At 68.1% G+C, this 57,671-nt stretch carries 48 protein-coding genes (2 of these 48 cut by a window edge); 36 read left to right on the forward strand and 12 right to left on the reverse strand.

The window, feature by feature from the left end; translation table 11 throughout:
- On the reverse strand, window positions 1-87 hold the beginning of the coding sequence (locus AC3A6R_RS02390) for a cysteine hydrolase family protein (RefSeq protein WP_487858714.1). It extends 516 nt beyond the left edge of the window; 87 of the gene's 603 nt are visible here — the first part of the coding sequence; the start codon lies at window positions 85-87; its stop codon lies off the left edge, out of view.
- Window positions 88-344: 257 nt separating this feature from the next.
- Here AC3A6R_RS02390 and AC3A6R_RS02395 point away from each other — a divergent pair, with 257 nt between their 5' ends.
- From AC3A6R_RS02395 to AC3A6R_RS02430, 8 genes are all read left to right on the forward strand, one after another.
- Window positions 345-1,145 carry an SDR family NAD(P)-dependent oxidoreductase gene (locus AC3A6R_RS02395; RefSeq protein ID WP_487863673.1) on the forward strand — a complete coding sequence of 267 codons (801 nt, stop codon included), beginning with the start codon at window positions 345-347 and terminating at the stop codon, window positions 1,143-1,145.
- 49 nt (window positions 1,146-1,194) lie between these two features.
- Window positions 1,195-2,334, forward strand: a complete 1,140-nt coding sequence (locus AC3A6R_RS02400) for a DUF3182 family protein (protein WP_487863674.1) — start codon at window positions 1,195-1,197, stop codon at window positions 2,332-2,334.
- Complete coding sequence (locus tag AC3A6R_RS02405) at window positions 2,315-3,094, forward strand: alpha/beta hydrolase family protein (RefSeq protein ID WP_487858717.1); 780 nt, start codon at window positions 2,315-2,317, stop codon at window positions 3,092-3,094. Before AC3A6R_RS02400 ends, AC3A6R_RS02405 begins: the two co-directional genes overlap by 20 nt.
- 8 nt (window positions 3,095-3,102) lie before the next feature.
- Window positions 3,103-3,606 carry a hypothetical protein gene (locus AC3A6R_RS02410; protein ID WP_487858718.1) on the forward strand — a complete coding sequence of 168 codons (504 nt, stop codon included), beginning with the start codon at window positions 3,103-3,105 and terminating at the stop codon, window positions 3,604-3,606.
- 121 nt (window positions 3,607-3,727) lie between these two features.
- The gene (locus tag AC3A6R_RS02415; protein ID WP_487858719.1) at window positions 3,728-4,222 is read left to right on the forward strand and encodes a hemerythrin domain-containing protein; all 495 of its coding nucleotides are present in this window, start codon (window positions 3,728-3,730) and stop codon (window positions 4,220-4,222) included.
- 49 nt (window positions 4,223-4,271) lie between these two features.
- Window positions 4,272-4,865 (forward strand): hemerythrin domain-containing protein, encoded by a 594-nt coding sequence (locus AC3A6R_RS02420; protein WP_487858720.1) that lies wholly within the window; start codon window positions 4,272-4,274, stop codon window positions 4,863-4,865.
- A 120-nt stretch (window positions 4,866-4,985) separates the two neighbouring features.
- A complete protein-coding gene (locus AC3A6R_RS02425; protein ID WP_487863675.1) occupies window positions 4,986-7,406 on the forward strand; it encodes a catalase in 2,421 nt (806 codons plus the stop codon).
- Window positions 7,407-7,544: 138 nt separating this feature from the next.
- Complete coding sequence (locus tag AC3A6R_RS02430) at window positions 7,545-9,173, forward strand: phospholipase D family protein (protein WP_487858722.1); 1,629 nt, start codon at window positions 7,545-7,547, stop codon at window positions 9,171-9,173.
- 19 nt (window positions 9,174-9,192) lie between these two features.
- Here the strand turns inward: AC3A6R_RS02430 and AC3A6R_RS02435 are convergent, their stop codons facing one another.
- Both AC3A6R_RS02435 and AC3A6R_RS02440 read right to left on the reverse strand, forming a co-directional pair.
- Window positions 9,193-9,696, reverse strand: coding sequence for a murein hydrolase activator EnvC family protein (locus tag AC3A6R_RS02435; protein WP_487863676.1), 504 nt, complete (start codon window positions 9,694-9,696; stop codon window positions 9,193-9,195).
- A 71-nt stretch (window positions 9,697-9,767) separates the two neighbouring features.
- Window positions 9,768-10,679 (reverse strand): LysR family transcriptional regulator, encoded by a 912-nt coding sequence (locus AC3A6R_RS02440; protein ID WP_487858724.1) that lies wholly within the window; start codon window positions 10,677-10,679, stop codon window positions 9,768-9,770.
- A gap of 93 nt (window positions 10,680-10,772) precedes the next feature.
- On the opposite strand from AC3A6R_RS02440, the gene AC3A6R_RS02445 reads away from it, so the two are divergent.
- Window positions 10,773-11,756, forward strand: a complete 984-nt coding sequence (locus tag AC3A6R_RS02445; protein ID WP_487858725.1) for a Bug family tripartite tricarboxylate transporter substrate binding protein — start codon at window positions 10,773-10,775, stop codon at window positions 11,754-11,756.
- 9 nt (window positions 11,757-11,765) lie between these two features.
- On the forward strand, window positions 11,766-13,442 hold the full coding sequence (locus tag AC3A6R_RS02450; protein ID WP_487863677.1) for an FAD-dependent oxidoreductase: 1,677 nt from the start codon (window positions 11,766-11,768) through the stop codon (window positions 13,440-13,442).
- Here the strand turns inward: AC3A6R_RS02450 and AC3A6R_RS02455 are convergent.
- Genes AC3A6R_RS02455 through AC3A6R_RS02465 form a run of 3 tightly spaced genes read right to left on the reverse strand, consistent with a single transcriptional unit; the run spans window position 13,435 to window position 15,220 of the window.
- Window positions 13,435-13,914, reverse strand: a complete 480-nt coding sequence (locus AC3A6R_RS02455; RefSeq protein ID WP_487858727.1) for a CreA family protein — start codon at window positions 13,912-13,914, stop codon at window positions 13,435-13,437. The two genes, AC3A6R_RS02450 and AC3A6R_RS02455, sit on opposite strands and share 8 nt — an antisense overlap.
- Window positions 13,915-13,947: 33 nt before the next feature.
- On the reverse strand, window positions 13,948-14,499 hold the full coding sequence (locus tag AC3A6R_RS02460; protein WP_487863678.1) for an NUDIX hydrolase: 552 nt from the start codon (window positions 14,497-14,499) through the stop codon (window positions 13,948-13,950).
- 19 nt (window positions 14,500-14,518) lie between these two features.
- On the reverse strand, window positions 14,519-15,220 hold the full coding sequence (locus AC3A6R_RS02465) for a fumarylacetoacetate hydrolase family protein (RefSeq protein ID WP_487863679.1): 702 nt from the start codon (window positions 15,218-15,220) through the stop codon (window positions 14,519-14,521).
- A 101-nt stretch (window positions 15,221-15,321) separates the two neighbouring features.
- On the opposite strand from AC3A6R_RS02465, the gene maiA reads away from it, so the two are divergent.
- Window positions 15,322-15,960, forward strand: a complete 639-nt coding sequence (maiA, locus tag AC3A6R_RS02470) for a maleylacetoacetate isomerase (RefSeq protein WP_487863896.1) — start codon at window positions 15,322-15,324, stop codon at window positions 15,958-15,960.
- On the forward strand, window positions 15,957-16,721 hold the full coding sequence (gene pgeF, locus AC3A6R_RS02475; protein ID WP_487863680.1) for a peptidoglycan editing factor PgeF: 765 nt from the start codon (window positions 15,957-15,959) through the stop codon (window positions 16,719-16,721). Before maiA ends, pgeF begins: the two co-directional genes overlap by 4 nt.
- On the opposite strand, the gene AC3A6R_RS02480 is transcribed toward pgeF, so the two are convergent.
- The gene (locus tag AC3A6R_RS02480; protein ID WP_487858731.1) at window positions 16,653-16,973 is read right to left on the reverse strand and encodes a hypothetical protein; all 321 of its coding nucleotides are present in this window, start codon (window positions 16,971-16,973) and stop codon (window positions 16,653-16,655) included. The two genes, pgeF and AC3A6R_RS02480, sit on opposite strands and share 69 nt — an antisense overlap.
- A gap of 110 nt (window positions 16,974-17,083) precedes the next feature.
- Between AC3A6R_RS02480 and phaC the strand changes: the two genes are divergently transcribed.
- Both phaC and AC3A6R_RS02490 read left to right on the forward strand, forming a co-directional pair.
- Entirely contained in the window at window positions 17,084-18,850 is a 1,767-nt protein-coding gene (gene phaC / locus AC3A6R_RS02485; RefSeq protein ID WP_487863681.1) for a class I poly(R)-hydroxyalkanoic acid synthase, read from the forward strand.
- A gap of 47 nt (window positions 18,851-18,897) precedes the next feature.
- Window positions 18,898-20,076, forward strand: coding sequence for an acetyl-CoA C-acetyltransferase (locus AC3A6R_RS02490; protein WP_487858733.1), 1,179 nt, complete (start codon window positions 18,898-18,900; stop codon window positions 20,074-20,076).
- Between the two features lie 335 nt (window positions 20,077-20,411).
- Here AC3A6R_RS02490 and AC3A6R_RS02495 read toward each other — a convergent pair whose 3' ends face one another.
- The gene (locus AC3A6R_RS02495) at window positions 20,412-21,326 is read right to left on the reverse strand and encodes a LysR family transcriptional regulator (RefSeq protein ID WP_487858734.1); all 915 of its coding nucleotides are present in this window, start codon (window positions 21,324-21,326) and stop codon (window positions 20,412-20,414) included.
- A gap of 96 nt (window positions 21,327-21,422) precedes the next feature.
- On the opposite strand from AC3A6R_RS02495, the gene AC3A6R_RS02500 reads away from it, so the two are divergent.
- From AC3A6R_RS02500 to AC3A6R_RS02535, 8 genes are all read left to right on the forward strand, one after another.
- Window positions 21,423-22,439, forward strand: a complete 1,017-nt coding sequence (locus tag AC3A6R_RS02500) for a tripartite tricarboxylate transporter substrate binding protein (protein WP_487863682.1) — start codon at window positions 21,423-21,425, stop codon at window positions 22,437-22,439.
- Between the two features lie 20 nt (window positions 22,440-22,459).
- Complete coding sequence (locus AC3A6R_RS02505) at window positions 22,460-23,371, forward strand: HTD2 family dehydratase (RefSeq protein ID WP_487863683.1); 912 nt, start codon at window positions 22,460-22,462, stop codon at window positions 23,369-23,371.
- Window positions 23,372-23,388: 17 nt separating this feature from the next.
- Window positions 23,389-24,570 (forward strand): CaiB/BaiF CoA transferase family protein, encoded by a 1,182-nt coding sequence (locus AC3A6R_RS02510; protein WP_487858737.1) that lies wholly within the window; start codon window positions 23,389-23,391, stop codon window positions 24,568-24,570.
- Window positions 24,571-24,572: 2 nt separating this feature from the next.
- Entirely contained in the window at window positions 24,573-25,424 is an 852-nt protein-coding gene (locus AC3A6R_RS02515) for an HpcH/HpaI aldolase/citrate lyase family protein (RefSeq protein ID WP_487863897.1), read from the forward strand.
- 38 nt (window positions 25,425-25,462) lie between these two features.
- Entirely contained in the window at window positions 25,463-26,470 is a 1,008-nt protein-coding gene (locus tag AC3A6R_RS02520; RefSeq protein WP_487863684.1) for a tripartite tricarboxylate transporter substrate-binding protein, read from the forward strand.
- A gap of 199 nt (window positions 26,471-26,669) precedes the next feature.
- Window positions 26,670-27,407, forward strand: coding sequence for an acetoacetyl-CoA reductase (gene phbB, locus AC3A6R_RS02525; RefSeq protein WP_021006768.1), 738 nt, complete (start codon window positions 26,670-26,672; stop codon window positions 27,405-27,407).
- 81 nt (window positions 27,408-27,488) lie between these two features.
- The gene (locus AC3A6R_RS02530) at window positions 27,489-28,820 is read left to right on the forward strand and encodes a dicarboxylate/amino acid:cation symporter (protein ID WP_487858740.1); all 1,332 of its coding nucleotides are present in this window, start codon (window positions 27,489-27,491) and stop codon (window positions 28,818-28,820) included.
- A 52-nt stretch (window positions 28,821-28,872) separates the two neighbouring features.
- Window positions 28,873-30,570: a cation:proton antiporter domain-containing protein gene (locus AC3A6R_RS02535; RefSeq protein ID WP_487863685.1), complete on the forward strand. Its 1,698-nt coding sequence runs from the start codon at window positions 28,873-28,875 to the stop codon at window positions 30,568-30,570.
- Window positions 30,571-30,580: 10 nt separating this feature from the next.
- Here AC3A6R_RS02535 and AC3A6R_RS02540 read toward each other — a convergent pair whose 3' ends face one another.
- Complete coding sequence (locus tag AC3A6R_RS02540; protein WP_487858742.1) at window positions 30,581-30,985, reverse strand: hypothetical protein; 405 nt, start codon at window positions 30,983-30,985, stop codon at window positions 30,581-30,583.
- Window positions 30,986-31,121: 136 nt separating this feature from the next.
- Here AC3A6R_RS02540 and AC3A6R_RS02545 point away from each other — a divergent pair, with 136 nt between their 5' ends.
- From AC3A6R_RS02545 to AC3A6R_RS02570, 6 genes are all read left to right on the forward strand, one after another.
- A complete protein-coding gene (locus tag AC3A6R_RS02545; RefSeq protein WP_487858743.1) occupies window positions 31,122-31,265 on the forward strand; it encodes a hypothetical protein in 144 nt (47 codons plus the stop codon).
- A 109-nt stretch (window positions 31,266-31,374) separates the two neighbouring features.
- Window positions 31,375-32,733, forward strand: coding sequence for a homoserine dehydrogenase (locus tag AC3A6R_RS02550; RefSeq protein ID WP_487863686.1), 1,359 nt, complete (start codon window positions 31,375-31,377; stop codon window positions 32,731-32,733).
- 243 nt (window positions 32,734-32,976) lie between these two features.
- On the forward strand, window positions 32,977-33,357 hold the full coding sequence (locus tag AC3A6R_RS02555; protein ID WP_487858745.1) for a helicase SNF2: 381 nt from the start codon (window positions 32,977-32,979) through the stop codon (window positions 33,355-33,357).
- Between the two features lie 150 nt (window positions 33,358-33,507).
- Window positions 33,508-34,896 carry an acyclic terpene utilization AtuA family protein gene (locus AC3A6R_RS02560; RefSeq protein ID WP_487863687.1) on the forward strand — a complete coding sequence of 463 codons (1,389 nt, stop codon included), beginning with the start codon at window positions 33,508-33,510 and terminating at the stop codon, window positions 34,894-34,896.
- Entirely contained in the window at window positions 34,893-35,270 is a 378-nt protein-coding gene (locus AC3A6R_RS02565) for an AtuA-related protein (RefSeq protein ID WP_487863688.1), read from the forward strand. The genes AC3A6R_RS02560 and AC3A6R_RS02565 overlap by 4 nt, the downstream gene beginning before the upstream one ends.
- A gap of 60 nt (window positions 35,271-35,330) precedes the next feature.
- Entirely contained in the window at window positions 35,331-36,299 is a 969-nt protein-coding gene (locus AC3A6R_RS02570) for a Bug family tripartite tricarboxylate transporter substrate binding protein (protein WP_487858748.1), read from the forward strand.
- On the opposite strand, the gene AC3A6R_RS02575 is transcribed toward AC3A6R_RS02570, so the two are convergent.
- Window positions 36,286-37,083, reverse strand: coding sequence for an NAD(P)H-dependent oxidoreductase (locus AC3A6R_RS02575; RefSeq protein WP_487863689.1), 798 nt, complete (start codon window positions 37,081-37,083; stop codon window positions 36,286-36,288). The genes AC3A6R_RS02570 and AC3A6R_RS02575 overlap by 14 nt on opposite strands.
- 88 nt (window positions 37,084-37,171) lie before the next feature.
- On the opposite strand from AC3A6R_RS02575, the gene AC3A6R_RS02580 reads away from it, so the two are divergent.
- Complete coding sequence (locus tag AC3A6R_RS02580) at window positions 37,172-38,068, forward strand: LysR family transcriptional regulator (RefSeq protein ID WP_487858750.1); 897 nt, start codon at window positions 37,172-37,174, stop codon at window positions 38,066-38,068.
- 12 nt (window positions 38,069-38,080) lie between these two features.
- Here AC3A6R_RS02580 and AC3A6R_RS02585 read toward each other — a convergent pair whose 3' ends face one another.
- Together AC3A6R_RS02585 and AC3A6R_RS02590 are read right to left on the reverse strand one after the other, a co-directional pair.
- Window positions 38,081-39,013, reverse strand: a complete 933-nt coding sequence (locus tag AC3A6R_RS02585; RefSeq protein ID WP_487863690.1) for an alpha/beta hydrolase — start codon at window positions 39,011-39,013, stop codon at window positions 38,081-38,083.
- A gap of 188 nt (window positions 39,014-39,201) precedes the next feature.
- Complete coding sequence (locus tag AC3A6R_RS02590; RefSeq protein ID WP_487858752.1) at window positions 39,202-39,696, reverse strand: Lrp/AsnC family transcriptional regulator; 495 nt, start codon at window positions 39,694-39,696, stop codon at window positions 39,202-39,204.
- A 65-nt stretch (window positions 39,697-39,761) separates the two neighbouring features.
- Here AC3A6R_RS02590 and ilvB point away from each other — a divergent pair, with 65 nt between their 5' ends.
- From ilvB to AC3A6R_RS02625, 7 genes are all read left to right on the forward strand, one after another.
- Window positions 39,762-41,573, forward strand: coding sequence for a biosynthetic-type acetolactate synthase large subunit (gene ilvB / locus AC3A6R_RS02595; protein ID WP_487863691.1), 1,812 nt, complete (start codon window positions 39,762-39,764; stop codon window positions 41,571-41,573).
- A gap of 263 nt (window positions 41,574-41,836) precedes the next feature.
- Entirely contained in the window at window positions 41,837-44,017 is a 2,181-nt protein-coding gene (locus AC3A6R_RS02600) for a sensor histidine kinase (protein WP_487863692.1), read from the forward strand.
- Between the two features lie 45 nt (window positions 44,018-44,062).
- Window positions 44,063-44,719: a response regulator transcription factor gene (locus AC3A6R_RS02605; protein ID WP_487863693.1), complete on the forward strand. Its 657-nt coding sequence runs from the start codon at window positions 44,063-44,065 to the stop codon at window positions 44,717-44,719.
- 190 nt (window positions 44,720-44,909) lie between these two features.
- Entirely contained in the window at window positions 44,910-45,512 is a 603-nt protein-coding gene (locus AC3A6R_RS02610; RefSeq protein WP_487863694.1) for a hypothetical protein, read from the forward strand.
- Between the two features lie 177 nt (window positions 45,513-45,689).
- A complete protein-coding gene (locus tag AC3A6R_RS02615) occupies window positions 45,690-48,614 on the forward strand; it encodes a hypothetical protein (protein WP_487863695.1) in 2,925 nt (974 codons plus the stop codon).
- A 360-nt stretch (window positions 48,615-48,974) separates the two neighbouring features.
- A complete protein-coding gene (locus tag AC3A6R_RS02620) occupies window positions 48,975-55,934 on the forward strand; it encodes a hypothetical protein (protein ID WP_487863696.1) in 6,960 nt (2,319 codons plus the stop codon).
- A 100-nt stretch (window positions 55,935-56,034) separates the two neighbouring features.
- A protein-coding gene (locus AC3A6R_RS02625; RefSeq protein ID WP_487863697.1) for a beta strand repeat-containing protein crosses the window boundary here: on the forward strand, window positions 56,035-57,671 show its 5' end (the start). Its footprint extends 2,698 nt past the window's final position; the window shows 1,637 of its 4,335 coding nt (coding positions 1-1,637); the start codon lies at window positions 56,035-56,037; its stop codon lies beyond the right edge, outside the window.

Raw genomic sequence — 57,671 nt, forward strand, 5'->3', positions numbered from 1 at the left:
CCAGACGCTGATCATGTCGATGATCAGCAAGGCGGTCTGGCCGGCGGCGGGTTCGGAAGCGAGGACAGGCGGTGGAGCGGAAGCCATGGGCTGGCGAGGTCGTCGGTCGATAGTGGCGCTGGTCGCACGATGGCCAACGGGCCGCGGCGGCCCCGTAGGAGAGCCGCGCGTGATCACGCAAGTTGCGGCCGTCCCCCCAGGGGCTGCCGCACGCGTAGGAGGCCGCTTTCACAAGCTCGCGGGATATCCCGCCCCGCGCGGGCCGAAGCTGCTCAACCATGGACTCGAGCGATGCCTGATTTGTGCTGTCTGTCCTTCGTCCCCGTTCACAAGGAGCTTTCCCGATGAACACTTCCGCTTTCAATCGACCTTTTGCGATCGTCACCGGCGCCTCCTCGGGCATCGGCCTGGAACTCGCGCGCTGCTGCGCCAACGAGGGCTTCGACCTGCTGATCGCGGCCGACGAGCCCGAAATCGAAGACGCAGCCGTCCAGCTGCGCACGCGCGGTGTCGAGGTGCAGCCGGTGCAGGCCGATCTTTCCAACACCGAGGGCGTGGACCGCCTGCTTGCCGCCGCCGGGCAGCGGCCGGTGAACGCGCTGCTCGCCAACGCGGGCCGCGGCCTCGGCCATGCGTTCCTCGACCAGAGCTTTGCGGATGCGCGCCACGTGCTCGACACCAACGTGACCGGCACCCTCTACCTGGTCCACCGCGTCGGCGGCGCCATGCGCGCGCGCGGCGAAGGCCGCATTCTCATCACCGGTTCGATTGCGGGCTTCATGCCCGGCAGCTTCCAGGCCGTCTACAACGGTACCAAGGCGTTCCTCGATTCGTTCTCGTTCGCGCTGCGCGAAGAACTCAAGGACAGCGGCGTGACCGTGAGCTGCCTGATGCCCGGCCCGACCGACACCGAGTTCTTCGAGCGCGCCGACATGCTCGACACCAAGGTCGGCCAGGACGACAGGAAGGCCGATCCTGCCAAGGTGGCGAAGATCGGCTTCGACGCCATGATGAAGGGCGAGGGCGACGTGGTCGCGGGCTGGAAGAACAAGTTCCAGGCGGCGGTCGCCAACATCACGCCCTCGGAGCTGCTGGCCAAGCAGCACCGCCGGATGGCGGAGCCCGGCACGGCCGCGAACCGCTGACGAACGGGCGCATGCCATGGACACCCTCTTCGGTTCGGGAGCTGCCCTCGTGGACACGGTCCTCCAAAGCACCGGTGGCAGCGTGGTGGTGTGGAGCGCCGATCCGCAGGCCTACGCCAGCGACCACGAACGCGCCACGCGCAGCAACTTCGCCGAGCGGCTCGCGGCACTGAAGCAGTTTCGGTTCACGGGCGAATTCGACGCCTCGCGCGCGCACGAAGGCACGCCGCTGTACTTCGTGCCGAGCGACACCATCGCGAGCACGCAACTGGCGCGCTCGCTCGGCATCTCCACGCCGCACGACCTGTTCGGCGGCGTGGTGCCGTATCCCTTCGTGGCCACCAAGGCGATCACGCATCCGCTGGTGGGCCGGGCGGCAGTCTGCCCCGAAGGCTGGGCGCCCGGCTTCGCCGCCGCCGTCGCCGATGCGGTGCTCGACGGCTTTTCGGCCTTCACGCTCGAAGACGCGCGCTGGGCCGGCCGCCAGTTGCTCGACCGGGGCACCGTGCGCATCAAGCCCGTGTGCGCCACCGGCGGGCGCGGCCAGTCGGTGGCGGCCGATGCCGAAGCGCTCGACCGCTGCCTTGCGGCCATGGACGAGAGGGAGATCGGGCTGCATGGCGTGGTGATCGAGCAGAACCTCACGCGGCCCGAAACCTTCAGCGTGGGGCAGGTGCTTGTCGATCAGATGCTGGTGAGCTACTACGGCCGGCAGCGCATGACCGCCGACAACGCCGGCCAGCAGGTCTATGGCGGCTCCGACCTGACGCTGGTGCGCGGCAACTTCGACGCGCTACTCGCCAGCACGCAGCCGATGCCGGCGCTGCGCCTCGCGATCGACCAGGCGCGGCGCTACCACCAGGCGGTGATCGACAGCTACCCCGGCTTCTTCGCATCGCGCGTGAACTACGACGTGGCGCAGGGAACCCCGCCGGACGGCCACTGGCGATCGGGCGTTCTCGAGCAGTCGTGGCGCGTGGGCGGCGCCACCGGCGCCGAGATGGTCGCGCTCGAATGCTTCTGGCGCGACCCGGTGCTCGAGCGCGTGCGCGTCTCGTGCTTCGAGGCCTATGGCGACGCACCCGACGTGCCGGCCGGCGCCACGGTGCACTACCAAGGCGTAGATCGTCAGGTCGGACCGCTGACCAAGTACGCCCTGTTTCAACCTTATGACAGCGACACGACATAACTTCATCGACATCTCCGTGGACGGCCAGCACATCGCTGGCACCCTCGTCGCCGCTTCCACCATGGTGCCCGGCGTGCTGCTGGTCCATGGCTGGGACGGCAGCCAGGAGCAGTACATCGCACGGGCGCACGAGATCGCCGCGCTCGGCTGCGTCTGCCTGACCTTCGACCTGCGCGGCCATGCGCGCCATGCCTCGCTGCGCCAGGAGGTCACGCGCGAGGACAACCTGCGCGACGTGCTCGCCGCCTACGACACGCTCATCAGCCATCCGACCGTCGACCCCGAAGCGATCGCGATCGTCGGCAGCAGCTACGGCGGCTACCTGGCCGCGCTCGTCAGTGCGATGCGTCCGGTGCGCTGGCTCGCGCTGCGCGCGCCCGCGCTCTACCGCGACCGCGAGTGGCTGGCGCCCAAGGGGCAGCTCAGCAGGCCCGACCTGGTGGCCTACCGGCGCACGCTCGTCGGCCCGCGCGACAACCGCGCGCTCGCGGCCTGCGAGGCGTTCACGGGCGACGTGCTGATCGTGGAGTCGGAGCACGACCAGATCGTGCCGCACCCGGTGATCGAGAACTACCTGGGCGCCTTCAAGCGCGTGCGCTCGGCCACCTACCGCGTGCTGTCCGGCGCCGACCATGCGCTGTCGAAGCAGTCGCACCGGCAGGCCTACGGGCAGCTGCTGGTGTCGTGGATGACCGAGATGACCCTCGGCGCAAGCGCGACCGGCGGCCTGGCTCGTCGTGTTTCCCAATCACCCGCCTGAGGCTCGAGATGACCTTTGCAACGAATGACTCACCCCGCCTGCTTCCGGTGCTGCGCACCGGCCTTGTTGCCGGCACCTGCGCCAGCCTTGCCTCCACCGCCGCGCTGATGCTCTGCGGCCGTCGCGAGGCCGGCAGCATGGTGGCGCCCACCAACGCCACCAGCCACTGGCTCTGGGGCGACGACGAAGCCTTTGCCGCACGGCGGCCCACGCTCAGGCACACCGGGATCGGCTATGCCACGCACCATGCGAGCGCCGTGTTCTGGGCGGTGCTCTATGCCTGGCTGCATGCCGAGCGGCATCCGCCACGGACCGTGTCGCAAGCCCTTGCCGGTGCCGGCGTGGCCACCGTGGTGGCCTGCACGATCGACTACACCGTCACGCCGCGCCGCCTCACGCCGGGCTTCGAGCGGCACCTCTCGACGCTGTCGATGGGCGTGGTCTACGGGCTGTTCGCGATCGGGCTCGCCGCAGGCTGCCTGCTGGCGCAGCGCGGCGCCCGCGCACGCTGACGGCCGCCGCGCAGTGCGGTTCGTAGTGCGGCTAGTACGTTCACTCAAGGAGCTTTCCTACGTCGCGCGCCCGGCAGCCCTCCCATCGTTGAGTTCCCATTCAACCAAACCGGAGCCCACGATGCCCACTTCCACCAAGCGCTCGGCACCCGATGCCTGCAGCCTTCTCGACACCGACCACCGCAACGTCAAGAAGATGTTCAAGGAGTACGAGGAGCTGACCCATTCGCGCGCCGCCAGCGCGCAGCAGAAGAAGCGCGAGCTCGCCAACCAGATCTGCATGGAGCTCACCGTTCATGCGCAGATCGAGGAAGAGATCTTTTATCCCGCGCTGCGCGAAGCGCTCAGCGAGACCGATCTCCTCGACGAAGCCGAGGTCGAGCACGCGAGCGCCAAGGACCTGATCGCGCAGATCGAAGGCGCTGCCGACGTCGACGACATGTTCGACGCCAAGGTCATCGTGCTCGGCGAGTACATCGACCACCACGTGAAGGAAGAGCGCAACGAGATCTTCGTCAAGGCACGCGCCGCGCGCGGCCTCGACCTGGTCGCCATGCGCGATCAGCTCACCGCGCGCAAGGAAGAGCTCATGGAAGAGCTCACCGCATCGGCTTGACGCCCCCGGAGGCGCCCTTGGTGCCTCCCCACTTTCCTGTGGAGGTCCTATGACCGGTCTCGTTTCCCGGCTTTTCCCCACGGCGACCAACATGATTCGCCTGGATCACACGCACGTGATGTCCACCTATCACCAGTACAAGCCGAGCGCGTCGGCGCGGGTGAAGAAGGGCCTGGTCAACACGATCTGCACCGCGCTCGAAATCCATGCGCAGCTCGAGGAAGAAATCTTTTATCCCGAGGTGCGCAAGGTGACGGACGACGAGCGCATCAACAAGTCGATGGAAGAGCATGCCGAGATGCGGCGGCTCATCGGCCTGCTGCGCGCGATGGAGCCCGAAGCGCGCGACTACGACGATACGCTGGCCGCGCTGATGCGCGACGTGATGCACCACGTGGCGGACGAGGAAACCATCGTGCTGCCCGCGGCCGAGACGCTGCTGGCCGACCGGCTCGGCGACCTTGGCGCGCAGATGACCAAGCGTCGCCTGCAGCTGGTCGGTCCCCGCTCGGGCGAAATCGCGGTCGACATGGGCCGCGCAGCCTCGGGCAATACCGCCGCCATCGCGGTGGTCGGGCTGGCGGCGGCCGGCCTGTTGCTGGCGCGCCGAAGCGGCCATCTGCGCAGGCACGCGCGCGCATGAGCGCGCCGCATTGATATCGCTGGCTTCTCCAGGCGTCGGCCCCGGTGCACATCGGGGTCGACCGCTTCCTGCTGTCCGCTGCGTTCGCGCCGCGGGCTTTTTCTTACCTACGGAGTTTTCATGCCTCGTTCCAAACAGCCCCCTACCTCCAACAGCGCCGTGACCAGCGCAGCCGCAGCCGCCCGCAACACCGACAGCGGTGCCGCCAACCTGCCGCCGGGCGAGCCACGCGATCCGCCTTCGCAGAAAGCGGCACATGCGCAGGCACTGGCGGCGAGCATGCCGTTCAATGTCGGCAAGCCGCTCGAGCACGGCCATGCCAACGCGCTGCGGCCGCCGCAGGGGCAGTCGGTCGCGCCGCTGTCGCCGGCCGCGACTGCCAGCACGCTGTCCGAGGAAGTCGGCTCCGAGAAGACCGGCGGCATGGCGATGCCCGGCCTGAACGCCACCATCGAGTCGCTCGACCGGGTGCGCGTTGATTCGGCAGGACAGCGGCTCACGACCAACCAGGGCGTGCCGATCGCGGACAACCAGAACTCGCTCAAGGCGGGCCTGCGCGGCCCGGCCCTGCTGGAAGATTTCATCCTTCGCGAGAAGATCACGCACTTCGACCACGAACGCATTCCCGAACGCATCGTGCATGCCCGCGGATCGGGCGCGCACGGCTACTTTGAAAGCTACGAAGGCATTCCGCAGTTCACCAAGGCGGCGCCGCTGCGCGAGGCCGGGAAGATCACGCCGGTGTTCGTGCGCTTCTCGACCGTGGCGGGCGAGCGCGGCTCCAAGGACACCGCGCGCGACGTACGGGGCTTCGCGGTCAAGTTCTATACCGACGAGGGCAACTGGGACCTGGTGGGCAACAACATGCCCGTGTTCTTCATTCAGGACGCGATGAAGTTTCCCGACCTGGTCCACGCGGTCAAGCCCGAGCCGCATCACCAGATGCCGCAGGCCGCGAGCGCGCACGACACCTTCTGGGACTTCGTCGGGCTCATGCCCGAGTCGGCGCACATGCTGATGTGGCAGATGTCGGACCGCGCCATCCCGCGCAGCTACCGCATGATGCAGGGCTTCGGCGTGCACACCTTCCGGCTCGTGAACGACGCCGGCAACTCGGTGTTCTGCAAGTTCCACTGGACGCCGGTGCTCGGCACGCATTCGCTGGTGTGGGACGAGGCGGTGAAGATCTCGGGCGCAGACCCCGACTACCATCGGCGCGACCTGTGGGAGGCCATCGAGGCCGGCGAGTTTCCAGAGTGGGAGCTGGGTCTGCAGATCTTCACCGAGGAAGAGGCCGAGGCCTTCAGCTTCGACGTGCTCGATGCCACCAAGATCGTGCCCGAGGAACTGGTGCCGATCACGCCCGTGGGCCGCATGGTGTTGAACCGCAACCCCGACAATTTCTTTGCCGAGACCGAGCAGGTGGCCTTCTGCACCGCGCACGTGGTGCCCGGCATCGACTTCTCCAACGACCCGCTGCTGGCCGGGCGCATCCATTCGTATGTCGATACGCAGATCACGCGCCTCGGTGGACCGAACTTCCACGAGCTGCCGATCAACGCGCCGATCGCACCGGTGCACAACAACCAGCGCGACGGCATGCACCGCCAGGCCATCCACCGCGGACGCGTCGCCTACGAGCCCAATTCGCTGGGCGGCGGCTGTCCGTTCCAGGCCGGGGCATCGGCCGGCTTCATGACCTTTCCGCAGCGCATCGTGGACCAGGACAAGGTGCGCGGCAAACCCGAGAAGTTCGCCGACCACTACACGCAGGCGACGCTGTTCTTCGAAAGCCAGACACCCGCCGAGCAGGCGCACATCGCGGCGGCGTTCCGCTTCGAGCTGTCGAAGTGCACCGTGCCGGCCGTGCGCGAGCGCGTGGTGGCGAGCCTCGTCAACGCCTCGCCGGCGCTCGCGCAGCAGGTGGCCGACGGGCTCGGCATTCCCGTGCCGCCGGCACTGCCGCGCGCACTCCCGCAGCCGCCGAAGCCCGAGGTGACGCGGTCGCCTGCGTTGTCGCTGATGGCGCGCCCGGGCGACGGGTCGGTGCGCACGCGCAAGGTGGCCTTGCTCGTGGCCGACGGCGCGCAGGGCGGTCAGATCGCGGCGATCCAGGCCGCGCTGCTGGCCGAAGGCGCGGTGGGCCGGCTGGTGGGGCCGCGCATCGGACCGTTCCGCACCGCGGAGGGCGAGACGATGGAGGCCGACGCGTCGCTGGAGAACGAACCCGGGTTCCTGTTCGACGCGCTCGTGCTGCCCGATGGCGCCCAGGCCGTGCAGATCCTCTCGAAGGACTTCCATACCGAGCAGTTCATCAAGGACCAGTACCAGCACGGCAAGACCATCCTCGCGCTCGGCGCGTCGGCTTCGCTGCTGGCCGATGCGAAGGTTTCCGACCGGCTGCCCTCGGGCGATGCCGATCCGGGGGTGCTGCAGGGCGGCGCCGAGAACTTCGAGGCCGCGCTGAGTGCCTTCGTGGGCGCGCTGGCGCTGCATCGCCATCCAGCACGCGAATTGGGGGCGGCCGTGGCCATGCCGTAGGCGCGACCTGAAGGTCGACGAGGAACCGCCTGGGCCGGGAGGATGCCGGGCGCGGCGGCGTGCCCGCTGGCATGGTAGAAACCGCCAGCCGCGCGCATGACATATGCCGCACCCCCCGCACCCCGACACCTCCCACCGATGGCAGAAGATCTCGTTCTCCGAAACCCCGGGCGCGGGCGTGCGCGCTGGCTGCTGGTCGGCGCCGCCTTGCTGCTGCTGCTGCTGGTGGGCTGCGCCGGTTTGCCGTCGGGGGTGGAACGCAGGCCCTCGGTGGCCATCTCGGATGGCGCGGACACCGTGCTCGGCCGTCTCGTAGCGGCGGCGGCGCCGCCGGAAGGCGGGCTCAGCGGCTTTCGGTTGCTGCCGATGCCGCAGTATTCGCTGCATGCCCGCATCGAGCTGGCGCGTCGGGCGCAGCGCTCGATCGACGTGCAGTACTACCTGGTGCAGAACGACGAGACCGGCCGCTACGTGCTGCGCACGCTGCGCGATGCGGCCGAGCGCGGCGTGCGGGTGCGACTGCTGGTGGACGATCTCTACACCGCGGGTGCCGATCCGCTGTTCGCGGGCCTGGCCGCGCATGCCAACGTCGAGGTGCGGATGTTCAATCCGTTCCCGGCCGGCCGCGACCGCCTGAGCACGCGCTGGGCCGCGTCGCTGCTCGACTTCGACCGCGCGCACCGCCGCATGCACAACAAGCTCTTCGTGGTGGACAACACGATGGCCGTGATGGGCGGGCGCAACATCGCGAACGAGTACTTTCTGCGGGACGGCGGCTCGAACTTCATCGACGTCGACACGCTCGTGGCCGGCACGGTGGTGCCGCGGTTGTCGTCGCTGTTCGACATGTACTGGAACAGCCCCTACGTCTATCCGCTCGAGTCGCTGGTCCAGACCAATGTGGCCACGCCGGCGCAATGGCGCGAGCGCTTCGAGCAGCTGACCGCAGGGCCCGACACGCTGCACCCCGAGCCGCTGACCTCGACCGACCTGCTCGGCAACAACGCGTTGGAGAAGGACCTCGACGCCGGCGCGCTGTCGCTCGTGTGGGGCCGCGCCGAGGCCTACGCCGACGCGCCCGCGAAGGCGCTCGGGCGCACCGACGAGACGCGCGGCCTGCCGGCCGACGAATCGACCGACAGCGTGCTCTACAACGTGCGGCGCTACCTGCGCGCCGCGGAGCACGAGATCCTGCAAACCACGCCCTACCTGATCCCGGGGCGCGGCGGCATGGAGACGATGCGCATCGTGCGGCAGAAGGGCGTGAGCTACACCATCGTCACCAACTCGCTGGCCGCGACCGACGAGTCGCTGGTTCACATCGGCTACCGGCGCTACCGGCCCGAGATGCTGCAGCTCGGCGTGGCGCTCTACGAACTGAGCCCCAAGCGGGTGGAAGAGACCAAGCGCTTCGGCATGTACGGCTCGGCGAGCGGGCGCTTGCACGGCAAGTCGGCCGTGATCGACCGCAGCCTGGTGTTCATCGGGTCGATGAACTTCGATCCGCGCTCGATGCTGCACAACACCGAGATCGGCATCTTCATCTTCAGCCCGCAGCTTGCGCAGCAGCTCACCAGCCTCATCGGGTTCATGCGGCTGGACGGCGCCTACCAGCTGCAGCTCGGGCCCGATGGGGGCATCGAATGGGTGAGCCCGGCGTCGGGCGATGGCGCCGACACCATCCTGCACACCGAACCGGAAACCGACTTCTGGTCGCGCTGGAAGCTGGAGCTGCTCGCGCCACTGGTGCCCGAGAGCCTGTTGTAGCGCGGCGCCCGCAGGCGGGCTATTGCTGCAGCCGGCCGTTCAGGTAGGGCTCGGGGTCGACCGCCGTGCCATTGCGGCGGATCTCGAAATGCAGCTTCACGCGGTCGCTGCCGCTCTTGCCCATTTCGGCGATCCTCTGGCCCTGGCGCACCACCGCGTTCTCCTTCACGAGGATGTTCTGCACATGCGCATAGGCCGAGAGGAAGGTCTCGTCGTGCTTGACGATCACCATGTTGCCGTAGCCGGCCAGTTCGTTGCCCACATAGACCACGCGCCCGTCGCGCGAGGCGACGATCGGGTCGCCGAGGTTGCCCGCGACGTCGAGGCCCTTGTTGCGCACCCCGTCGAAGCGCGCAATGATGGCGCCGCTCGCGGGCCGGATGAACAGCGCCTGGGGCTGCGGAGCCGGCGGCGGGGTGGTCGGGGCCGGGCGCGGCGGCGGCAGCGGCGTGGTGCAGGCGGCGAGGGCGGCGGCCACGAGCACTGCGGCGCCGGTACGGGAAACAAGGGTCTGGATGTCCATGGCTCTCTTGGAACGGGTTCGTTGCGGAGGGTTCCTTCGGTCGGCACGCGGGGCGAGCCACCGTTGCCATGCTAGCAAACTTGTAAATGGCGCAGCGTCTCGATGAAGCTGCGGCTCGCCGCCGACAGCGAGCGGCCCCGCTTGGTGACCACGAAGACGTCGCGCGACACGCGCGGTGCCGTCAGGCTGCGCACCACCAATGCCTCGTCGCCTGCGGCCCTGGCGAATGCCGAGGGCATGATCGACGGCCCCATGCCGCTGGCCGTCATCCAAAGCGCAGTCGACAGGAAGGAGACCTCGTTGACCACGTCGAGCGCGACGCCGGCCTGTGCGGCCGTGCGGTCGATCAGGGGCCGGATGCCGTAGCCGGGGCGCATGGTGATGACTGGATGGCCTGCCAGGTCGGCCCAGCGCACCGGCTTGGCGCTCGCGGCCAGCGGGTGGCCGCGAGCGCACACCAGGCTCAGGTGGTCGCGCATCAGCGTCTCTGTCTCGACCTCGGCGCCCGGCCGCTCGGGCGTGCCGATGCCGAAGTCCACATGCTCGCCGATGACGCGCGAGACGAACTGGTCCGGCGCGCAGTCGTCGACCACCACCCGCACGCCCGGATGCGCCTGGCCGAAACCGCGGATCGCCGCCGGCAGCAGGAAGGCGGCGAGGGTGGGCGTGATCGCCAGGCAGATGCGGCCGCGCTGCAGTTGCGCCAGCTCGCGGAAGTCGGCCGAGAGCGAGTCCACGTCACGCAGGATGCGCTCGGCGGCCGGCAGCATGTCGGTGGCCGCGGCGGTGGGCTGCAGCGAGCGGGTGGTGCGGTCGAAGAGCCGCGTGCCCAATCCCTCTTCGAGCTGCCGGATCAGCATGCTGACGGCTGACTGCGTGACGTACAGCTTCTCCGCCGCTGCACTGAGCTTGCGCAGCTGGTGCACCGCGAGGAAGGCGCGCAGTTGGCGGATGGTCGGGCTGAACTTGGGCGCGGGATTCATCAGGTCACATCATATTTCGTTCGAAATTTATTGATTTACGAATGAATGGCGCTGCCGTTCAATCCGTTTTCGGAGACATCACAAGGAAGCTCGATGAAGACACTTTCCCGCGCCCTGGTCCTGCTGGCCGGGGCCACCGCACTGCTCGCCGGCCCCACGCGGGCCCAGGCGCCTGCGGATTTCCCCCAGAAACCCATTCGTGTGATCGTGACTTTCCCGCCGGGCGGCAGCGCCGACGCCGTGGTGCGCATGCTGGTGCCGAAGCTCAACGACAGGCTGGGGCAGCCGGTCGTGGTGGACAACCGCCCCGGGGCGGGCGGCAACGTCGGACTGACCCTGGCCGCCAAGGCGCCGGGCGACGGCTACACGCTGGGCGTCGGCGCCGCCGGTGCGCTCTCGGCCAACAGCAGCCTCTATGCGCAGATGCCCTTCGACGTGCAGAAGGACTTCAGGCCAGTGGGCCTGCTGGCGGCCATCCCTTTCGTGATCGTGGGCCATCCCTCCATCGGCGTGAAGACGCAGGCCGAACTGGTCGCGCTGGCGCGCGCACAGCCGGGCAAGCTCTCGGTCGGCCACGGAGGCAACGGCACGGCCATGCACCTTTCGGCGGCGCTCTTCGCGCAGATGGCGGATGTGAAGCTGGTCGAGGTGCCCTACCGCGGCTCGGGGCCGGCGGCCGTCGACACGTTGGCGGGCCAGATCCCGCTGGCCGTGGTGGACCTGCCTTCGGCGCTGCAGCAGATCAAGGCCGGCAAGTTGCTTGCCTTCGCGGTCACCAGTGCGCAGCGCCTGCCGATGCTGCCGGACGTGCCGACGGTGGCGGAGGCCGGCCTGCCCGGCTACGACTCCACCGGGTGGTTCGGCGTGGTGGCGCCGGCCGACACGCCGACGCCCATCGTGGCGCGGCTGAATGCGGAGATCAACGCGGCGCTGAAGGACGAGCAGATCCAGGCCGCCATGCGCAACCTGGGCGTGGAGCCCGCGCCCGGCACGGTGAAGGCCTTCGACGACTACATCCGCGCGGAGACGAAGAAATGGGCCGCGGTCATCAAGGCCGCGAACATCAAGCTGGACTGAAGACACGACATGCAGGAAAAGGAAGAACTGAAGGCCGACGTGCTCGTGGTCGGCGCCGGCCCGGTGGGCCTGACGCTGGCCATGGACCTGGCTTCGCGCGGCGTGAAGGTGCTCGTGGTGGAGACGCGGCGCTACGCCGAGCCGCCCAGCGTCAAGTGCAACCACGTGGCGGCGCGCACCATGGAGCAGTTTCGCCGCCTGGGGGTGGCGCAGAAGCTGCGCGACGCGGGCTTGCCGGCCGACTACCCGAACGATGTGGTGTTCCGCACCAGCGCGACGGGCATCGAGCTCACGCGCATTCCCATCCCGTGCCGGCGCGACCGCCATACGGAGACCGAGGGGCCCGACGCCTGGTGGCCGACGCCCGAGCCGCCACACCGCATCAACCAGCTCTTCCTCGAGCCCATCCTGCTCGAGCACACGGCCGCGCTGCCGAACGTGAAGCTCCTCAGCCGCACGCAGCTCACCGGCTTCGAGCAGGACGCGGAGGGCGTCACCGCCCTTGCCACCGACCTCGACAGCGGCGACACACGCCGCATCCGCTGCCGCTACCTGGTGGGCTGCGACGGCGGCAGCTCGGGCGTGCGCAAGCGCATGGGCGCCAAGCTGGAAGGCACGCCCGTGATCCAGCGCGTGCAATCGACGTACATCCGCGCGCCGCAGCTGCGCGCGATGATTCCGGGCAAGCCGGCCTGGTCCTGCTACGCGGTCAATCCGCGACGCTGCGGCACGATGTTCGCGATCGACGGGCACGAGACCTGGCTGGTGCACAACCATCTGAATGCCGACGAGCCCGAGTTCGATTCGGTGGACCGCGACCGCTCGATCCGCGAGATCCTCGGCGTCGGCGAGGACTTCCGCTACGAGGTGATCAGCAAGGAAGATTGGGTGGGCCGCCGCCTGGTGGCGGACCGCTTCCGAGACCGCCGCGTGTTCATCGCCGGCGACGCGGCACACCTGTGGGTACCGTATGCGGGCTACGGCATGAACGCCGGCATCGCCGATGCGATCAACCTCTCGTGGTTGCTCGCGGCCTGCGTGCAAGGCTGGGCCGACGAGCGCATCCTCGACGCCTACGAAGCCGAGCGCCAGCCGATCACCGAGCAGGTCTCGCAGTTCGCGATGGACCATGCGCAGAAGATGATTCGCGCGCGCCGCGCCGTTCCGCCGGACATCGAGGCGCGGGGCCCCGAAGGCGACGCGCTGCGGGCGGAGGTCGGGCGCGAGGCGTACGCGCTGAATGTGCAGCAGTTCTGCTGCGCCGGCCTCAACTTCGGCTATTTCTACACGGGCTCGCCCATCATCGTGGCGGACGGCGAGGAGGCTCCCCCGTACACCATGGGCGACTTCACGCCATCGACCGTGCCCGGCTGCCGCGCGCCGCATCTGTGGCTGAGCGACGGGCGCTCGCTTTACGACGCCTTCGGCCCCGGCTACACGCTGCTGCGCTTCGACCGCCGCGCGGATGTCCAGGCGCTCGCGCAGGCGGCGCATGCCGCGCGGCTGCCGCTGTCGGTGCTCGACGTCGAGGCCGGGGAAATTCCGCGCGCCTACCGCCATCGCCTGGTGCTGTGCCGTGCCGACCAGCACGTGGTGTGGCGCGGCGACCGTGTGCCGGCCGATCCAGCCGCCTTGGTCGCCCTGCTGCGGGGGGCGGCACGCGCCGCCGAGGGACGGCCTACTTGAGCGGAATCGGCGTGCCGCGATCGATCGGCACCGCGGTGATGCTGTTCTTCGGCGAACCGTCGATCAGGAGCTCGGAATAGGTGAGATAGACCAGCGTGTTGCGCTTCGGGTCGACCATGCGCACCACGCGCAGCCGCTTGAACAGGATCGACAGCCGCTCGCTGAAGACTTCCTCGCGCTTGGGCAGGGGCTGCGGCATGCTCACCGGACCGACCTGGCGGCAGGCGATCGAGGCGTCGGAGGTGTCTTCGGCCAGCCCGAAAGCGCCTGAGATCCCGCCGGTCTTGGCGCGCGAGACGTAGCAGGTCACGCCGTTGACCTTGGGGTCGTCGTAGGCCTCGACCACGATCTTGTGGTCGGGGCCGATGAGCTTGAACGCGGTGTCCACCTCTCCGATGGCTTCGGCGCGCGCCGAGGCGGCGATGAGCAGGAGCCCGAGGAGGGCGCCGGTGCGAACGGTTCTTTTCGACATTTGTTTTTTATCTCCCTTGAACGATGCCGAGGCTCAGACGATGCTCAGTTCATGGACGCGGTCGAAACTGCCGCGCCGTCGGTCCTCGAAATAGTGTTCGAGCGCCTCGCGCACCGTGCGGAAGGCGATCTCTTCCCAGGGAATCTCTTCCTCGGTGAAGAGCTTCGCCTCGATGGTCTCGTGCCCCGGGTCGAAGCGGTCGTCGAGCAGCCGGGCACGGTAGAACATGTGCACCTGGCCCACGCGCACCACGCTGATCACCGCGAACAAGCCTTCCATCTCGTAGTGGGCGCCGGCCTCCTCGTCGGTCTCGCGCGCCGCGCCCTGGGCCGTGGTCTCGCCGAGTTCCATGAAACCCGCGGGCAGGGTCCACTTGCCCCAGCGCGGCTCGATGTTGCGCTTGCACAGCAGCACCTTGTCGCCGAGCACGGGAATGGTGCCCACCACGTTGAGCGGGTTCTCGTAGTGGGTGGTGCTGCAGGCCGGGCAGACGGCGCGCTCCTTGGTGTCGCCGTCGTCGGGGACGCGGTAGACCACCGCGGTGCCGCAGTTCTTGCAGTGCTTGATGGGTACGCGCAGGATCATGCGAGGCCGACCGTCGGGTTCAGACGACCTTGACCGTGAGCTTGGGCAGCCCCGCCACTTCGCCCACCAGCGTGTCGCCCGCCACCACCGCCGCCACGCCTTCGGGCGTGCCGGTGAAGATCAGGTCGCCGGGCTGGAGATCCCAGGCGGCCGAGAGGTGCTCGATGGTTTCGGCCACGTTCCAGATCAGCTTGGCGACCGTGCTGCGCTGGCGGTCGGTGCCGTTGACCTGCAACGAGATCTCGGCCTTCTCGGCGTCGCCGGCCTGGGCCACCGGCACGATCGGGCCGATGGGCGCGCTCTGCTCGAAGCCCTTGCCGATGTCCCAGGGGCGGCCCTGCTTCTTCATCTCGCCCTGCAGGTCGCGGCGCGTCATGTCGAGGCCCACGGCGTAGCCGTAGATGTGCTTGTGCGCGTCGGCGGCCAGGATGTTGCGCCCGCCCGTGCCGATGGCCACCACGAGCTCGATCTCGTGGTGCAGGTTTTTCGTCAGCGCGGGGTAGGCGATGGTGCCGGTCTGGCCGTCTTCGACCACGACCGCGGCGTCGGTCGGCTTCATGAAGAAGAAGGGCGGTTCGCGGCCGGTGAAGCCCATTTCCTTCGCGTGGTCCTCGTAGTTGCGGCCCACGCAATAGATGCGGTGCACCGGAAAGCGGGCCGTCTGCCCGACCACCGGAACCGAAACCGTCGCGGGCGGGGCGAAAACAAACTCGGAAGCCATTGCGTCTGTCCTTTTCAGCGAAAAATCTGGGAAAACGGCAGTGTGCCAGAGGCAGGCCCGCGCCGCCGCTCTGCGCCGCCCGGCGCTATGCTCACGGCATGATGAAGCTGCACAACTACTTCCGTTCCTCCGCATCGTTCCGCGTGCGCATCGCGCTGAACCTCAAGGGCCTGGACTTCGAGTACATCCCCGTCCACATCGCGCGCGGCGACCACCGCTCGGGCCCGTTCTCGGCCATCTCGCCCGACATGCTGGTGCCGCTGCTCGAGGACGAGGGCGAGCGCTTCTCGCAGTCGATGGCAATCATCGAATACCTCGACGAGACGCATCCCGAGCCGCCGCTGCTGCCGACCGACCCGGTGGGACGGGCGCACGTGCGTGCACTGGCGCAGTCGATCGCCTGCGAGATCCATCCGCTCAACAACCTGCGCGTGCTCAAGTACCTCGTGAAAGACCTCAAGCTCGACGACGCGGCCAAGAACGAGTGGTACCGCCACTGGGTGCGCGAGGGCATGCTGGCGTTCGAGCGGCAGCTCGCGCAGCACCCGGACAGCACCTTCTGCTACGGCCACACACCGACGCTGGCCGACTGCTGCCTGGTGCCGCAAATCTTCAACGGCAGGCGCTTCGACTGTGACTTCAGCGGCCTGCCGCGCACCATGGCGGCATTCGAGGCCTGCATGGCGCTCGACGCCTTCCAGCGGGCACAACCGGCTCAGGCACCCGACGCCGAGGCATGAACGCACGCGAGGGAGAGTGGCTCGTGCCCGACTGGCCGGCGCCGCCGAATGTGCAGGCGCTGTGCACGACGCGGGACGGCGGGGTGTCGGCAGGGCGCTACGAAAGCCTCAACCTTGGCGATCATGTGGGCGATGCGCCTGCCGACGTGGCGACCAATCGGGCCCGGCTGGCGCAGGCGCTGGACGGTGCGCGGCCGGTGTTCCTGCAGCAGGTGCACGGCACCGGGGTGGCGATGCTCGATGGCGCCCAGCCTTACCCCGACGGCATGGCGGCCGACGCTGCCATCACCGCTGCGGCCGGCGTGGCCTGCACGATCATGGTGGCCGACTGCCTGCCGGTGCTGTTCACCGACAGGGCCGGCCGGCGCGTGGCGGCCGCGCATGCGGGCTGGCGTGGGCTCGCTGAGGGCGTGCTGGAGCGCACGGTCGCAGGGTTCGACGCGCCGGCCGGCGAGCTGATGGCCTGGCTCGGGCCCTGCATCGGCCCCACGGCCTTCGAGGTCGGGGCCGAGGTCAAGGCCGCTTTCGAGGCGCATGCCCCTGAGGCGGCAGCCTGCTTCGCACCCGCGGCAGCGCCCGGCAAATGGCTGGCCGACCTGCCGTCGCTGGCGCGCCAGCGGTTGCGCGCAGTGGGCCTGGTGCAACTGCATGGCAACGACGGCAGCGGCGAGTGGTGCACCGTCGGCAATCCCTCACGGTTCTTTTCGCACCGGCGCGACGGCGTCAGCGGGCGCTTCGCTGCCCTGGTCTGGAAGCGCTGAAGCCAGCGCGGCCGCCTTCTCGGCCGCCGCGGCCTGCCGAGCAGCTTCCTGGGCCTCGGCCTCGCGCTGCTTGATCGCGCGCCGCCGCGCCGGCGCGCCCATCAGGTAAACCACCAGTGCCACGGGCGCCAATCCGTACAAAAGAAATGTGAAGATGGCACCCAGCACGGTGCCCGTGGTGTTGGTGGCCTCGGCCACGGCCATCATCACGACGACGTAGAGCCAGCCGATCACGATCAGGTGGATGAACACAGCAGGTTTCAGCAGGTAAGTGGAAGGCCGCCGCTTCGGAGGCCTCGGGAAATGCAGGATACTCAAAACGCGCAAGCCATCCGTATCGATTCAGGCGAGGACCCGAAGACATGACAAAGCAACAAGCAACGGGGGCAGAGGCATTCGCACCGCTCCAGAAGGCGTTTTCAGACGGCTGGGCCCAGGCCATGCAGGCGTTCCAGCAGGCGGCCGGGCAGGCACCCGCAGCCTTTGCCGGCAAGCCGCTTTGGCAGTTGCCGCCGATGCCCGAGATGCCCGGCATGCCGCAGATGCCCGAGATGCCGCGCCTGTCCGTGCCGCCCGAGAAGCTGCAGGCGATTCAGCAGGACTACGTTGCCGAGGCGAACGAGCTTTGGCGCAAGGGCCTGGAGGCGCGGCCCGAGGGCGACCGGCGCTTCGCCGGCGAGGCCTGGGGTAGCAATCCGCTGTCGTCCTTTGCGGCCGCGGTGTACCTGCTCAACGGCCGCACCCTGCTGCGCATGGCCGAGGCGGTCGAGGCCGACGAGAAGACCCGCTCGCGCCTGCGCTTCGCGGTCGAGCAATGGATGGCCGCTGCGTCGCCGAGCAATTCGCTCGCACTCAACCCCGAAGCCCAGAAGAAGGCCATCGACACGCGCGGCGAGAGCATTGCGCGCGGCATCCAGAACCTGCTGCACGACGTGAAGCAGGGCCACCTGAGCATGACCGATGAAAGCGCCTTCGAGGTCGGCCGCAACGTCGCGACGACCGAGGGCGCGGTGGTGTTCGAGAACGAGCTGTTCCAGCTGCTCGAGTACAAGCCGCTCACGGCCAAGGTGCACGAGCGGCCGTTCCTGCTGGTGCCGCCGTGCATCAACAAGTTCTACATCCTCGACCTGCAGCCCGAGAACTCGCTGATCCGCTATGCCAACGAGCAGGGGCATCGCGTGTTCGTCGTGAGCTGGCGCAACCCCGACGAGTCGCTCGCCCATGCCACCTGGGACGACTACATCGAGCAGGCGGCGATCAAGGCAATCCACGTGGTGCAGGAGATCGGCGCGAGCAAGCAGATCAATGCGCTCGGCTTCTGCGTCGGCGGCACGATCCTGAGCACCGCGCTCGCGGTGCTCGCGGCGCGCGGCGAGAAGCCGGCTGCGTCGCTCACGCTGCTGACGACCTTCCTCGACTTCAGCGACACCGGCATCCTCGACATCTTCGTGGACGAGCCGATGGTCAAGTACCGCGAGATGCAGCTCGGCAAGGGCGGCCTGCTGCCCGGCACGGACCTGGCCTCGACCTTCAGCTTCCTGCGGCCGAACGACCTGGTCTGGAACTACGTGGTCGGCAACTACCTCAAGGGCGAGACGCCGCCGCCGTTCGACCTGCTCTACTGGAACAGCGACGCCACCAACCTGCCGGGGCCGTTCTACACCTGGTACCTGCGCAACACTTACCACGAGAACAAGCTCGCCAAGCCCGGTGCACTCACGGTCTGCGGCGAGAAGATCGACCTCGGCCGCATCGACGTCCCGGCCTACATCTACGGCTCGCGCGAGGACCACATCGTGCCGATCGGCGGCGCCTATGCCTCCACGCAGCTGCTGCCGGGCAAGAAGCGCTTCGTGATGGGCGCTTCGGGCCACATCGCCGGCGTGATCAACCCGCCCGCCAAGAAGAAGCGCAGCCACTGGTTGCGCGAAGACGGCAAGTTTCCCAAGACCCAGGCCGAATGGCTCGCCGGCGCCAAGGAGCAGCCCGGAAGCTGGTGGACCGACTGGGCACAATGGCTCAAGGGCCACGGCGGCAAACAGGTTGCCGCGCCCAAGGCCTATGGCAACGGCAAGGCCTACAAGGCGATCGAGCCGGCGCCCGGGCGCTACGTGAAGGCTCGCGCCTGATCTTCGCCCGCACCCTTCCAAATCACACATCAACGGAGAGAACCCAAATGGAAGACATCGTCATCGTTTCGGCTGCACGCACGCCGGTCGGCAAGTTCGGCGGCTCGTTGGCCGGCATTGCGGCCACCGAGCTGGGCGCCCTCGTCATCAAGGAAGTGATCGCGCGCGCCAAGCTCACGCCCGAGCAGGTCGGCGAGGCGATCATGGGCCAGGTGCTGGCGGCGGGCGCTGGGCAGAACCCGGCGCGCCAGGCATGGCTCAAGAGCGGCGGCGCGAAGGAAACCCCGGCGCTCACCATCAACGCCGTCTGCGGCTCGGGCCTGAAGGCCGTGATGCTCGCGGCGCAGGCCGTGGCCACGGGCGACAGCGAGATCGTGATCGCCGGCGGCCAGGAGAACATGAGCATGGCGCCGCACGTGCTGCCCAATTCGCGCAACGGCCAGCGCATGGGCGACTGGAAGCTGGTCGACACGATGATCGTCGACGGCCTGTGGGACGTCTACAACCAGTACCACATGGGCATCACGGCCGAGAACGTGGCCAAGAAGTTCGGCATCGACCGTGCGGCGCAGGACGAGCTGGCCCTCGGCAGCCAGACCAAGGCCGCGGCCGCGCAGGATGCCGGCAAGTTCAAGGACGAGATCGTGCCGGTGAGCATTCCGCAGCGCAAGGGCGATCCGCTGGTCTTCGACCAGGACGAGTTCATCAACCGCAAGACCAGCGCCGAAGGGCTCGCCGGACTGCGCCCCGCGTTCGACAAGGCCGGCGGCGTGACCGCGGGCAATGCGTCGGGCCTGAACGACGGCGCTGCTGCGGTGATGGTGATGACGGCCAAGAAGGCGGCCGCGCTCGGCCTCAAGCCGCTGGGCCGCATCGCGAGCTACGCCACGGCCGGACTCGACCCGGCCATCATGGGCATGGGCCCTGTGCCCGCCTCGACCAAGGCGCTGCAGCGCGCCGGCTGGAAGGCCGCCGACCTCGACCTGCTCGAGATCAACGAAGCCTTTGCCGCACAGGCCTGCGCGGTGAACAAGGAAATGGGCTGGGACGTGAACAAGGTCAACGTGAACGGCGGCGCCATCGCCATCGGTCATCCGATCGGCGCGTCGGGTTGCCGCATCTTGGTGACGCTGCTGCACGAGATGCAGCGCCAGAACGCGAAGAAGGGCATCGCGTCGCTGTGCATCGGCGGTGGCATGGGCGTGGCGCTGACGATCGAGCGCTAGGGTTTCGGCGGGGCGCTGCTTTCAGGGCGCGATCCCGCCGACGGGGTACCTTTCTCCGCGAATGTCCCCCGGCGTGCGGCGGGGGACATTCGCGCAGCGGAGTACCCGGCGGCCTGGGCACACGCCCTGAACGCGCGTCCCGCTCCGAGACCATCTTGTGCACCGCTCAAAAATTGAGCAAACTGATTATTCCCTTTGTAAAACAACAGCTTAGATCACGTTTACAAGGAAGAACATCAGTTATCCCCAAAGTTGTCCACGGAAACTGGGGACGGCGCTGACTTCCGCACAAGTCGCCCGCAAGTCCTTGTTTTGGCGAGAAACAGGCGCGGCGCTCAGGCCGTGGCGGCGGGCGGCTCGTCGACATAGTGCCGGCACAGTGTCTCGACCAGCGCCTGCGCATAGATCGGCAGCGCCGCCCGGTCGCGCACCAGCAGGTAGCGCTCCCGCACGCACCAGGTGTCGCTGAGCTCGATCAGCGCCAGCTGCATGCTCTCGCAGTTGCGCCGTGCGGCCGACTCGGGCACCACGCCGATGCCCACGCCGCTGCCGATCATCCGGCACATGGCGTCGAAACTGCCGAGCTGGATGCGCAGTTTCTGCCGCTTGCCGAGGTTGTCGGTGATCTGCGAAAGAAAGGCCTGCAGCGTGCTGCCTTGCTGCATGCCGATCGCATCTTCCTCGAGCGTCTCGGCGAACGAGATCCTGCGGCGCTTCGCGAAGCGGTGCTTGCGCGAGGTCGCGAGCACCAGCCGGTCGGTGCTGAAGTGGATCGCCTCGAGGCCCAGCGTGTCGACGCGGCCGGCGACGATGCCGATGTCGGCACGGCCGTCGAGCACACCGCGCGGAATCTGAGCATTCGGTTTTTCCTGAAGGTCGATGTTGATGCGCGGATTGCGCGCCAGAAAGCCGGGCAGGATCTCGGGCAGAAAATCTGTCACCGCCGTGGTGTTGGCGAACACGCGCAGATGGCCGCGCAGGCCGCCGCCGTATTCGAGCAGGTCGGCGCGCAACTGTTCCGTCTGGTGCAGCACCAGCCGCGCATGGTGTAAGAAGGCTTCGCCCGGCGGCAGCAGGCGCACGCCACGTGCTTCGCGCTGCAGCAGCTGCAGGCCGGCCTGGGTTTCGAGCGCCTTGATGCGCGCGCTCGCGGCCGCCAGCGACAGGTGCTGGCGCTCGGCAGCGCGCGTGAGGTTGCCGAGTTCGGCCGCGGCCACGAACAGGCGCAGGTCGGTCAGGTCGAAGAGCATGGGGGCGATGGTAGACCCCGAGCCTTCGGAACCATGGAAGGCTGGGTTCCGAATTCGCAGATTGCACGGGGCGCCGGCGGCGAACACCATGCGGGCATGGAGACAACCACACCCCTTGCGCTACGACGCCCGCTCGCCTGCGTGGCATTGGCGTTGACCACCGCCGCCGCGACCGCGCTGCTCCCGTGCGGCCCCGCGCACGCTGAAAATTATCCGTCTCGCCCCGTCACGCTCGTCGTGCCGCAGGCCGCGGGCGGCACCAACGACATCGTCGGCCGGCTCGTGGGCCAGAAGCTTGGCGAGGTGATGAAGAACAACGCCAGCGTGGTGGTCGACAACCGCCCGGGCGCGGGCGGCAACATCGGCACCCAGCTGGTCGCGAAGGCGCCGAAGGACGGCCACACGCTGCTCATGACCATCAGCAGCAGCCAGGCGATCAACCCGGCGCTCTACAAGAACCCGGGCTTCGACCCGGTGAAGGATTTCAGGCCCGTCGGCCTGATCGGCGCAGTGCCCAACGTGCTGCTGGTCCATCCCTCGTTCCCGGCCAAAGACCTCGGCGAATTCCTGAGGCTCGCGCGCACGAAGGGCGCGGCCTACCAGTACGCCTCGGCCGGCAACGGCACGCTCAACCACCTGCTCGGCGAAATGCTCAACAGCATGGCCGGCATCTCGCTGCAGCACGTGCCGTACAAGGGCGTCGCGCCCGCGCTCAACGACGTGCTCGGCGGGCAGTTGCCGATCGTGTTCGCGAGCCTGCCTTCGGCGCTGGCCCACATCAAGGCCGGCAAGCTGCGCGCGCTGGCGGTGAGCGGCGACCGTCGTTCGGCCGTGCTGCCCGAAGTGCCCACCATTGCCGAGGCGGTGCCGGGCTACAGCGGCACACTCTGGATCGGCCTGTTCGCGCCTGCGGGTGTGCCGCCCGACGTGCTGGCCACGCTGCAGGAAGCCACGCGAAAGGCGCTGGACGCGCAGGACCTGCGCGACAAGCTCGAACAACAGGGCGTCGAGATCGCACCGCCGACGTCGCCCGACCAGTTCGCGGCGCTGCTGCAGGCCGATCTCGCCAAGTGGGCGCGGATCGTGAAGGCGTCGGGCGCGGCAGTCGATTGAAGAAACCAACAACACCCGCCATGCCTCGTTCGAACCACGACAACAACCCCACTGCATCGATCGACGCCGAGACGCTCGCAACGCTCCAGGCCTGGGAGGGCCGCAGCGAAACGCTCGCCGACGAGATCACCGCCGCGCCTGTTCGCGCGCTCTGTGCCACGCTCGACCGCGACGACCCGCCGCCGTCGGCTGGCACGCCGTTGCCCGCGCTCTGGCATTGGCTCTACTTCCTGCCGCATCATCGCCAGTCGGAGCTCGGCGACGACGGCCACGCCCGGCGCGGCGGCTTCCTGCCGCCGGTGCCGCTGCCGCGCCGCATGTGGGCAGGCGGCCGGCTGGCGTGGGAAGCCGGCAACCCGCTGCGCGTCGGCGACCGGGCCGAGCGCCGTTCGCGCATCGTCTCGGTCACGCACAAGGCGGGCCGCACGGGGGCGCTGGTGTTTGTGCTCGTGCGCCACGAGGTACACAACGCGCGCGGCCTGGCGCTGACCGAGGAGCACGACATCGTCTACCGCGCCGCGGCCGAACCCGGCGAGCCGGTTCCGCCGCCCAAACCCGCGCCCCGGGACACCGCCTTCAGCCGCGACATCGTGCCCGACGACGTGCTGCTGTTCCGCTATTCGGCGCTCACCTTCAACGGCCACCGCATCCACTACGACCGCCGCTACGTCACCGAGGTCGAGGGCTACCCGGGCCTGATCGTGCACGGTCCGCTGATCGCCACGCTGCTGGTCGACCTGCTGCGCCGCCATGTGCCGGGCGCGCAGCTCGCGCGCTTCGAGTTCCGCGCGGTGCGCCCGACCTTCGACATCGCGCCGTTCCGGGTGCACGGCAGGCCCGACGCGGCGCAGGCGGACGGCAAGCGCTTTGCGTTGTGGGGGGAGGACGCCGACGGCTGGCTCACGATGCAGGCCACGGCGGTGCTCGAATGACACGGAGAAACCAGCCCATGACAAGACCGCTCGACGGCATCACCGTGGTCTCGCTCGAACACGCCATCGCGGCGCCGTTCTGCACCCGCCAGCTCGCCGACCTCGGCGCGCGCGTCATCAAGGTCGAGCGCCCGGGCGCCGGCGACTTCGCGCGGGCCTACGATGCGCGCGTGGCCGGCCAGGCCTCGCATTTCGTCTGGGTCAATCGCTCGAAGGAGAGCCTCACGCTCGATCTCAAGCAGCCCGCCGCGCTCGCGGTGCTGCAGGAACTGATCGCCGGCGCCGACGTGCTGGTGCAGAACCTGGCGCCCGGCGCGGCCGCGCGCATGGGCCTGGACGCCGAGGCGCTGCGGGCACGGCATCCGCGGCTCATCGTCTGCGACATCTCGGGCTACGGCGACGACGGGCCCTACCGCGACAAGAAGGCCTACGACCTGCTGATCCAGAGCGAGGCGGGCTTCCTGTCGGTCACCGGCACGCCCGACGATCCTTGCAAGTCGGGCAATTCGATCGCCGACATCGCGGCGGGCATGTACGCCTACACCGGCATCCTCGCGGCGCTACTGCAGCGCGGCAGGACCGGCGAGGGTTCCCACATCGACGTGTCGATGCTCGAGTCGCTCGCCGAGTGGATGGGCTATCCGATGTACTACGCCTACGAAGGCGCGACGCCGCCGCCGCGCAGCGCCGCCGCGCACGCGACCATCTATCCCTACGGCCCGTTTCCTGCGGGCGATGGCGGCACGGTGATGCTGGGCCTGCAGAACGAGCGCGAGTGGCGCCTGTTCTGCGAGAAGGTGCTGCTGCAGCCGGCGCTCGCGAGCGACCCGCGCTTCGACAGCAACGCGCGCCGCAACGACAACCGCGAGGCGCTGCGCGCGATCATCGTGGCGGTATTCGAGTCGCTCGGCACCGCGCAAGTGGTCGAGCGGCTCGATGCCGCGCAGATCGCCAATGCCCGCATGAACGAGATGGCGGGGCTGTGGGCCCATCCGCAACTGCAGGCGCGCGAGCGCTGGCGCCAGGTGGGCTCGCCGGCCGGCGAGATCCCGGCGCTGCTGCCGGCGGGGCGGCAGAGTGCCTTCGACTACCGCATGGACCCGATACCGGCCGTGGGCCAGCACACCGAAGCGATCCTGCGCAGCCTGGGCCGCGGCGAGGCCGAGATCGCGGCATTGCGCGAGGCGGGCGCGGTGTGACCCTGAACACGGCGCCGCTCGCACTGGCGCGTACTTTTCTCTTCGTGCCGGCCGACCGTCCCGAGCGCCATGCGCGTGCGCTGGCCGCAGGTGCGGGCGCGGTGATCGTCGACCTGGAGGATGCGGTCGCGCCCGAGCGCAAGGCGTCCGCGCGCGACGGCCTTGCGGCTTCGCTCGCCGCGCTGGTATCCGATGCCCGCGGGCGTGTGCTGCTGCGTATCAACGCGCCCGGCACGCCCTGGCACGAAGACGACTGCGCGCAGGCCGGTGCATTGGCCGCGCAGGGTCTCGTGGCCGGCATCTTGGTGCCCAAGGCCGAGCGCGTAGCCGACCTGGCGCGTGTGGCCGCGGTGGTTGGCGGCGGCGGCGTGCTGGTGCCGCTGGTCGAGTCGGCCGCGGGGCTCGCGGCGGTCGATGAAATCGCCGCCGCGCCCCGGGTGCTGCGGCTGGCCTTCGGCCATCTCGATTTCCAGGCCGACCTCGGTCTGGCCTGCGATGCCGACGAGGCCGAGCTGGTGCCGGTGCGCCTTGCGCTGGTGCTGGCCTCGCGCCGCGCCGGGTTGGCTGCGCCGATCGACGGCGTCACGGCCGACTGGCGCGATGCGACGCGGCTGGCCGCGGACACGGCACGCGCCCGGCGCGGCGGCTTCGGCGCCAAGCTCTGCATCCACCCCGACCAGGTCGCGCCGGTGCAGGCGGGGCTCGGCCCGAGCGCCGACGAGCTCGCCTGGGCGCGCCGCGTGGTGCAGGCCGTGGGCGCCTCGGGCGGCGGCGTCGCGAGCCTCGACGGCCGCATGGTCGATGCGCCCGTGCTGCGCCTGGCCGAACGCCTGCTCGGGATGGCGCACGCCTGAACCACCGATCCCCATTTCACAAGAAGGAGACAACCACCATGACGACGATGAAGACCCGGAACCTCAAGGCCCTGTTCGCCGCTTCGGCGAGCGCCTGCATTCTTGCCTTTCATGCCGGGCCGGCGCTCGCGCAGGCCGCCTGGCCCGACAAGCCGGTTACGCTGGTCGTGCCGTACTCGGCCGGCGGGCCCACCGACGTTGTGGCGCGCATGCTCGCGATCCCGATGGGCAAGTCGCTCGGCCAGACCGTGGTGGTCGAGAACACGGTCGGCGCCGGCGGCACGATCGCACCTGCGCGGGTGGCCAGGGCTGCGCCCAACGGCTACACCATCCTGATCCACCACATGGGCATGGCCACCGCGCCCGCGCTCTACAAGAAGCTCGCCTACGATCCGCTGAAGGACTTCGAGTACGTGGGCCAGGTGATGGACGTGCCGATGACGCTGCTGTCGCGCAAGGACTTTCCGGCCAACAACTTCCAGGAGCTGCTGGCCTACGTCAAAACCAACAAGGACAAGGTCACGCTGGCCAATGCCGGTATCGGTGCGGTGTCGCAGCTGTGCGGCATGCTGTTCGCGCACCAGGTCGGCGTGCAGCTGACCACCGTGCCCTACAAGGGCGCGGGCCCGGCGCTCAACGACGTGATGGGCGGGCAGGTCGACCTGCTGTGCGACCAGACCACGCAGACCGCGCCCGTCATCAAGGACGGCAACCGCGTGAAGGTGTTCGGCGTGACCACGCCGAAGCGGCTGTCCAGCATGCCGAACATTCCCACGCTCGACGAGCAGGGCCTCAAGGGCTTCGACGTGAAGGTGTGGCACGGCGTGTATGCGCCCAAGGGAACGCCGCCGGCCGTGATGGAAAAGCTCAACACGGCACTGCGCGCCGCGCTGCAGGACGAAGCGGTCAAGCACCGTTTCGCCGAGCTCAGCACCGAAGCCGTGCCGATGGACAAGGTCACGCCGGAATCGCTGCGCAGCCACCTCGCTGCCGAGACGGAGAAATGGGGCAAGGTGATCCGGGCGGCAGGCGTGAAGGCGGATTGATCTTCGTACTTTCGATTTCCTCGACGGCGGCGGGTTATGCATGAATCGGCAGCCGCGATGCAATATCGTTGCAGGCGGCGCGCCGTGACAGCTGGTTGCAAGCCAGGCTCAGTGTTTTCCTCAGAGTTCGGTGGCTTGAAACTCGCTAGAGTGAAGGCGGCCGTTCAGGCTTTTGCTTCGCACACATCAAGGAAATCTCATGAGCAAGAAAGTTGCATATGTCACCGGAGGCATGGGTGGCATCGGAACAGCCATCTGCCAGCGGCTCCACAAGGACGGCTTCACGGTCGTCGCAGGCTGCGGCCCCACGCGCGACCACGCCAAGTGGCTGGCCGAACAGAAAGCGCTCGGCTTCGAGTTCCATGCATCGGTCGGCAACGTCGGCGACTGGCAGTCCACGGTCGAGGCCTTCTCGGCCGCCAAGGCCGCGCACGGCCCGATCGACGTGCTGGTCAACAACGCTGGCATCACGCGCGACCGCATGTTCCTCAAGATGACGCCCGAGGACTGGAGCGCGGTGATCGAAACCAACCTCAACAGCATGTTCAACGTCACCAAGCAGGTGGTCGGCGACATGGTCGAAAAGGGCTGGGGCCGCATTATCAACATCAGCTCGGTCAACGGCGCCAAAGGCCAGGCCGGGCAGACCAACTATTCGGCCGCCAAGGCCGGCATGCACGGCTTCACGATGGCGCTGGCGCAGGAGCTCGCGAACAAGGGCGTTACCGTCAACACCGTGAGCCCGGGCTACATCGGCACCGACATGGTCAAGGCCATCCGCCAGGAAGTGCTCGACAAGATCGTCGCGACGATTCCCGTCAAGCGCCTCGGCGAGCCGAGCGAGATCGCCTCGATCATCTCGTGGCTCGCCACCGACGAGGGCGGCTATTCGACGGGGGCCGACTTCTCGGTCAACGGCGGCCTGCACATGCACTGACGGTGCCCTTCGGCACCTGCGCCACGAAAACCCGCTTCGGCGGGTTTTTTCGTTGGCTACTCCCGGAGACAACGAGAACCCATGGCTGACACGATCCTCGCGCCGGGCCCGAAGCCCGCGCTCTACCGTTCGCTCTACGTCCAGGTGATTGCCGCGGTGATCGTCGGCGTGCTGCTCGGGCACTTTTATCCGGCGCTCGGCGAGGCGATGAAGCCACTGGGCGACGGCTTCATCAAGCTCATCAAGATGATCATCGCGCCGATCATCTTCTGCACCGTGGTGGTCGGCATCGCGGGCATGGAGGACATGAAGAAGGTGGGGCGCACCGGCGGGCTCGCGCTCTTGTACTTCGAGGTGGTGAGCACCATCGCGCTGGTGTTCGGGCTGCTGATGTCCGACCTGCTGCGCCCTGGTGCGGGCATGAACATCGATCCGGCCACGCTCGACGCGGCCGCTGTGGCGTCGGTCGCCGGACCGGGCAAGATGACCGGGCCAGTCGATTTTCTGCTCAACGTGATCCCGACCACGTTGGTCGATGCCTTCGCCAAGGGCGAGATCCTGCAGGTGTTGCTGATCGCGCTGCTGTTCGGCTTTGCGCTGCACCGCTTCGGCGGCCGCGGCACGCTGGTGTTCGACGTGATCGAGAAGGGCTCGCAGGTGCTGTTCGGCATCGTCGACTACATCATGAAGCTGGCGCCGATCGGCGTCTTCGGCGCCATGGCCTTCACCATCGGCAAGTACGGCGCGGACAGCCTGTTCTCGCTCGGCAAGCTCATCGGCACCTTCTACCTGGCGTGCCTGCTGTTCATCTTCGTGGTGCTGGGGCTGATCGCGCGGCTGCACGGCTTCGGCATCTGGAAACTCATCCGCTACATTCGCGAAGAACTGCTGATCGTGCTCGGCACCTCGTCGTCCGAGACGGTGCTGCCGCGCATGATGAAGAAGATGGAGAAGCTCGGCGCGAGCAAGGCGTCGGTGGGGCTCGTGCTGCCGGCGGGCTATTCGTTCAACCTCGACGGCACCTCGATCTATCTGACGATGGCGGCGGTGTTCATCGCCCAGGCCACGAACGCACCGTTGTCGCTGGGCCAGGAAATGACGCTGCTGGCGGTGCTGCTCGTCACCTCGAAAGCCGCGGCTGGCGTGACCGGCAGCGGCTTCATCGTGCTTGCGGCGACGCTGTCGGTGGTGGGCGACGTGCCGGTGGCGGGGCTGGCGCTGATCCTCGGCATCGACCGCTTCATGTCGGAGGCGCGCGCCCTGACCAACCTGATCGGCAACGGCGTCGCCACGCTCGTGGTGGCGCGCTGGACGCACGAGCTCGATACCGAGCGGCTCGATGCCGAACTGAGTCGCGGCCGCGTCGCTGTCCCGGCGCCCGAGCCGTTGGACGCCGGCCGCATCGCGCCCTAGTGCAAAAGCCCCGGCGCCGCGGGGCGGGGCCCGCGCTGTGCACAATCGCCGCATGCCCCACAGCGTCTCCCTGATCAGCACCATCGCCGCCGGCCTCGGGCTCGCGCTCGTCCTCGGCTTCATCGCGGCGCGGCTGCGCCTGCCGGCCCTGGTGGGCTACCTGCTCGCGGGCGTGATCATCGGGCCGTTCACGCCGGGGTTCGTGGCCGACGGTGCCATCGCGGCGCAACTGGCCGAGATCGGCGTGATGCTGCTGATGTTCGGCGTGGGCCTTCATTTCTCGCTCGACGACCTGCTCGCGGTGCGCCGCATCGCGCTGCCCGGCGCACTGGCGCAGATCACGGTGGCCACGCTGCTCGGCGGCGCGCTCGCGCTCTGGTGGGGCTGGTCGTGGGGCGCGGCGCTGGTCTTCGGGCTGGCGCTGTCGGTGGCGAGCACGGTGGTACTGCTGCGCGCGCTCGAGAGCCTGGGCATCCTCGACTCGTTCACCGGCCGCATCGCCGTGGGCTGGCTCGTGGTCGAGGACCTCGCCATGGTGCTGGTGCTTGTGCTGCTGCCGCCGCTGGCGGGCGTGATGGGCGGCCAGGCCGGCGATGGCGCGGGCGATCCGCTGTGGCAGACGCTGGGGCTCACGCTGCTGCAGGTGGGCGGCTTCGTCGCGCTGATGCTGGTCGTGGGGCGGCGGGTGTTTCCGTGGATCCTCTGGCAGGTCACGCGCACCGGCTCGCGCGAGCTGTTCACGCTGTGCGTGATCGCCGCCGCGGTCAGCATCGCCTTCGCCTCGGCGGCACTGTTCGGCGTGTCGTTCGCGCTCGGCGCCTTCTTCGCGGGCATGGTGATGCGCGAATCCGAATTCAGCCACCGCGCGGCGCAGGAATCGCTGCCGCTGCGCGATGCGTTCGCGGTGCTGTTCTTCGTCTCGGTGGGCATGCTGTTCGATCCGTGGGTGATCCTCGAGCGGCCCCTGCAGGTGCTCGCGGTGGTGGCGGTGATCGTGCTCGGCAAGTCGCTCGCCGCCTGCGCGCTGGTGCTCGCGATGCGCTATCCGCTCGGCACCGCGCTCACGGTCAGCGCGAGCTTGGCCCAGATCGGCGAGTTCTCGTTCATCCTCGCGGGGCTGGGCTTCTCGCTTGGCCTGCTGCCGAGCGAGGGGCAAAGCCTGATCCTGGCGGGCGCACTGATCTCGATCGCCACCAACCCGCTCTGGTTCAGCCTGATCGCGCCACTGCAGGAATGGCTGCACAGGCGCTTTGCGCTGGTGCGCGGGCTCGAAGCGCGTGACCATCCGCTGGCCGAACTGCCGATGAGCACGGAGGCGCGCTTCCTGTCGAGGCAGGTTGTGCTCGTCGGCTACGGCCGCGTCGGCCGGCGCATCGCGGCCGAACTGGCGGCGCACGACATTCCCTACGTGGTGGCCGAGCAGAACCGAGAACTCGTAGGCCAGCTGCGCGCGGCCGGCGTGGCTGCCGTGTGGGGCGACGCGGCCGATCCGGCGGTGCTCATCCAGGCGCACATCGCCAGGGCGCGCGTGCTCGTGGTGGCCGTGGCCGACGCGATGAACGTGCGGCAGATGATGGAGACGGCGCGCACGCTGAACCCCGCCATCGAGACCGTGGTTCGCAGCCACAACGAGGAAGAGGCACGGCTCCTGTCGCAAGAAACGTCCGCCACGGTTTTTCTCGGGGAGCATGAACTGGCCCAGGCCATGGCGCGCGACGTGGTGCGGCGTGCAGACCCGCAGCCAGCCTGAGCCGCCCGGCTCAGAGATCCTCGATGACCAGCATGCGGTAGCGTTGCGCGATGGAGTAGGGCACGGTGCGCACTTCTTCCATCAGGCGGTTGGCTTCCTCTTCGTTCTTCGTCTTTACGAGCAGACCGGTGTGGCCTTCGCGGGCAAGCTTGGTGTAGGCGCGCACGGTCGCGGCATCGGTGCCCGCGGACGGCAGCGGGTCGTCCGAATCCGACGCCGTGGGCGTGATCTCCGTGAGCACGGTCTCGGCGGGGATCAGGTAGATCTCGTCGCCGCTCACGCCTTTTTCGATGAGGCGGTGGCCGATGCGGTTCGCATCTTCCGAGTCCGGAAACATGACCATCGAGTAACCCGAGGGATAGAAGGCGCCCCCGATGGCTGCCCGCATGCTGGGTTCTAGGACGAAGTTCTTCATGGTGCGGCCTCCTGGGCAATGTAGTTCTGTGGTTTAAGCGTAGGCCGGGCTGCATCGCCGGGCTGTAGGCCTGCTGCGCATATCGCCGAAGGCAGGGCGCGGGCTCGGCACGGGGCTCCTGTACACTGCGGCGCTCATGTCGTGCCATCTCATCTCTGCCAACGCCTGCGCTGCCGCCTCGGCGCGCACGCTGCTGCCGTTCGCGTTCGCGCGCACCGGCGGGGCCGGGATCGCTGCTGCTGCACGAATGATTCGCACCATTACCACCGCGGCCACCTGAGCACGCGCAGGTGGCCGTTTCGGCAGCCACCTGGTGTATCGCTCTTCCCCCGAATGAATGAAACCCAGCTCTGGCAGCTGGGTTTTTCGTTTTTCATCCGGAGGTTTCCATGTACCGCGATCCAGTCCAGTCTCTCGAGTCCTTGCCCGGCCGCCCCGCGGCCATCCGCGCGCTGCGCGTCGGGATGATCGGCATCGGCACCGTGGGCGCGGGCACCCTGCGCGTGCTGCTGCGCAACCAGGCCGAGATCGCGGCCCGCGCAGGCCGGCCCATCGAACTGGTGCTGGTGGCCGCGCGCAACCTGGCGCGTGCGGCTTCGGTGGCCGGCGAGGTGCCGCTCACCGACGACGCGCTGCGCGTCGCGACGCATCCCGAGGTCGACGTGGTGGTCGAAGTGGCCGGCGGCACGGGCGCGGCACGCGACTGGGTGCTGGCCGCGATCGCGCACGGCAAGCACGTGGTCACGGCCAACAAGGCGCTGCTCGCGGTACATGGCGCCGAGATCTTCGCCGCCGCCCGGCGCCAGGGCGTGGCAGTGGCCTACGAAGGCGCGGTGGCGGGAAGCATCCCGATCGTCAAGGCGCTGCGCGAGGGCCTTGCGGCCAACCGCATCGAATGGGTGGCGGGCATCGTCAACGGCACCACCAACTTCATCCTGAGCCGGATGCGCGATGCCGGGCTCGACTTCGCGGCCGCGCTCGCCGAGGCCCAGGCGCTCGGCTACGCGGAGGCCGATCCGACCTTCGACATCGAGGGCATCGATGCCGCGCACAAGCTCACGCTGCTCGCGGCCAATGCCTTCGGCAGCGCCGTGCAACTGGCGGACGTGGAAGTGCAGGGCATCACGGCGCTGCAGCGCATCGACATGGCCTGCGCCGAGCAGTTGGGCTACCGCATCAAGCTGCTGGCGCTGGCGCGCCTTGCCGACGCGGGGCTCGAACTGCGCGTGCAGCCCGCGCTGGTGCCCGCTTCGCATCCGATGGCGCATGTGAACGGCGTGATGAACGGGGTGGTGGTCAAGGGCGACGCGGCCGGCCCGACCCTGTACTGCGGGGCCGGCGCGGGCTCGGAGCAGACCGCCTCGGCCGTGATCGCCGACCTGGTGGACGCGGCGCGGCTCGATGGCACGCGGGCGGCGCAGCGCGTGCCGCACCTGGGCTTTCATGCCCACGCGATGCGCGCGTTGCCGGTGCTGCCGCGTGCCGAGGTGCGCACGGCGCACTACCTGCGAGTGCCACTGCGCGAGGCCCAGGCAATCGAAGCGCTGTCGGGCTGGCTGGCGGCGAGACAGGTGCCCGTGCGCGAGCTCCGGCTGGCGGCGGCCGAGGTCGCCGACACGCCGCAACTGCTGGTGGTGACGCAGCCGATGCCGCAGCGCGAGCTTGACCTGGTGTCGCATGCGCTGGCATTGCACCCGGCGGTGGCAGGGGAACCCACCGCGCTGCGCGTGGAGGAGCTGGCCGCCTGAGGCCCGCCTGGCGACCGCTTGTGAGCGCATGCATTGTTTCCATGGCGTGAACGCCGCGGTTCCTTTTGCACAGGGTTTCCACGGGGGTTGCCGGCGCACAATTGATCCCACGGACCGGCCACCAGGCTGGCCCGGCTGAACAAGGCCCCCGAGCGCGGCGGCTGTCCTTTCGAAAGGACGGCTTCCCACCCAAGACCGGTTCGACACGTCCCGAAGTGAAACCATTGAACCAAGGAAATCGAAATGACCGTCTCCAAGCTCCTCTCCGCCGTCGCCGTCGCCCTCGTTGCCGCCACCGGTGCCGCCCATGCCGAAACCTATGAAGGCGTGCATCGCCTGACCACTGCCGAAAGCCGTGCCGACGTGGCCAGCCAGGCCATCGCCGCTGCCCACAGCGCCGACCCGTACGCCGAAGGCGCGAATGCCAGCGTGGCGCAGTCGCCCGTGTCGCAGCGCAGCCGTGACCAGGTCCGTGCAGAAGCCGTGGCCGCCGCGCACAGCCCTGACGCTTTTTCCGAAGCGGCATCCGCCGGCATGACCTATGTGGCCGCCGGTGCGGTCGACCCCGCGGTGGTGCGTGCCGCAGCCCGCGCTGCCGCGCGTGGCGAAGCGCTGCCGCTGTAAGCACTGCGGTTGCGCAGCGAATCAGGCCCCGCGAAAGCGGGGCTTTTTCATTGGCCCGTCCGACGGGATGGCGATTCATCTGTATTGCAGATCAATTGATCTGAATTTTCAATTTCACGGATCGAAGGCCGCTGCCTACAGTCGGCCTCGATGAACGCTCATGCACCGCCACCCCTGCTGATCGGCTGCGCGGCCGGTTTTTCCGGCGACCGCACCGATGCCGCGGGGCCGGTGGTCGACACGCTGATCGCGCGGCTGCGGGCAGGTCCTGCGCAGCAGCGCGCCTTCCTGATCTTCGAAACGCTGGCCGAGCGCACGCTCGCGCTTGCGCAACTGCGCCGGCGCGACGATCCCGAAGCCGGTTACGAGCCGCTGCTCGACGCCATGCTGCGGCCCGTGCTGGCGCGCTGCCTTGCGCACGGCATCCGCATCGTGAGCAACTTCGGCGCGGCCAATCCGCGCGCCGCGGCCCGGCACATCGCCCGCATGGCGCGCGAACTCGGCGCCGACGCACCGCGCATCGCGGTGGTGGAGGGCGACGATCTTTCGGGCCCCGCGCAGCGTACGCTGCTGCACGACGCGCTCGGCGCGCAGCTCGACGGGCTGCGCATCGTCAGTGCCAACGCCTACATCGGCGCCGAGCCGATCGCCGCCGCGCTCGACGCCGGCGCGCAGATCGTGGTGTGCGGCCGCGTGGCCGATCCATCGCTCGCGGTGGGGCCCGCCATGTCGTACTTCGGCTGGCGCGCCGACGACTGGGACCGGCTCGGCCGCGCCACCATGGCGGGGCATCTGCTGGAATGCGGCGCGCAGGTCTGCGGCGGCTACTTCGCCGACCCGGGCTTCAAGGACGTGCCGGACCTCGAGCGCGTGGGCTTTCCGATCGCCGAGATCGATGCCGACGGCCACTGCACCATCGGCAAGGCCGATGGCACCGGCGGCCTCGTGAGCGAGGCTACCGTGAAGGAGCAGCTGCTCTACGAAGTGCACGACCCGAGCGCCTATCTCACGCCCGACGTGATGGCCGACATTGCCGACGCCGAGGTGGCGCCGCTGCCACTCGGCCGCGTGGCGCTCTCGGGCGTGCGCGGGCATGCGCGACCGAGCCACTACAAGGTAAATGTCTGCCACGAAGGCGGCTGGCTCGCCGAGGGCGAAATCTCCTATGCCGGCCCGCGCGCAGAAGCCCGCGCCCGTCTCGCGGCCGAGGTGCTGCGCGCGCGCCTGGGCGGGCTCACGCTGCGCGTCGACCTGATCGGTGCGCTCAGCATCCTTGGCGACGATGCCGGACGCATGCTCGCCGACACACCTGATGCCGGGCTGCGCGACGTGCGCCTGCGCGTGGCGGCGGCGCATGCCGAGCGTGCACAGGCCGAGCGGCTCGCGCGCGAGGTGATGGCGCTCTACACCTGCGGGCCCGCGGGCGGCGGCGGCGTGCGCACCGCGCTCACGCCGCGCCTCAATACCCTGTCGTGCCTGGTGCCGCGGGACGCGGTGCCGGTGCGCTTCGAACTGCTCGGCGCGAAGGAGCTCGGATGAACACCAACGCCAATGCCGACACCGGCACCATCGACGTGCCGCTCTACCGCGCCGCGCATGGCCGCACCGGCGACAAGGGCGACCGCTCCAACATCAGCGTGATCGCCTGGCATCCGGCGCTCTATCCCGTGCTGGCCGAGCAGCTCACGCCCGAGCGCGTGGCGGCGCAGTTCAGGCATCGCGCGCCGGCGCGTGTGCAGCGCTTTCTCCTGCCTCGGCTGCATGCCATGAACTTCGTGCTCGACGCGGTGCTCGACGGCGGCGTCAACGACGCGCTGAACCTCGATGCGCACGGCAAGGCACTTGCGTTCCTGCTGCTCGACATGCCCGTGCGGATGCCGCGCGCGCTCGAGCCGTTGCTTGCCGGGCCTTAGCGGCCGACCCCTTTTGCTTTCCGATTTTTCAACGACCCATCCATCCGGAGACAACACCCAATGAAAAGACGTTCCCTGACCCTCTCTGCGGCCGCACTCGCGCTCGCACCGCTGCTCGCCCACGCGCAACAGGCCTTCCCCGAGAAACCGATCACCTTCGTCGTGCCCTTTGCGGCCGGCACCGCCACCGACCAGATCGCGCGTGCGCTGGGCAACAGCATCACGGCCGAAACCAAGCAGGCGGTCGTGATCGACAACAAGGCTGGCGCGAGCGGTTTCATCGCGTCGCAGCAAGTCGCCAAGGCGCCGGCCGACGGCTACACGGTGCTGATCACCACGAACACGACGCATGCCGCCAACGAGCACCTGTTCAAGAAACTGCCCTACGACCCGGTGAAGGATTTCGCGCCCGTGTCGGGGCTCGGCAAGGGTGGCCAGATCATGGTGGTGGGCCCCACGTTCCCGGCCAAGAGCGTGGCCGAGTTCATCGCGCTCGCCAAGAAGGAGCCCGGCAAGTACAGCTTCGGCAGCGGCAGTTCGTCGAGCCGGATGGCCGGCGAACTGCTCCAGCAAATGGCCGACATCCAGCTGCTGCACGTGCCTTACAAGAGCAACACGCTCGCCGTCACGGACCTGCTCGGCGGGCAGATCCACATGATGATCACCGACGCGGCCACGGGCCTGCCGCAGGTCAAGGCCGGCAAGCTGCGCGCGCTCGGCGTGTCGAGCGCGGCGCGCTCGCCGCTCGCGCCCGACGTACCCACCATTGCCGAAGCCGGCGTGAAGGGCTACGAGATGGGCTACTGGTTCGCGGCCTATACGCCCGCCAACACGCCGCCGGCCGTCGTCAAGCGGTTGAACGAACTGCTCGTGAAGGCCGTCCGGAGCGAGTCGGCAAAGACGGCGTTCTACGGTCCCACCGGCACCGAGGTGTTCACCACCTCGCCCGAAGAACTCGCAAAGTTCCAGGCCAGCGAATCGCAGAAGTGGGGCCGCATCGTGAAGGCTGCGGGCATCACCGCCGAATGAGCCCCTGTTCGGCGAGATGCACGCCGAACCCCGAACGGCCCGGCGCAATGTCGGGCCGCAGCGTGAGCGCGGGAATCTCGTAGTCGCCATGGTTCTGGCGGCGGAACGGGATCGGCGCGGCGCTGAAGAGGGTGTCGAGCCGCTCGCCCAATTCCGCCTTGATGCGCGCGTAAGCGGCATCGTCGACCTTGCCGGTGCGGTGCACCACATAGGGCGGCAGCACCTCGAAGCCGGGGTAGTAGAGGATGCCGTGCTGGATCGGAAACAGCAGGTCGTCCATGGGCCCGTTGATGCCGCGCGGACCGTAGTGCGAAGCCCATCCGCCGGTCGTGACGACCAGCATCGCGCGCTTGCCGGCCAAGGTGCCTTCGCCGAATCGGTCGCCCCAGTGCGTTTCGGAATGCTCGCCTACGCCGTAGGCAAAGCCATAGGCGTAGATGCGCTCGACCCAGCCCTTGAGGATGGCCGGCATCGAATACCACCAGAGCGGGAACTGCAGGATCACCGCGTCGGCCCAAAGCAGCTTCTGTTGCTCGGCAGCGATGTCGTCGGCCTGCGTGCCCGACGCGAAGGCGTGCAATGAATCGCGTTCGGGGCTGAAGGGTTCGGCCGGCCCGCGCGCGGGGAAATCGTCGGCATCGAGCGCAGGCTTCCAGCGCATGGCGTAGAGATCGGACACTTGCACCGAGTGGCCGGTGTCGCGAAGGCGTTCGCGCATGAAGCGGTGTAGCGAGCCGTTGAGCGAGGTGGATTCGGGGTGGGCGAGGACTAGGAGGATGTTCATCTGTTCGAGAGGGCCAGGTGTTGATGCCCTCAGGTTAGGCATGCGGGCGGTATATTGGAAATGAATAGTTCAAATCCAAGGAATTGCCGTGAACAATTTCAGTCGGCTCGATCTCAACCTGCTGGTCACGCTCGACACGCTGCTCGCCGAGCGCAGCGTGACGCGTGCAGCCGAGCGCCTGAACCTTTCGCAGCCCTCGGTGAGCGTGCAGCTCGCCAGGCTGCGCGAGGCGTTTGGCGACCCGCTGCTGGTGCCCGCGCAGCGCGGCATGCGGCCCACCGCGCGTGCCGACGAGTTGCGCGCTCCGCTGCGTGAAGCCCTCGAGGCACTGGGCCGCGCGGTGGCGCCGAGCCGGCCTTTCGATCCGGCCGACGCTACCACCACATGGCGCCTGGCCGCGGCCGACTATGCCGAAACGGCCATCCTGCTGCCCATGCTCGCGGGCCTGCGCGCGGCTGCGCCGCACACCCGCCTGGCGGTGGTGGAGGCCGTGCCGTCACGCATGGCGCGGCAGCTGGAGCAGGGCGAGATCGACCTGTTCTTCCACACCAGCGTGGGCGCACCGCCGGGGCTGCACCGGCGCAAGCTGTTCGACGAACGCTATGTGCTGGCCGGCCGTGCCGGTCATCCACGGCTCAAGCGCAGGCCCACGCTCGCGCAGTTCTGCGCGCTCGAGCATGTGGTGGTGTCGCCCGGCGGCGGCGGCTTTTTGGGGCCCACCGACGAGGCGCTGGCGCGGCAGGGCCTGACGCGGCACGTGGTGCTGTCGGTGCCGCACTTCCTCTTCATGATGTCGGTGCTGGCGAGCACAGACCTGGTCGCCATGCTGCCCGAGCGGCTCGCGCGCGGCGCACCCGGCCTGCGCGTGGTCGAGGCGCCTCTGGAGGTGCCGGGCTACGAGATGGCGATGCTCTGGCACGAGCGACGCCATCGCGACCCGGGGCACCGGTGGCTGCGCGAATGGATTGCCGCGCGCCTGCCGTGAATGGACCGCAGGCTACGGGAACAGCGCGGCAATGGCGTCGACGAAGGACGCGGTGTCGGCGCCCACATGCGTGGTCGAGTAGGTGGTTTCCGAGAGCCTGAGCTCCGGGTAGCCGCGCGATTGCAGCCGGCTGTGCATCTCGTCGACGTTGTCGAAATTGCATTCGTCCGGGTTGTCGCAGCGGGTGAGGAGGAGCGTGACAGGCAGCGGGTTATTGCCCCGGGCGTCGCGCATCTGCTGCTCGAGCGCATTGTTCTCTGCGGGCTGCGAGTTGAAAGACGCCTCAAATGCCAGAAAGTGCGAGAAGGTCAGCTTGCCGCTCGCACCCTCAAGCAGAAGTGCAACGGCGGCCATGCTGCCACTGAGCGAGAAGCCGGTGAGCATGCGCCGGGCTGGGTTAGCACGGAACTTCGCTTCGACGAGCGGCACGAGTTCCTGCGTGAGGAAGTCGTGGTACGCGCGCGCGCCGGGCAGCATGTAGTCTTGCTCGCGGCGCGCCGTGCCGCCGATGCCGACCAGGATGGCCTGCGTGCCCCGCGACTCCAGCGTGTTCTTGAAGTTCTCGAAACGCGTACCGGGTGGATTGAAGATGCCGTCCCCGTCCATGGCGTAGATGACGGGGTACGCGGCCGAACTGCCGTCGTACGACGCGGGCAGGTAGATCTCGACCGGGTATTCCGCGCCGGTGAACGCCGAGGTGATGCGCTCCGATACGACCCGGCTTGCCGGCTCGGGCTCGGGCGGTGGTGGCTCGGGCTCGGCGGGCGGAGGCTCGGCAGGGGGCGGCTCCGGCGCGGGCGGCACGGGGTCGGGTGGCGGGGGCTCGGGCTGGGCCGGCTCGGGTGATGCGGGTGGCGCCGCCGGCGGGAGCAATCCGACAGCTGCCAGGCTGCCCGCTCCGCCGCCACCACCACCACCGCCGCCGCAGGCGACGAGGAACATCATGAGCAGGAGCGCCCAGGTTGAAGCGGACAAGAATCGTCGCACCGGTCGTCCAGTCTGCATGAAGGCTCCGAGTTGGCTTGGGTCGCGCCAGGGTCGGCGGCGCGCGCCGAGGATGCCATGCCGGCTCTGCAGAGCGTGCGAAAACAGGGTAGTTGGCGGTTGCAATAGTCGTATCAACCGCACCGGCCTCAGATCAGCGGCACGCTCGTCTCCTTCAACACGCGCAGCACGAAGTGCGACTTGCTGTGTCGGATGCCGGGGATCTTGTAGAGCTTCTCGCGCAGCAGCCGCTCGTAGTCGCGCGTGTCGCGCACGGCGATGCGGATGTAGTAGTCGTAGTCGCCCGAGACAAGGTAGGCCTCCTGGATCTCGGGAATGGTCGCGAGCATGCGGCCGAAGTCGTAGAGCGTCTCGTCTGTGTGGCTCTCGAGCGTGACCTGCACGATAACCGAGTCGTGGTAGCCGAGCTTGGCGGGATCGATGTCGACGGTGTAGCGCTTGATGACGCCCTGGGCCTCGAGCTTCTTGATGCGCGTCCAGCAACTGGTGGGTGATAGGCCGACCTCGTTGCCGATGTCCTGCAGGGTCTTGCGCGAGTCGAGCAGCAGCACACGCAGGATGGCAAGATCGGTCTTGTCGAAAGATCCTTCGTCTGTGTCCTTGTTTTTTCGATTGATCTTCATAAAACCTGCCGCATCAGCCAAAAGAAAGAAGCACATTTTGCACGGAAGTCGGAAGAATCGACGGCATGAGACTTATCGACCTGGATCTTTCTTCTCCCTCTTCCTCTTCATTGACGCCGCGCATGTGCAACGGCGCCGAGGCGCTGCTAGACACGCTGGTCGCCTGCGGCGTCGACACGCTCTTCGGCTATCCCGGCGGCGCGGCGCTGCCGCTGTACGACGCGCTGCACGGCGAACCGCGGTTGCGCCATGTGCTGGTGCGGCATGAGCAGGCGGCCGTGCATGCGGCCGAAGGCTATGCGCGCAGCACGGGGCGCGTGGGCGTGGTGCTCGTCACCTCGGGGCCGGGTGTCGCCAACACCATCAGCGGACTGCTCGACGCGATCAGCGACTCGGTGCCGCTGCTCTGCATCAGCGGCCAGGTGGCCACCGCGGTGATCGGCACGCAGGCGTTCCAGGAGAGCGACGCGCTCGGCATGTCGCGCCCCGTGACCAAGTGGAACCAACAGGCACGCACGGCCGACGAGGTGCCCGCGCTGGTGCGGCGGGCACTCGAGATCGCGGCCTCGGGCCGGCCGGGGCCCGTGCTGCTCGACATGCCGAAAGACGTCCAGCTCGCGCGCCTGGGCCACGGCGCGGGGCCAAGCGGAGTTCGCGCTTTGCGGGCGCTGCGCACGGGCAGGGCGGCGCTGCCGCCCAAGCCGATGCTGCAGCGCGCGGCCGACCTGATCTCGACCGCGCGCCGGCCGATCATCTACGGCGGCGGCGGGCTGATCAATTCGGGGCCCGCAGCGTGCGAGGCCTTTGCGCAGCTGGTGCATCGCCTGCATGCGCCTTGCACGCTCACGCTCATGGGGCTCGGTGCGTTTCCTGCGTCGGACCCAAAGTTCGTGGGCATGCTGGGCATGCACGGCACGCTCGAGGCCAATCTTGCGATGCACGAGGCCGACCTCGTGGTGTGCGTGGGGGCGCGCTTCGACGACCGCGTGACCGGGAAGCTCGACGAGTTCTGCCCGCATGCGCGCAAGATCCATATCGACGTCGATCCCGGCAGCATCAACAAAGTGGTGCGCGTCGACGTGCCGATGGTCGGCGACTGTGGCGCCGTGGTGGATGCGCTGCTCGCGCTGCTGCCCGAGCAAGGCTTTGCGCCTGAACGGCTCGCCCCCTGGTGGCAGCGCATCGACGGCTGGCGCGCGGAAAACTGCCTGGGCTTTGTGCCGCGCAGCGATGCGATCCTGCCGCAGCAGCTCATGGCGTCGCTGCAGCGGGCCATTGGCGACCGGGATGCGATCGTGTCGACCGACGTGGGACAGCACCAGATGTGGGCCGCGCAGTACCTGCGTTTCGAGCGGCCGCGGCGCTGGCTCACGTCGGGCGGTGCGGGCACCATGGGCTATGGCCTGCCTGCCGCAATCGGCGCCCAGATCGCCCACCCTGGCGCGCTCGCGGTCTGCGTGAGCGGCGACGCCTCGGTGCTCATGAACATCCAGGAACTGTCGACCGCCGTGCAGCACCGCACGCCCGTGAAGCTGGTGCTGTGCAACAACGGCTACATGGGCATGGTGCGGCAGTGGCAGGAGCTCAACCACGGCAACCGGCTGAGCCACAGCTGGAACGAGGCGCTGCCCGACTTCGTCGCGCTGGCGCGTGCCTTCGGATGGGGCGCACGCCGCGTCTCGGACCCTGCCGAACTCGAGGACGCGCTCGCCGAATGCCTGGCGAGCGAAGGGCCCTTCTTCCTCGACGTGCAGGTGGCGGCGCAGGAGAACTGCTTTCCGATGATGCCGGCCGGGCAGGGGCACCATCGGGTGCTGCTGGCGAAGGAGCGGTGGTACGACAAGGAAGAAGCCACATCTCAAGCGCCGAAATACTAAATTAAGTTCTGACAATGATCATTGTTAACAAATTACCATAGAGTTATTAACTCGATAAAGAATTATCGAAAATGACCTGAATTTCGCTGCGTCAAAAAATCTCGGCTTAGGACACTGAAAATGCAAAGGTAATCGCCAAAGGCTGTTCCCGGTTCTCGCAAGAGTTGGGCAGCGGGCGAAAAGAAGCATGTTGTGACCGTGCCGGGAGACAGCAGATCAAATACGTTCAACGCCCGTTCAGGCTCGAATTCTGCGTCCTTCTGGTGGCGTGGCTGCTTGCTGCGCCGGTGGTTTCCCACGCGAAGCCGGCTGACGTTCTCCTCATCTACTCCCAGAATCGGCTCCTGCCCGCCAACATTCAGGCCGACAGGGGCCTGACTGCGTCACCGAGCGGTCCACTCCAGGGGGTGGGGCTTCGGTTCTTCACGGAATTTCTGGACCATCCGGCCTTTTCGGGCGACGCTCATGAGCAGCGCACGGCCGCCTACCTGCGCAACAAGTACGCGGACCGGCCGCCGAAGGTAATTCTGGTCGGCGGCGACATCGCACTCGCTTTCGTGCTCCAGTTTCGAGAGGAGATGTTCCCCGACGTGCCCATCATGCACATGGGCGTCGACCAACGCTTTCTCGACGAGATTCCGAACCTGCCCCCGGACGTCGACGGTGTTCACGTGATGCACGACATCGCTGGCACGGTGGCGCTGGCGCTGCAGTTCCACCCCAAGGCGAAACGCCTGGTCGTTGTCACCAGCATGGCGGACAGGGGCAGAGAACATCGCGACGCCGTCGCGGATGCAGTGGCTTCGAGCAATGTGTCGATCGACGTGGCGTACTGGACCGGATTGCCCACCAGCGAACTGCTGGCGCGGCTGGCCGCGTTGCCGCCCGACAGCATTGTCTACACCCCCGGCTACTACCGCGATGGTGCGGGAGACGGGTTCACGCCGGTCGAGTCCGTCGAGCTCATGGCGTCGGTCAGTGCCGCGCCGATCTACTCGATCTTCTCCACGCACATCGGCGTGGGTGCGGTCGGTGGCCGAATGGTCACCTTCGACGAGATTGGCCGTGCTGCGCGGCGACTGCTCGACGATTTCGTGGCCGGAACAGAAACCGATCCGGAAGTCATGCGCCAGATGGTGACGCTTCGTCCGCAACTCGACTGGCGGCAACTGCGCAAGTGGAACGTGGCGCCCGAATTGGTGCCGGACGATGCGGTCATCCATTTTCGGGAACCCTCGTTCATGGAACTCTACCGGGCGCACGCGGTGGCAGGAGGGCTGGTCTTTCTCGCGCAGGCGCTTCTGATCAGCGCGCTCCTGGTCGAACGCCGGCGACGCCAGCGCACGGCGCGCGCGCTGACCGAAAGCCAGCACCACCTCAGCGCAGCGACCAAGGCCGCCCGGCTGGGCACGTTCAACTGGAACCTCAGCGTTCCCAAAAGCGGTAACGGGACCGCGCCGCGCAAGCACGCCAGCTCGCACGGGGGCTTGATCCAGCATGTGGAGGATTTCGTCGAGCGCGTGCACCCCAGCGATCGTGAACGGCTGGCCGCAGCCATCGAGCGCGTCGTCGACCGGCAGGAGGAACTGGACATCGAACTGCGGCTGGTCGAGCAGGAGGGCGCCGCCTCGTGGATCGAGGTGCGCGGCCAAGTCTCGGATGGTTGCCACATCACGGGCGTCACCATGGACATCACCGAGCGCAAGGAGGCCGAGGCCCAGTCCGCCCAGGATCGCGCGATGATGATGCACCTGTCGCGCATCTCCACGGTCGGGCAACTCTCGATCGGCATCGCGCATCAGCTGAACCAGCCGCTCGCCGCCATCCGCTTCAATACCGACACGGCGCGAAAGATCCTCAAGCGGCTTGACGTCGGAACCGGCGAGCTCAAGGAGATCCTCGAAGACATCAACGAAGAGAACAAGCGGGCGGCCGACATCATCCGGAATGTCTCCGCCCTCTATCGCCGTGCGCCGGTGGAGGCAGAGGGTTTCGAGATCAACGAACTGGTTCTCGAAACCGTGCAACTGCTGAGGGAAGAAGCCATCTGGCGCCACGTCACCGTTCGCGTCGAGCCCGCGCCCGGTCTGCCGCCGGTGAGAGGCAGCCGGGTGCAGATCCAGCAGGTGCTTCTCAATCTGATGCTGAACGGCATGCAGGCGATGTCGGAAACACCGAATGAGAGCCGGGTGCTGATCCTGCAGACCGCGCCGGACGACAGATGGGTGACCGTCACGATCGCCGACCATGGCAAAGGCATCGCACAGGAAGAGCTCGAGCACATCTTTGATCCATTCTGGACCACAAAGGAAAACGGCATCGGTGTCGGCCTGCCCATCAGCCGCGCGATCCTCGAGGCCCACCACGGCGCCATCGCTGCAGCCAGCCCCTCGGAAGGTGGCGCCGCATTCACGATTTCATTGCCCGTTTCCGGACCTGCTTAGCCACGCAAGCACACCACAGCTGCACACATCCGATCGGAGGACTCCATGGCAATCGTATTTGTTGTTGATGACGACGCGAGCATTCGCCGGGCCCTGGGCCGGATGCTTCAGGAAGAAGGATTCGAAGTGCGTACTTGCGAATCGGGCGAGGCATTTCTTGCCGAACTGCCCGACGCTGCGGCCAGTGCCTGCGTGATTCTGGATGTCTCGATGCCGGGGCTTAGCGGGCTCGATCTTCAGGAGCATCTGGCGAGCAAGGGCCTGACGCTGCCGATCGTATTTCTCACGGGGCATGGCGACATTCCGATGTCGGTGCGGGCCATGAAGAGAGGCGCGGCGGATTTCCTGACCAAGCCAGTGGCGACCGAGGTTCTGATTCAGGCGGTGCGCAGCGCGCTGCACCAGCAAGAGGGCAGTCGCCGTCGGGATGCAGAACTGATCGAGCTACAGAAGCGTTTCGAAATGCTGAGCACCCGTGAACGCGAGGTGCTCGAAGCGCTGTCCGACGGAAAGCTCAACAAGCAGATCGCGGAAGCACTCGAGATTGTCGAGCAGACCGTCAAGTACCACCGGGCCCGCATCATGGAGCGAATGGGCGCGCGCACCGCAGCGGAACTCATGCATATGGTCGCGCGACTGCGGATCAAACCAATGAAAAGCATTGCAACCGGTACCATCGCAGATGAGGGCGGCATGTCGTGAAAAAGTTCTAAGTAGTTATACGAAAGACTAGCTTCATTTACCGACGGTTACGGGCACAGTTGACCGGTGTTCGGAGCGCATTCGTTGCGCTCTGTTCCGGGTCTTTGCCGCACGCATTTATTCTAGAAATGCGCGCAGTTTCCGATCTTCGGGAAGCAACGTCGGTTTGGGAATTACGAGAAGGGCTGAAATGCAACATCGCCGCATTGCTGAAATTTGGACTGGCGTTGCAGGTGCTGCGCGACCTGCGCGCCCGATTCTGTCGAAATTCCGGCGCGGCTTTCGCCGCTGGTCTTTCGGCCTCGCGTGGCTTGCCTTGGGCGCTGTCGGCCATGCCACGGCCCAACCTGCGGAAGCGTCGAAGCCCGAGCACAAAGCGGCCGCCATCGAGGTCGTGCTTGTGCAGTCCAAGGTCGTCGAGGGTCTCGACGGCAAGGAGCAACTGGTTGCGGCCGACGCCGTGCGTCCCGGGGACGTTCTCGAATACCGCGCGTCCTATACCAACAAGTTGGGCAAGCCCGTCAAGGGGTTGGTCGCCAACCTGCCGATCCCCGAAGGGCTCGAATATCAAGCCACCAGCGCCAAGCCAGGCGGCGCGCTGGTGAAGGTGGCCACCAAGAACGGACAGTTCGCGCCCGAGCCGCTGCAGCGAACCGTGAATGGCAAGGTTCAACCAATTCCCTACAACGAATACCGGACCTTGCGCTGGTCACTGGGCCAACTGCCCGCCAGCGGATCGACGGAAGTGAGTGCCCGAGCGCGAGTGGAAACAGTTTCACCGCCCCCTCACTGACGAGCCCGAGGCGCATGCGTGGGATCAGCTGATCCCCTCGCAGCGCGACCGGATGGGCCTCAGCGCCCTTGAGAGCGCGTCCGCGCTCAGCTGACCAACCGCTTCCTTTTTCATTCCGGACGTTCCTGCCCGCGGGGACGCCGCGCCTTTGCCATCGCAACTCCAAGGAGAAATCCAGTGACCTCATTCTTGCCAGCTCGCCGCGGCGGCCTCGTGCCACGCGCGTCCTGGGCAGGTGCTGCAGCGCTGACCCTGAGCTTCCTGTTCGGAAGCTCGGCTGTACACGCTGCACCGCCGCCCGCCAACACCGTCATCGGCAACCAGGCCTCGGCCAGTTACCTCGATCCGAATGGCGCGAGCCAACTCGCCACGTCGAACCTCGTACAGACCACCGTGCAGCAGGTCGGCTCGTTCACGTTGGACGGCAAGAGCACCGACACCACCGACGTGGTCAACACCAAGACCGGCGCCGCCGGCGCCACGGTGTATGCGCCTCACGTGCTGACCAACACCGGCAACGGCGCGGACACGTTCACCATCCGCGTGAACGATGCGCCGGCCACCTTCTCGAAGGTCCAGATCTTCCCCGATGCGAACGCCGACGGCCTACCCGACGGCACGACTGCGCTGTGCACCGTCGCGACGCCGAACGGCAGCGCCGACTGTAGCTTCACGACACCGTCGGTCGCGGGTGGCAATGCGACGTTCCCGTTCGTGGTGGCCTATTCGATCCCAAGTACCGCGACCACCACCGGCGCGTGGGCTACGTCACAGACTGCGACCGTCAAGGCCGTTCCGACCACCACAACCCTGTATGAGGCGACCAATCAGTCGGCATCCGACGTTGACCAGGTGAACCTCACGACCAAGGCCGCGTTCAACGCCACCAAAAGCCTGAGCGTGCCTGCAGTCAGCTGGGTCGACGGCGGCCCCTGGCCAACGGCATCGACCAGCGGGCAGGCCTCGCTCGCGGGTTGCGTGGCCACGGTCGCTGGCGCAGATGCTCCGGCGGCAGGTTGTACGTACACCACGTACACGCTGCGCTTCAACAACACGGGTGGCGCAGCCGGCAAGTTCCTCATGACCGATACCCTGCCGAGCGGCTTTACCTACGTGCCGGGCTCCGCCGTCTGGAGCAGCGCCCCCGGTACCGCGCTCGGGGACGCCGCGGGCGACGCCGACGATCCGGCCGGTATTGAGTTCGAGGGGTCGGCCGATACGCTGACCATTTGGGTGGACTCCGTTCCGGTGAATGCCACCCAGACAGTGAGCTTCGTCGTGCGGGTGGACAGCGATGCGGCCATTGGCACTTCGACCACGACCAACACGGCGAAATACAGCCCGGTCGATGCAACGATGGGGGCTTTCGACCCTCCTCCTGAGGCCTCGGCCTCGACCAACCCTGCCGCATTCAATGTGCTGGGCACCTACGGCATCGTCCTCGGTTCGGCCAGCCCTACCGCGAGCACGACCACGTCGCTGGACACCGGCGCGGGCAATCCGAACACCTCGGTGAACGACACGACGACCATCGCCAGCGCCACCGCGGGCAGCACGATCAAGTTCACGCAGAAGGCTTTCAACGCCGGCAATGCCTCGGACATCGTGAACCTGGCGGCGGCTATCGGCAGCTTCCCTTCCGGCACGACATTCAAACTGTTTGCAGCTGACGGCGTGACGCCGCTGATCGACAACAACGCCGACGGCGTGGTCGACACCGGTCCGATCGCCGCGGGTGGAAGCACCACCTTCGTGCTAGCCGCCACGCTGCCGTCGCCGGCTACGCTGCCCACCGGGCCGTTCAGCGCGATCGTCACGGGTACATCCGTGGGCGACAGCAGCAAGAAGGAATCGACGCGCGACACGCTCACTGCGATGGTGGGCACGCTGATCGACCTGACCAACACCACCACCGGTAACGGCACGGCAGGCAACACCGGCAACGGCGACGTGGGCACGGGCCCGAGCCCGAACCCGACCAGCACGCTGTCGACGCCCGCGGGCACCGGCGCGCTGTTCAACCTGTTCGTGCGCAACAACGACTCGGTCGCCAACACCTACAGCCTGGCAGCAAGCCAGACCAATAGCTTCCCGGGCAGCCTGCCCGCGGGCTGGACGGTCAAGTTCGTCGCGTCGGGTGGCACCTGCGCCTCGGCCGCCATCACCACGGTGAGTGCGGCAGCGGGTGCGCAGACGCCGTTCCATGCCTGCGTGACGCCGCCGGCATCGCAGGTTCCGGTCACCGCACAGCGCGTGTACTTCCAGCTGCGCTCCACGATCACGACCTCCAGCGGCGTGATCGCCACCGACACCAAGACCGATGCGGTCACGGTGACGGCGGCCAACACCTTCTCGGCCACGCTGACGCCGAACAACAACGGCCAGGTCGCGCCGGGCGGCTCGGTCGTCTATGCCCATACGCTGACCAACACGGGCGGCCAGAGCTGCGCGGGTCCGTACACCGTCTCGGCCTCGCTGGCGGATACCGCGGGCTGGACGATCTCGTTGTACAACGACGTGAACGGCGACGGCCAGCTCGACGCGGGCGATACGCTGATCACCGGGTCAATTCCTGGCCCGCTGGCCACGGGCAGCACCCACAAGCTGCTGCTCAAGGTCTTCGCACCGGGCGGTGCGACCCCTGGCGCCACGAATACGGCGACTGTGACGGTGACCTTCCCTTCGGGAACGGGGTCCTGCGGCACGCCGTCGGCCACGGACGTGACCACCGTCATCACGGGGCAGATCCGCCTGGTCAAGACGCAGGCGCTGGACATCAACTGCGATGGTACCGAAGCGCCCACGTCGTCGGCGCCGCTGACGGCCAAGCCCGGCCAATGCCTGGTGTACCGCGTGGTCGCGACCAATGAAGGTGCCTCGCCAGTAACGAACCTGTCGATCAACGATGCCGTGCCCGCCTACACCGGTCTCACGGGAGCGACCCAACCGGCGACGAAGTGCACCTCCACGGGTGTCACGGCCGCGTTCACCAACGCGAACTTCAACGTGACGCCCTCCACGGTGAGTTGTGGCACTGCAAGCAACACCGTCAACCCGAGCGGGACGGCCACCATGACCTTCTCGGTCAGGGTCAACAACTAGCGTTGCCTCGCGTGCGGTGCCGGCGGGCTCTTGTCCCGCCGGTGTCGTGCCGCTCCGGCAGCGCTCCGCTTTGTGAAGTCGAAAGCCCAAAGCAGAGCGGGTTCCCACTTTTTCCTTGTCTCCTTTCGACGCCTTCCTTATCTCCGCCGACCAATAAGGGCCGGCCCCCTTCGCCCTATGTCTTTCATGCCAAAGTTCAGAGGCCACTGCGCACGCACACGGCGCGGCCTTGCCGCTCTTGTGGCGTGCGTGGCGTTGCCCTGGCTGCTGGGTGCGGCGGGTCCGGCGGCTGCCGCCTCGTTGCCCGCAGGCACTGTCATCCGCAACGTGGCAACAGGAACTTACGTTCCCGCCGGCCTCATGCAAGCCGAGATCGTGACTTCGAACGCGGTGATCGCCACGGTTCGACCGGTCGAGGCGCTCACCCTCACGCAAGACCAGGCGGTTTCCCGCCCGCCGGGCAGCACCGTCACGCTGAGCCACTTGCTGAAGAACACCGGCAACGTCGACTCGCGCTACACCGTGGCGCTGGTCAACAACGGCGCGGGTTGCGCCGCCGACACGGTGGACCTGGGGGCGCTGCGCGTCGTGCGCGACGTGAACGGCAATGGCGTGGCAGACGGTGGCGAGCCCGAGCTTTCGCTCAATACGGCCGACGTGCTTCGTCTGCAGCCCGACGAGACGGTCGCGCTGCTGGTGCAGGGCACCGTTCCCGGCGCGGCGAGTGGCTCCGCCTGCGTGGCGTTTTCGGCAACCACGGCGCTGCAAGGGGTGGCCGCGACCAACCGCGACACCATCGACATCGGCAACATGGCGGTGCTCACGCTCACGAAGTCGGCGAGCTACCCGGGTTCGAGTGCGCCCCAGGGAACGCGCGTCGACTTCTCGATCCGCGGCAGCAACATCGGCGCGCAGGATGCACAGCCCGCCAACACGGTGGCGCCCGCGGGCATGGCGCTGTTGGTCAATGGCGCGCCGTCGGAACTGGTGCTGGTCCGCGACGTGGTGCCAACGGGCATGCAGTACATCCCCGGTACGCTGCAGTCCAGTGCTGCCAACGCCATCAAGCTGTATCGCCTGCCGGCCGATCCGCCGTTCAGCTACCGCACCGCGGAAGATGCGTCCGCCATCGAAGTGGCCATCGGCCTGCGCACGCCCGTGGCGCGCAATGCCTCCTTCTCGATGCAGTTCGCCGCGCGGGTCATGGCAAGCCAGACCGGCGACATTCGCAATACCGCGCAGACCTACTACCACGACGGCATTCGCCCGGCCGTGGTCGACTCCAACACGGTGGTTCTTTCCAACGGCGCCAGCATCGGCATCGCCAAGACCGCCTTTCCGGCGCAGACGCTCTATGGCGTGAACGGCAAGCCCAACGGTCGCGTCTCGGTGCGTTTTCGTCTGAGCGTGCGCAACTACGGCTCGACGTGGCTGCACGGCGTGCAGGTGACCGACCTGCTGGAGGGTACCGGCCTCAACAAGTTCGGGCGCTACTCGCCCAGTGCGCAGCCGGCCGCCAATGAGTACACGATCGTGCCAGGCTCGGCAAAGGTAGTGGCCTCGGCTGGCGAAGGGGTCATCGCGCAGGGCAACCCGTTGCTCAAGGGAACCGCCGATGCGCAGAACCTGCTTGCCGCCGGCGCCGCGCTGCCGCCGGGCGGCCGGTTGGTGCTTGAGTTCGATGCGATCGTCAACTTCACGGGCAACGGCGGGGTCCGCTACAACACGGCCAAGGCGTCCGCTGCACTGTTTGCAGGCGGTCCGCCCGCCGTCTTCGACGATTCGGTCGACGGGATCGACCCCGACCTCGATGGCGACGGCAATCCGGGCAACGACACGTCGCCGACGCCGGTGCGCTTCGCAATGCCCGTGCTCGAGCTGGCCAAGCAGACCTCTGCGGTGCGCAAGTTGTCCAATGATGTCCACGAGTGGGACTACACGCTCAAGGTCACCAACACGGGCGCGGTGGACGCGCCGAATGTGCGTCTGGTCGACAACCTCGACTGCGCCTTCGAGATGGACAAGTCCGATGGCCAAGTTGCCTCATGGACATTGGTCGGGGCGCCCGAGGCGATCAACGGCAACCTGTCGGTGGCTCGAGGCTTCACGGGACGCGCCGCATGCGACCGCGAAGGATTCGAGAGCAACGATCCCTATCGTTTCCCGCCGCAGATCACGCTGAGTCTGACGGACGGCAGCCGCTCGCTCGCGCCGGGGCAGAGCGAGGAGGTCCGTTTCACCGTGCGCGTGACGCGGAAGCCGGGCCGGACGGGGCGCCGCGTCACGCTCGACAACAAGGCATGGGCCGCCGCGCTCGATCAAAACAACCCGGGCAACGCGTCGATCATCGCGGCTGCTGCAGCGACGTCGCACACGCTGCTGGTCGACCCGCAGGGCACGGTCTACAACGCGGTCACGCGCGAGCCGGTGTCGGGCGCCATCGTCACCTTCAAGCGCCAGACCTGCAGCGCCGGCCCCGTGGGCCCGATCACAGCGGCCGAGATCTTCGCATCCGAGTCGGGCCTGTACACCTTCAACGGCGACGGCAGCGTCTCCATGACCACCGGCGCCGACGGCAGCTATCAGTTCTACCTCATGGCCCCGCCCATCACGGGGCTGTGCACCTACGGCCTCGCCGTCACCCCGCCAGCTGGAAGCGGCTACGTCGTTCCCTCGCAACTGATCCCCGCCACCGGTGGCAGCGCCAGCTGCGGCCCCGTCGTGCCCAGCGCCACCCCGCCCGCCGGCGCAGACCCCACCACCCACTACTTCCAGCTGCGCGCCGGCCTCAACCCCGATGCCTCTTTCTGCGAGGCCGTGCACAACCACATCCCTCTCGACCCCGGCAACGTCCTCGGCCTCGTGCTGCGCAAGGACGGCAGCAAGCGCCAGGCCGAGTTCGGCGACTTCCTCGACTACGCGCTCACCGTCACCAACAAGACCGGCTTCCCCATCACCGGCCTCACCCTGAGCGACAGCCTGCCGCCGGGCTTCGCCTACCAGCGCGGCAGCGCCCGGCTCAACGGCGCTGCCATCCCCGACCCCGCCGGCGGCGCCGGCCCCGGCCTCGTCTTCCACTACCCCCAACTGTCCTTGCCCCCCGAGCAGAGCGCCATGGTGCGCTACCGCGTGCGCATCGGCGTCGGCGCCCCTACCGAGGGCGATGCCATCAACCGCGCGCGCGCCAACTCCGGCCCCGTGCAATCGAACCTTGCCAGCTGGAGCGTTCGCGTCACCGGCGGCGTCTTCTCCGACGAGGCCTTCCTCTTCGGCAAGGTCTACATGGACTGCAAGCGCGACGGGCGCCAGAGCGGCAGCGACGAGATCGGCGTGCCCGGCGTGCGGCTGTACCTGGAGAACGGCACCCACGTCATCACCGACATCGAAGGCAAGTGGAGCCTGTACGGCCTCAAGCCCATCACCCACGTGCTGCGCCTGGACCAGACCACCTTGCCACGCGGGGCGCGACTCGACGTGCTGGACAACCGCAACGCCGGCACCCCCGAGAGCCGCTTCGTCGACCTCAAGAAGGGCGAACTGCACAAGGCCAACTTCCCCATCGCCAACTGCGGCGACCAGGGCGTCATCGACGACGTCATTGCGCGGCGCGCGGCCATCGCCGCCGTGCCCGACACCGAGGCCGAGGCGCAGGTGCGCCTGCGCCTGGACCCCGAGGGCAGGGTGGTGCCTGTCGGCGACGTGCGCGCGCTGCCCGCCTCGGGCCAGATGCTCTCGAGCGGCAGCACCGGCACCGTGCAGCCCACCAGCGCCCCCCTGATCACTTTGCCCAACGGTCCCGCCAACGGCAGCACCTTCGTCAACGCCACCGGCGGCAGCCTCGGCGGCACCCTTGGTGCCCAGGCCACGGGCGGCGCGCCGCTCGGCACCCAGGCCGTGCCCGCGCCCGCGCCCGCGGGTAGCCTCTTCGCGCCGAGCGCCACCGCACCTCGGGCTGTCAACGCACCGCTGGCTGCGCCACCAGCTATACCCGCCGTCGTCGAACTCGAGAAGCTCCTGCCCGAGTTCACAGACAACAGCCTCGGCTTCGTCGACCTCAAGAACGGCAGCATCGTCGCCAGCCGCACCCTCAACGTGCGCGTCAAGGGCGCCGACGGCACCTTCCGACTGAGCGTCAACGGCGCGGCCATCGAGGATCGGCGCGTCGGCAAGAAGGCGCGGCTGCCGTCCAAGCAGCTTGCTGCCTGGGAGTACATCGGCATCGTGCTGCGCCCCGGCGCCAACACTCTGCGCCTGGAGGCCCTCGACGGCTTCGGCAACGTGCGCGGCGCGCCCGTGGAGATCGTCCTCACCGCACCCGACAACCTCGCCGCCATCGAGCTCGGCCTGTCCCAGAACGTGCGCGCCGACCTGCGCACCCCCGTCGTCGTCAAGGTGCGCCTGCTCGACGGCGCCGGCGTCCCCGTCACCTCGCGCACCCAGCTCACCCTCGAGGCCGACCGCGGCCGCTGGCGGGCCGAAGACCTGAACCCCCTCGAGCCCGGCACCCAGGTCTTCATGGAGGGCGGTGCCGCCGAGTTCGCCCTCATCCCCCCCGGCGAACCCGGCGATGCCCGCATCCGCGTCAGCGCCTCCAGCTTCGCGAGCGAAGCGCGCCTCGTCTTCCTGCCCGAGCTGCGGCCCATGATCGGTGTCGGCATCGTCGAAGGCGTCATCGACCTCACCAAGCGCGGCAACCTGCCCCTGGGCGCCATGCCCGCCGGCGCCGCCTTCGAGCGCGAACTCACCGGCCTGCAAAGCGAGGACAACAACAACCGCCGCACCGCGGGCCGCGCCGCCTTCTTCTTCAAGGGCGCCATCAAGGGCGAGTACCTGCTCACCGCCGCCTACGACTCCGACAAGACGGAGAAGGACAGGCTCTTCCGCGACATCCGTCCCGACGAGTTCTATCCCATCTACGGCGACTCCGCCGTCAAGGGGTTCGACGCCCAGAGCAGCCAGAAGCTCTACGTGCGCATCGACAAGAACCGCTCCTACCTGCTGTACGGCGACTTCACCACCGCCAGCAGCACCGAGGTGCGCGAGCTCAGCCAGAGCAACCGCACCCTCACCGGGCTCAAGCACGTCTACGAGAGCGAGCGCGTGCGCGCCACCAGCTACGCCTCGCGCACCGCCCAGGTCCAGCAGATCGAGGAGTTCCGCGCCCTCGGCACCTCCGGGCCCTACTACCTGAGCGCCGCCGGGGGCGAGTTCGTCGAGAACAGCGAGCAGGTCGAGATCGTCGTGCGCGACCGCAACCAGCCCGACATCGTGCTGCAGCGCACCCCCGTCACGCGCTTCGTCGACTACACCGTCGAGCCCTTGACCCGGCGCATCCTTTTTACGCGCGCCATTGCCTCCATCGATCCGAACCTCAACCCGCAATCGATCCGCGTCACCTACGAGGTCGACAGCGGCGGGCCGGAGTTCACCGTCGCGGGCACCGACGTGCAGGTCAAGGTCAACGAGTCGCTGCAACTGGGCGCCGTCGCCAGCGTCGACCGCAACCCCGCCAACAAGCGCCAGCTGCAGGCGCTCACCGGCCTGGCGCGCGTGGGCGAGAACGCCAGCGTCGCGGGCGAGGTCGTGCAAACGCGCTCCGACGACAAGGGCCGCGGCCACGGCGCGCGCGTCGAGGCGCGCTACCAGGACGACAAGCTCGCCGTCGTCGGCCTCGCGGCCAAGACCAGCGAAGGCTTCGACAACCCCGGCTCCAGCTTCTCGGCCGGGCGCACCGCTGCCTCCACGCGCGCCGAGTACCGCATCGACCCGAGCCTGGCCGTGCGCGCCGAGGCGCTCTACAGCCGCGACCTCGCCCAGGAGGGTGACCGCAAGGGCGTGACCGTCAGCGCGCAGAAGAAGCTCACCGAGACCACCACCGTCGAGCTGGGCCTGCGCCACGGCCAGAGCAACGACGCCATCGGCACCAACTCCGGCTTCGACTACGGCCAGATCTCCACCTACAACGGCCAGCTCGGCAGCAGCATCGGCGCCAACAGCGTCACCACCCTCGGGGCGGCCGCGGCCACCGACAGCGCCGATGCGCGCAGCCTCACCACCGTGCGCGCGCGCCTGTCGACCCAGCTCACGGCCGTGCCCGGCGCGCAGGTGTTCGTCGAGGGCGAGCAGGACATCCACGACAGCGACCGGCGCGTGTTCGCCGTCGGCGGCAACTATGCGCTCTCAGACAAGACCCGCGTGTACGGGCGCTACGAGCTCATCTCCTCGCTGTACGGGCCCTACGAGCTCGACGGCGGCCAGCGCAACAACGTCGGCATCGTCGGCATCGAGAGCAACTACATGGCGGGCGGGCGCGTGTACAACGAGTACCGCATCTCCGACGGCGCCGAGGGGCGCGGCGTGCAGTCGGCCATTGGCGTGCGCAACACCGTGAGCCTGACCGAGCGGCTGCGCGTGACGGGCGGCATCGAGCATGCGCGCGACCTGAGCGGCTACAGCAACAGCGTGAACAGCGGCACCGGCTTTGCGGGCGGGCTGGGCGAGTCGACGGCCATCACGAGCGGCGTGGAGTACATGACCGATCGGCTCAAGACCAGCGGCGTGTTCGAGGCGAGGAACGGCGACGACGCGAACACGCGGCTCTTCAGCGCCGGCTTCGGCTACAAGCTCGATCCCTCATGGAGCCTTCTTGCGCGCAGCATCGTGAGCACCAGCCAGGGCCGGGGGGCCAACGCGGGCAACGAGCGCCACCTGCAGCGCCACCAGGTGGGCGTGGCCTACCGGCCGGTGGACGACGACCGGTGGAATGCGCTGGCGCGCTACGAGCGCAGGTCCGAGCGCGTGGTGGGCGAGGGCAATGCGGCCGGTGCGCTGGTGGGCGGGGCGGTGTTCGGTGCGGGCAACGGCAATGCGAGCCTGCCGGGCAAGACGAGTGCGGACATCGTCTCGGCGCATGTGAACTACAACCCCGAGCGCGGGCGCTACCTGATGGGGCGCTATGCGGGCAAGGTCAGCCGCGCGAGGGACGACCTGCTCGCGAGCAGCTACTGGGCGCACCTGGTGCAGCTGCGCTACACGCAGGACATCAACAAGGATTGGGACATCGGGGTGCAGGGCGGGCTCTTGTTCGGCAAGGGCGGCGGGCTGCAGAAGACCTTCGGGCTGGAGCTGGGCTACCAGATCTACAAGAACGCGTGGGTCTCGGTGGGCTACAACTTCATCGGGCTGCACGACCGCGACCTGACGGCCAACGAGTACACGAGCAAGGGGGCGTACATCAGGCTGCGGTTCAAGTTCGATGAGACGACACTGGGGTTTGCATCGGCGGGCGGGGCTGCGACCGGGAATCCTGCGGCGCCTTAGGTCGACCGATATAACAAACAGCGCTCAAGAAGAAATGCAGCACAACTCGATCGCAATCGCGGGTTCAATTGCCCGGCATCGGCGGGGGCAAGCCACGGTGATGCGTGCCCTGATACATCTGGCGAGCCTGATGCTGCTCGCGTTGCTCTGCGGGCCCGCAAGCGCGGCCACCATGTGGCTCAACCCGTCGGCCGACACGGCGACGCTGGGAACCGTCAGAACCGGCAAGAGCGCGGTGGAGTGCCCCAGCAACAAGGTGCTCGTCGGCGTTCGGGAAGAAGACCGGTTTCACCCGACCTACGTCACCTATCTCAACGGCATGGTCAGCGACTACGCCCAGCTGTGCGCCACGGTGACGGTGTCGACGAGTGGCGCTGTCACGGTGACGCCCGATGCCACCTATCTCGATGTTTCTGGTTTCACCGGCGACGGCACGATCCACACCGCGACCTGCCCGGCGGGACAGGTCGTCTCCCAGGTGGCCGCGGACACCTTCATGCCGCCGGGCCAGGGGACGTATCCGTCCAATATCCACCTCTATTGCCGAACGCTCGTTCTGGACGCAAACAACCAGCTGCGCACCAGCGGCGCCGCGACCGTGGTCATTGCGGGCGATGACGAGAACGACTCCAACAGCGCGTTTGCCGGACCGGTGTGCGGCACGGCCTCCAATGAAGTGGTGCGCGGATTGACGGGCGAGCGTGGCGGCGAAGGCTTCGACGGGCTGACCGTGCGCTGCGCCACGATCGGCAGCGACTTCGGCGATGCACCGGCCAGCTACGGCGGCGCTGGCCAGGAGATCAACGCTGCGGTCTATCTGGGCGGCGAAGCCGACACTGAACTGAGCGCGCAGTCCTCCGCGTCGGCCAATGGCGACGATGCCGCCAGTGTCGACGACGAGGATGGCGTGGCAGCGCTGAGCGTCATCGCGACCAATGCCAGCACCTACAGCGCGACGGTCAACGTCTCCAACAGGCTGGCGTCGAGCGCAGCGACGCTGGGCGGCTGGATCGACTTCAACCGCAATGGCACCTTCGAAGCCAGCGAAGGCGTGACGGCCAATGTGGCGGCGGGCACCAACGCGGCCAACGTGACGCTCACGTGGAACGGGGTCTCCGGGCTTGTCACCAACGGTGCAGGCGCGACGTTTGCGCGCTTCAGGATCGTGTCCGGGAGCCTGTCGACGTCCCAGGCGGCGAGCACTCTGGCCAGTGCGGGGGGTGAAGTCGAAGACCATCCGGTCGTGATCGTGCCCTATGTGCAGGTGAGGAAGACGACCAAGTCGGGCAGCGGCGGGCCGTTCAGCATTGCACTGACGAACACCGCGCCGGCCACCGCAACGGTCACGACCACGGCGGCTGACACGGCGACCGCGGTCGACGCCGATCCGGCGACCGGCGGCGTCCAGCACTTCGTGGTCGGCTCCCTGGGGACGAACGTCACGCTGAGCGAACCTGCCTTGTCGAGTGCCTGGACGCTGGAGAGCATCGGCTGCGTGGACCAGTCGGGCACCACCGTCGGAAGCCTGTCCGCCGGGGTCTACACCATTGCGGCTGCCAGCCTGGCGGGCAAGACGTCCTTCACTTGCGATATTGCAAACGTGTTCAAGGAGCCGGTTCTCACGCTGCAGAAAGCCCTGGGCGGCACGGGCCGGATCAACGCGAACGACCAGTTCGTCCTCTCGGGCACCGGTCCTGGCGCGCCCGCGGGCGTCACCACCACGGGGAGCGGCATCGC

The sequence above is a fragment of the Variovorax sp. Soil_C_19 genome (assembly GCF_057657255.1).

What these genes read in the sequence shown, in the direction of transcription:
- AC3A6R_RS02395 (WP_487863673.1), top strand. Translation starts at nt 345, where the DNA reads ATGAACACTTCCGCTTTCAATCGACCTTTTGCGATCGTCACCGGCGCC.
- AC3A6R_RS02405 (WP_487858717.1), top strand. Translation starts at nt 2,315, where the DNA reads ATGACAGCGACACGACATAACTTCATCGACATCTCCGTGGACGGCCAG.
- AC3A6R_RS02410 (WP_487858718.1), top strand. Translation starts at nt 3,103, where the DNA reads ATGACCTTTGCAACGAATGACTCACCCCGCCTGCTTCCGGTGCTGCGC.
- AC3A6R_RS02415 (WP_487858719.1), top strand. Translation starts at nt 3,728, where the DNA reads ATGCCCACTTCCACCAAGCGCTCGGCACCCGATGCCTGCAGCCTTCTC.
- AC3A6R_RS02420 (WP_487858720.1), top strand. Translation starts at nt 4,272, where the DNA reads ATGACCGGTCTCGTTTCCCGGCTTTTCCCCACGGCGACCAACATGATT.
- AC3A6R_RS02425 (WP_487863675.1), top strand. Translation starts at nt 4,986, where the DNA reads ATGCCTCGTTCCAAACAGCCCCCTACCTCCAACAGCGCCGTGACCAGC.
- AC3A6R_RS02430 (WP_487858722.1), top strand. Translation starts at nt 7,545, where the DNA reads ATGGCAGAAGATCTCGTTCTCCGAAACCCCGGGCGCGGGCGTGCGCGC.
- AC3A6R_RS02435 (WP_487863676.1), bottom strand. Translation starts at nt 9,696, where the DNA reads ATGGACATCCAGACCCTTGTTTCCCGTACCGGCGCCGCAGTGCTCGTG.
- AC3A6R_RS02440 (WP_487858724.1), bottom strand. Translation starts at nt 10,679, where the DNA reads ATGAATCCCGCGCCCAAGTTCAGCCCGACCATCCGCCAACTGCGCGCC.
- AC3A6R_RS02445 (WP_487858725.1), top strand. Translation starts at nt 10,773, where the DNA reads ATGAAGACACTTTCCCGCGCCCTGGTCCTGCTGGCCGGGGCCACCGCA.
- AC3A6R_RS02450 (WP_487863677.1), top strand. Translation starts at nt 11,766, where the DNA reads ATGCAGGAAAAGGAAGAACTGAAGGCCGACGTGCTCGTGGTCGGCGCC.
- AC3A6R_RS02455 (WP_487858727.1), bottom strand. Translation starts at nt 13,914, where the DNA reads ATGTCGAAAAGAACCGTTCGCACCGGCGCCCTCCTCGGGCTCCTGCTC.
- AC3A6R_RS02460 (WP_487863678.1), bottom strand. Translation starts at nt 14,499, where the DNA reads ATGATCCTGCGCGTACCCATCAAGCACTGCAAGAACTGCGGCACCGCG.
- AC3A6R_RS02465 (WP_487863679.1), bottom strand. Translation starts at nt 15,220, where the DNA reads ATGGCTTCCGAGTTTGTTTTCGCCCCGCCCGCGACGGTTTCGGTTCCG.
- maiA (WP_487863896.1), top strand. Translation starts at nt 15,322, where the DNA reads ATGAAGCTGCACAACTACTTCCGTTCCTCCGCATCGTTCCGCGTGCGC.
- pgeF (WP_487863680.1), top strand. Translation starts at nt 15,957, where the DNA reads ATGAACGCACGCGAGGGAGAGTGGCTCGTGCCCGACTGGCCGGCGCCG.
- phaC (WP_487863681.1), top strand. Translation starts at nt 17,084, where the DNA reads ATGACAAAGCAACAAGCAACGGGGGCAGAGGCATTCGCACCGCTCCAG.
- AC3A6R_RS02490 (WP_487858733.1), top strand. Translation starts at nt 18,898, where the DNA reads ATGGAAGACATCGTCATCGTTTCGGCTGCACGCACGCCGGTCGGCAAG.
- AC3A6R_RS02495 (WP_487858734.1), bottom strand. Translation starts at nt 21,326, where the DNA reads ATGCTCTTCGACCTGACCGACCTGCGCCTGTTCGTGGCCGCGGCCGAA.
- AC3A6R_RS02500 (WP_487863682.1), top strand. Translation starts at nt 21,423, where the DNA reads ATGGAGACAACCACACCCCTTGCGCTACGACGCCCGCTCGCCTGCGTG.
- AC3A6R_RS02505 (WP_487863683.1), top strand. Translation starts at nt 22,460, where the DNA reads ATGCCTCGTTCGAACCACGACAACAACCCCACTGCATCGATCGACGCC.
- AC3A6R_RS02510 (WP_487858737.1), top strand. Translation starts at nt 23,389, where the DNA reads ATGACAAGACCGCTCGACGGCATCACCGTGGTCTCGCTCGAACACGCC.
- AC3A6R_RS02520 (WP_487863684.1), top strand. Translation starts at nt 25,463, where the DNA reads ATGACGACGATGAAGACCCGGAACCTCAAGGCCCTGTTCGCCGCTTCG.
- phbB (WP_021006768.1), top strand. Translation starts at nt 26,670, where the DNA reads ATGAGCAAGAAAGTTGCATATGTCACCGGAGGCATGGGTGGCATCGGA.
- AC3A6R_RS02530 (WP_487858740.1), top strand. Translation starts at nt 27,489, where the DNA reads ATGGCTGACACGATCCTCGCGCCGGGCCCGAAGCCCGCGCTCTACCGT.
- AC3A6R_RS02535 (WP_487863685.1), top strand. Translation starts at nt 28,873, where the DNA reads ATGCCCCACAGCGTCTCCCTGATCAGCACCATCGCCGCCGGCCTCGGG.
- AC3A6R_RS02540 (WP_487858742.1), bottom strand. Translation starts at nt 30,985, where the DNA reads ATGAAGAACTTCGTCCTAGAACCCAGCATGCGGGCAGCCATCGGGGGC.
- AC3A6R_RS02545 (WP_487858743.1), top strand. Translation starts at nt 31,122, where the DNA reads ATGTCGTGCCATCTCATCTCTGCCAACGCCTGCGCTGCCGCCTCGGCG.
- AC3A6R_RS02550 (WP_487863686.1), top strand. Translation starts at nt 31,375, where the DNA reads ATGTACCGCGATCCAGTCCAGTCTCTCGAGTCCTTGCCCGGCCGCCCC.
- AC3A6R_RS02555 (WP_487858745.1), top strand. Translation starts at nt 32,977, where the DNA reads ATGACCGTCTCCAAGCTCCTCTCCGCCGTCGCCGTCGCCCTCGTTGCC.
- AC3A6R_RS02560 (WP_487863687.1), top strand. Translation starts at nt 33,508, where the DNA reads ATGAACGCTCATGCACCGCCACCCCTGCTGATCGGCTGCGCGGCCGGT.
- AC3A6R_RS02565 (WP_487863688.1), top strand. Translation starts at nt 34,893, where the DNA reads ATGAACACCAACGCCAATGCCGACACCGGCACCATCGACGTGCCGCTC.
- AC3A6R_RS02570 (WP_487858748.1), top strand. Translation starts at nt 35,331, where the DNA reads ATGAAAAGACGTTCCCTGACCCTCTCTGCGGCCGCACTCGCGCTCGCA.
- AC3A6R_RS02575 (WP_487863689.1), bottom strand. Translation starts at nt 37,083, where the DNA reads ATGAACATCCTCCTAGTCCTCGCCCACCCCGAATCCACCTCGCTCAAC.
- AC3A6R_RS02585 (WP_487863690.1), bottom strand. Translation starts at nt 39,013, where the DNA reads ATGATGTTCCTCGTCGCCTGCGGCGGCGGTGGTGGTGGTGGCGGCGGA.
- AC3A6R_RS02590 (WP_487858752.1), bottom strand. Translation starts at nt 39,696, where the DNA reads ATGAAGATCAATCGAAAAAACAAGGACACAGACGAAGGATCTTTCGAC.
- ilvB (WP_487863691.1), top strand. Translation starts at nt 39,762, where the DNA reads ATGAGACTTATCGACCTGGATCTTTCTTCTCCCTCTTCCTCTTCATTG.
- AC3A6R_RS02605 (WP_487863693.1), top strand. Translation starts at nt 44,063, where the DNA reads ATGGCAATCGTATTTGTTGTTGATGACGACGCGAGCATTCGCCGGGCC.
- AC3A6R_RS02610 (WP_487863694.1), top strand. Translation starts at nt 44,910, where the DNA reads ATGCAACATCGCCGCATTGCTGAAATTTGGACTGGCGTTGCAGGTGCT.
- AC3A6R_RS02620 (WP_487863696.1), top strand. Translation starts at nt 48,975, where the DNA reads ATGCAAGCCGAGATCGTGACTTCGAACGCGGTGATCGCCACGGTTCGA.